The organism is Microbulbifer sp. 2205BS26-8 (assembly GCF_030731025.1).
Taxonomy (GTDB): domain Bacteria; phylum Pseudomonadota; class Gammaproteobacteria; order Pseudomonadales; family Cellvibrionaceae; genus Microbulbifer; species Microbulbifer spongiae.
Map to the genome: position 1 here is coordinate 1 of NZ_JAVAMR010000032.1, position 42,151 is coordinate 42,151.

Below are 42,151 nucleotides of genomic sequence, written 5' to 3' on the forward strand. Positions count from 1 at the left end.
AATAAAGCCCTTTGAGGGCGTCACCCTATAAGCTCCCGGCTTTGCCGGGAGTCGTTTAACTTCCTGAAGACAAGTTGAAGTCTATTATTCTTATGCAACTTATTGCATAGCAACAATCGGCGCGCTATGGTGAGGGGATAACAACAAAAGTGAAGCTGCCACCATGACAGACGCCGGCAATCAGAAACGCAGTGCCCCCAAGCCGAGCCGCCTGCGTATTGGCCGGCGCTACCGCGCCAGCCGCCTGGCAGGGCCCTATGATGCCCTGGTGATTGGCTCAGGCATTGGCGGCCTGACCACTGCGGCCATGCTCAGTGCCGCCGGCAAGAAGGTTGTGGTGCTGGAACAGCACTATACAGCGGGGGGGTACACCCACGCCTACGACCGCAACGGCTACGAATGGGATGTGGGCGTGCACTATATTGGGGATGTGGGCGATCACCCCACCATGACCCGCAGGATTTTCGATTTTATTTCCAATCACCAGTTGCACTGGGCGCCCATGGACGACACCTATGACCGGATCTGTATTGGCAAGATGCAATGCGATTTGCGTGCCGGGCGCCGGGCCTTTGTGGATACCCTGGTAAAAGACTTCCCCGATGAGCGGGAAACGATAGAGCGGTATTTGCTGTATCTCAATACGGTGGCCAAGTCCATGCGGCGGGTGGCGATAGAAAAACTGCTGCCTTCCTGGTGTGGACCGGCTGTGCGCCTGTGGAGAAAGCTGCGCGATCCGGCCTGGCTGAACAAGACCACCCGCGAAGTGTTCAATACGCTGACCAAAAATGAAAAGCTGATTGCAATTCTCACCGGTCAGTGGGGTGACAATGGCATGCCCCCGGCCCAGAGCAGTTTTATTATTCACGCGTTGATTGCCAAGCACTACCTGTATGGCGGCTATTACCCAGTGGGTGGGGCCAGCAGGATCGCGGAAACAATTATTCCCCGAATCCAGGCCGGCGGCGGTGAAGTCTTCACCTATGCCGCGGTGGAAACCATTCTCCTGGACGGTCAGCGTGTGCGCGGTGTACGCATGGCGGATGGCACCGAGATCGAGGCTCCGCTGGTGATTTCCGGTGCCGGCGTTTTCAATACCTTTACCCGGTTGCTGCCCCAGAGTGCCAGCGAGCGCCTGGGATACCTGCGTCGCCTGAACAGCGTGAAGCCCTCTATGGCGCATATCTGTTTGTACATAGGCCTGGAAAAAACGGCGGAAGAGTTGCAGCTGCCAAAAACCAACTACTGGCTCTACACCAGCGAGCATTATGAACGGGATATGGGCGATTTTCTTGAGGACAGCAACAGGGAAATACCGCTGACCTATATTTCCTTCCCGTCGGCCAAAGATCCTACGTTCACCCAGCGTTATCCGGGGCGGGCCACGATAGAAATTGTGGCGCCGGCCAATTACGAATGGTTTGCCCAGTGGCGCGATAAACCCTGGGGCAAACGGGGCGATGGGTACGAGGCGCTCAAGGAGGCATTCAGCCAGCGCCTGCTGGAACGTTTGTTCGAGCACTTTCCCCACTTGCGGGGGCAGATTGATTACTATGAACTGTCAACCCCGCTTTCCTCGGAGTACTTCTGCTTTTACCCGCGCGGGGAAATCTACGGCCTCGACCACGATCCAGGCCGTTTCGAGCAGCGCTGGTTGAGGCCCAAGACCCGGCTCAAGGGCCTGTATTTAACCGGTCAGGATGTGATGAGCTGTGGCGTAGCGGGTGCAATGATCTCGGGAACCCTGACTGCGCAGAGTGTTCTTGGCTGGCGCCAGGGCGCAAAGCTGATGCGCCAGGTACTGGATACGACTTCGGGTGCACTAGGCGCCAAGCGCCTAGAAGCCTCCATCAAGGCCACCCCTTGAGGGCGGCTTTGCCCAGGATGCCACCGGTAGCGATGCCGGGTTAACTTTTTCCTGGGCAAACGCGCGACTGTCAATTTGCCGCTGCATCGGATCAGCGCCGCGGCAGTTGACTGGGAATCCGGTCGAAATTCAATACCCGGATCGCCAGGCGCCGGTTTTCTTTCTGGCCTGATTTACTGCTGTTATCCGCGATGGGGTCTGTATCGCCATAGCCCTGGGCTTGCAGCCGCTCTTCGGATATGCCCCGCTCAATCAGAAAGTGTTGAACCCAGTCGGCGCGGCGCTGGGACAAATTCAGGTTTTTCTTCGGATCACCGGCATTGTCGGTATGGCCCTCAATGGCGATTTGCAGATCGGGAAAGTCGCGCATGATGACAAGCAGTGCCTCAAGATCGGCGATGGTCTCCATGCGCGGGGCAAAACCCCCGGGCTCGAATTCCAGGCGCAGAATAAAGGTGTCGCCCCTTTCCCGCGAATTGCCGCGTAAAAAGCGTACCAGTGCATCGGCAAAAGGGGCTGCCTGTCGTGCCGCCTGTTCACTTTCCCCCGATTGTATCCCGGTCACAGGTTGCAGTGCATACTGTTTGTCGGAGTCGTGGCAGCCTGTGAGGAACACTGCCGACAGGGCGAAATAGCACACGGATGGGAATTTGCCCACCATAACAGGAATACCGGTTTCTCGACGTCAATTCCAGTGTAGAACAACAGCTAGGGCCATTATCCCGTGCGCAGGAGTGCCGCTTGGGGGGAGCGGAATGGGCAGAGAAGGGCGGTTGCCGGGGCATCTCCTGCGGTTTGACGGAGTATTAAATAAAGTCCAACACAGCCATCATATTGTTGATCACTTGTGCGCCAGCCCGTTCCAGCAGGTGCGCGCGCGCCGGCTGGGCGAAGCCAACCACCCGCATCCCAGCCGCGGCGGCAGCCCGTACACCGGCTATGGAGTCCTCCACCACCAGGCAGTGATCGGGCGCAATCCCCATGGTGTTCGCCGCGTGGAGGAACAGCTCGGGCCAGGGTTTGCCGCGGGACACATCCTCGGCACTGAAAATCCTGCCCTGGAAGTACTCGTAGAGCCCGGTCTTGCGCAGGGTCAACTGCATTTTCTGGTGGGAGCCGGAGGAGGCCACGCAGCTGGGCAAACCCATCTGCACAAGCTGGTCAAGCAGGCCCTCTATGCCTGCCACAGGCTGTAACTCTGCGTGAAAGGCCTCGCGGATACGCCGCTCGGTATTGCCGAAATAGTGGTCCGGCAAGGGTCCGCCGTAGCGCTTTTCGATTTCCAGCAGGCAATCCTCGGCGGGGCGGCCGCTGAACTGTTCGTCGAGTTCTTCTGCGCTGGTGGGCATACCCAGCTTGTTCATCTCTTCGGCCAGTATGCGACAGACGATATGCTCGCTGTCTACCAGCACACCGTCGCAATCGAAAATGACCAATTCTGTGGAGGGCATAATAGTTTGTGGGAATCAGCGTGCTGAGAGTAGCATCAGGCCCAGTACCACGCCAAGAATACCGCTGATGCGCAGGAAATTTTCATTGCCGCGAGAGAGTTTGATCGCCAGCGCCTTGCCGCGTTCGAAGCCGATCTGCAGCATATAGGCGCCACTGAGCAGTACCAGTACGCCCAGTGCATTGAACAGAATATACCAGTGTCGGGTATCGGCAATAAGCAGCAGGATCAGGCCAACCAGAATCCGGGCCCAGGCGGAAAAGGCGTATCCGGTTTTATTCAGTCGCTCACTGAGATTGCGCGCCAAATGTGGCCGCGCAATAATCGCCACGGACAGTGTGATGATGGCGATGCCCAGAAGCCACACAATTGCTTTAATCATGATTTTCCTTCCCTGTAGTGCCGATCTTTATTTTCGCGGATATTGACCCCACAGCCAAGCTGTCCACTGCAGGGGCGCAGGCTGTGAAAGCACAAGGCACTCTGCGCAGGGTAGCGGTATCCCCGGGGCGATGACCCGGTGCGCCGCGAGAAAGCGGTCTGATCACCGGTAAAATACCACTGCTTACAGATCGCCCCACAGGTACTGCAGGATGGAGAGTGCAGCAATGGGGGCTGTCTCTGTGCGCATAACCCGCGGCCCAAGGCGCAGCGGGATAAAGTCACAGGCCAGTGCTGTGGCAATTTCCGCCTGTGACAGGCCGCCCTCGGGGCCCACCAGCAACAGGGCGGAATCGGGCTTTTCGTGCTCAGCCTGCCAGTGATGCAGGTCCAGCCGGGTGCGGTGGTGCAACACCAGTTTGGCTGCCGGGGTGGTGTCTTGCGCGAGGCTCTGCAGATAGTGCGCCAGTTTCACCGGTTCGGCAATGTCCGGCAGCAAATTCCGCCCGCACTGCTCACAGGCGCTGATGGCAATCTGGCGCCAATGGGTGCGTTTTTTCTGCAGGCGCTCACCGGTGAGTTTTACCTCGCAGCGTTCGGTCAGCAGTGGCTGGAGTACAGTGGCTCCCAGTTCGGTCGCCTTCTGTACCACCCAGTCGAAACGCTCCCCGCGGGAAATGCCAATGGCCAGTGACAGCTCCAGAGGGGACTGGCGGTCGCCTTCCTGAAACGTATCAATACACGCCCGCACACGTTTGCCGGTTGTAGCCAAACTGGCACTGTATTCGCCGCCGCGATCATCAAACAGAGTGAGTGGATGACCGGTGCCCAGGCGCAGGACTTTCACCAGATGCCGCGAGGCCGCCTCGCCCAGTTCAATGTCCCGGAGTCCTGAGAGTGGTTGCGCGGAGAAGATACGCGGGATGCGCATAGAGGGGAAATCCTGTGTTGACACTTTTCCAGCCTTCGGGGCGGGAATTCCTGCAGCCCCATGACGATACCCCACAGCAGGATTGGAAACCCTTATCCAACACCTGCAAATAGCATCTGGACAGGCCTTGTAAAACAGGATGAAAATAGGTTTTTCTTTGCCGGGTAACGTAATCGCTGGAAATGCTTGGTGCCGGGGAGGATATCAAAAAAGGTTTGCTTTGCAAACCGCGCTCACAACCATGCCTGTCAGCCTGGGATTTTAAGGGAGTTCTATTACAATTTGTTTTTTAAGTGGGGAGCAGAGTTGCGATCAATCGTGCCGTTTCTGGGGAAAAGACACCGTGGTAACCGAAGACTGACTGGATTGGTGCGTATCATGGATGCCTTGAAAAACGCAGAAGAATTTTTTGCAGAAGTATGCTTACAAGAGTGGGGTCAAGTATAGCATATTCCATTGCGGCACGCTGTTTATTGAATAAAATGAAATAGCTGAGTTGAACTCCGGGTAGTGGTAGGCAGCTTTATATGGCGTCCTGTAAGTATCGCGAATAATGTATAGACTCCACTGCGATGCCGGCCTGTATAACAATTCTCGGATTACCCAATTAAGGTATACTGATCCGCTGTTGAATTGCCAGCGGACTAGAACCCAGGTAATTCACAATTTCAATGAGATGTCATTGATAGGGCGAGTAAAGCAGTGCCGGGTGTCACGATAAAAGATAACGTGTTATTTTATTAGCGCTCTATTGAGTACTGTCTGTTTCCCTTTGAGCGTCCATCATCCAGAGGTTGCGGTACAGTCTGCAATTCAATTTTATTCTTCTAGAGCTTTCGTTATTCTCCCCCTGCAAACCTGTAATGAATAAAAAGCTATCCGATAAACCTTCTATTGTACACATGTGTCAGTTTTGACAGACTGTCATTCATCAGACTTTGGTAGAATTTCCAGTGAACGCACTCTCTCTGTTCGTGTTGGTTTCAGGGCTGTAGGTCTGCGTTGATAAAAAGCATAAACTTGACGCGCCATCGGGCACTGTCAGAGAGGCAAAATGTCCAGATGGGATTGCAGTAGCAGTCACAATTAGGATAGAAACTATCGATATTTCTTGAAGATGGATTGATTTCTTGGTCTATCCCTTTCGAACGGTTTACGTCGCTGTAATCGCCTGTTACTATGTTCGCGTATAGTTTATGGAATATCAATTTTCTAAATGGCCTTCTTGCTCTTCTAACTGTAATCTAGAAAAATTTCGAAGAAAATCAAGGTCGTCTACTGTCCAGCAATACTCACGCGTACCTGGTTAAAATCTGGTATTGGAACTTAGTTACCATGGAGAAAAATCATGAGAGGTATAACTTTATTTAAAATTTTTCTGTTAGTGCTGCTGCTCACAGATAATGCGATTGCTGAAGAAGTGTATAATTTGTTTTCAAAGCCCGGCAATGGAAATGCTGTTAGCGAAAAAAGTGAAATCCAGGCATCTGAACAGGAAAAAAAAGGAATTATCAATATAGGAAAGTTCAATGAAAATGTAAAAAAAATCACTCATGATTCCAAAGTCGCATTTGATTTGAAAGATAAAAAAATCTTGTTCAAGATTGACAGGATCGTAAAAAAGGGGGTTGAAAGATTCTCTTTTTCTGCATCAAGTGCCGATAGGGGCAATATTCATATTTCTGAAAATAATGGTCGTGTCGTTGGATCCATGAATTATGCCGGTAAATTATTTAAGATAAGGCCCGATGAGAATGGCGATACTGTGTTAATAGAGGTTCCAAAAGAAGAGCTGATTGATCACGATGAAGCCTATCAAGAGAATTACAATTACCTTCCCTTGATTGATCAAAGCTTGATTGACTTCGGCAGTGTGGCAGAGGCAAGTGATTCAGATTCAGAATTTACTGTTATTGTTGCCTATACATCCAATTTTGCAAACAGTGCTGGAGATATTGCTGCGTATATGGATTTGCTTGAACTAGAAACGAATATGTCTTATGAAAACAGCGCAGTCAAAACCAGGGTAAAAATTGTCCACTCATATCAGACTGATTATTCAGATAGCGGCGATTTTGTAACAGACATAATCAGTTTTTCAAATACCAGCAATGCACACACGCGACAATTATATAATTTAAGAAATCAATACAATGCCGATATTATGATGCTTCTTACCGGCAACAATTATAGTGCCTGTGGCCGATCTAGAGCCGTTGGCGCTACAGAACAAAACGCACTGGCTGCAGTCAGGGAGAGTTGTGCAACAGGTTACTATTCATTTGGTCACGAAATTGGGCATTTATTTGGTGCGAGACACATTATCTCGCAAGACCCCTCCATGACACCCTTCCCGTATGGACACGGCTATTGTAATGTCACTCCAGGAACCTGGCGTACCGTGATGGCTCCTAATTGCCCTCAGGGAACAGGGGGATCACGTATCCAATATTGGTCTAATCCCGATATCTCTATACAGGGACAGGCCACAGGAACAAGAGATATCGAATTCTGTGCCAAGGTAATGAATGTGCGTGCTGCGGAGGTTGCCAATTTCAGGGTTTCTCCCACTCCAAATCTGGCATGGCTGATACCGGATTTACAATAATCCTTTTCTAGCAAATCTACAGACACGTTTGCCCTCTGGTGCGGGAGGTAGCTATGACTGGGAACTGAAAAGTGACGAGACAAAGCCATTCGGGGAAAGTTTTCAGGCTGCCTGTTGGCCCTTAAATAGCTATAAAAGGGTATTTGCGTCTTTTTCCCCTGCCCGCAGCGAGTCGGTGGGGGTCGTACATGCAATGGCTCAAAGCCGGTTTCCGGTGGCGTGCCCATTTTTTTGGGCCCGCCTGCATAGCCGGGCACATAACCCCCATCGGAAGTCGGCAGTGGAAAGTACCTCGCGCTGCGCGTTGGCCTTGCGAAAAATGCTATTCAACAACGCAATATCGCTGGTTGTATAGGCCACCTCGATTCTTCGCTGGGTGCTCAAATAATACGATCAGGGGAATAGGTGCTGTCCTACCATGCCCCTGAACGTGAGGGTTTCACCTGTGCGTCAAGTTCTATTCGTTCCCGGGTCAAACCGTCTCCATAGATACCGGTACCCCGGGTCCCTCCAGGCCTTTGCGTTTGGGTCGGATCACTTCAATCACTTTGTATAGATTTGGCACCAGGATCAGGGTGACCGCAGTGGCGAAGAGGACACCAAAAGCGAGACTGATGACCATCGGGATCAAGAACTGTGCCTGGATGGAGCGCTCGAACATAATCGGTACCAGCCCGATAAAAGTGGTAATGGAAGTCAGGATAATCGGGCGGAAGCGGTCGCGCCCCGATTGGATCACCGCTTCCATCACCGCCAACCCCTGGGCGCGCAACTGGTTGATCCGATCCATCAATACCAGGTTATCGTTCACCACAACGCCCGCTGCGGCGAGAAAGCCGAGCATGGACATAATACTGATATCATGCCCCATCAGCAGGTGTCCCACCACCGCACCGAAGAAGCCAAAAGGTACCGCGGTGAGGATGAGCAGCGGCTGCGAATAGGAGCGGAAGGCAATCGCCAGCAGTGCGTAAATGGCGAACAGGGACAGCACAAAGAAAGCCAGGATAGCCCCGTTGAACTCCTCCTCCTCCTGCATTTCTCCCGCGGTTCTCAGGGAGAAGCCGGGGAACCGGCGCTCCAGTTTTGGCACCAGACTTTCGCGCATATCCTTGAGGATTTCTTGCGCAGAGGTGGTGTTTGGCGTGATTTGTGCAGAGACCCGCACAGTGCGCTCGCGATTATTGCGGCGGATAGTGGTATAACCGGGTACATAGACCGCTTCGGCCACCGCCGAGAAGGGCACCTCGCCCGCAGTGGTGCGGATGCGGATGCGATCCATCTGCTCTTCGCTGGCGCGTTCGTCTTGGGGGTAGCGCACCATCACCCGCACATCTTCGCGGCCCCTGGGAATACGTTGCACCTCCTCACCGTAGAAACCCTGGCGCACCTGCCTGGCGATATCGGCGAGGTTGACCCCCAGGGTGGTGGCGTAGGGCTTCAACTGGATTTCGATATCGCGGCGGGCACTGGTGAGGTTGTCGCGTACATCGTAGATGCCGGCGTAGGTATTCAGCTTTTCTTCCACCGCATCTGCAGTGGCGCGCAGTTCATCCATATCTCCCGATGCGGTGCTCAGGTTCAGGCTCAAGCCATTGCTGCCGTCATTGATGGTGGAGTCGATATTCAGGTCCTCGACACTGGCGGGAAGTTCGCCGATCAATGTGCGCCAGCGCAGCGCCAGGGTCTTGGAGGTCACATCGCGCAGCTCGCCATCCACCAGTTGCAGTATGACGTAGATATTGCCGCGCCAATTGAACACCAGTGTATTTTCCAGAAAGGGCTGGCCCTGATTCAGTGCCAGCATCCTCTCGTCTACCGCGAGTTTGTCCGCCGCCGCAAGTATCTGTTCCATCACCCGCTCGGATTCGCGAAAGGGCTCGCCGGAGGCCATGGTGGCCTGCAGCTCCAGCAGGTCAGAGGGTACCTGGGGGGAGAACGAAGAGCCCACATAGCCACTCAGGAATACCGTGATCGAGAGCCCCAGGGCCAGCAGGAAGCCCATAACAGTGGTGCGGCTGTTACCGAGGGACTTTTTCAGCAGTGGCAGGTAGTAGCGGTCCCCGGCGGTTTTCATCGCCCCGGCAAAGTGCCCGCGCATCGTCTGCAGCTTGATACCCAGTGTGGACCTGGCAGGCTTTTCCGGTTTCATGCCCACCAGATGCGCCGGCAGGATCAGCAGCGATTCCACCAGGGAGAAAGCCAGACACAGCAACACCACCACGGGCAGGGACAGCATCATCTGAGCGGTGTAACCGGGTAGAAACAACATAGGGATAAAGAACACCATGGTGGAAGTCACGGCAAAGATCACCGGCGCAGAGACCTGTTTAACCCCCTCCTCCGCGGCCGCCAGGCCGGTAACCCCGCGATCGTGGGCGGCGTGCACCGCTTCCCCCACAATAATCGCATCGTCCACTACAATCCCCAGAATCAGCAGGAAAGCGAACAGCGAGAGCATATTCAGGCTGACACCGGTGACCGGCAGCAGTGCGAAGGCACCGAGGAAAGCCACCACAATCCCCACGGTGACCCACAGGGCAAGCGCGGGGCGCAGGAACAGCATCAGCAGGATGAAAACCAGAGCGAAGCCACTCAGCGCGTTCTTGGTGAGCAGGTTCATACGGCCCTCAAAAGACTTGGAGAAGTCGAACCAGATATCGAACTCCATGCCCTGCGGCAGCTGTGCGCGGTTTTCCTCCATAAATGCCTTGATACGGTCCGCGGTGCCCACCACGTCCAGGGGCTCGCCCTGGCTCACGCGCAGGTTCATGGCCGGATTGCCGTTAAAGCGGATGACGTTGTTGTACTCTTCGAAGCCGTCGCGCACGGTGGCCACATCGCGCAGCAGCAGTACGGAGCCATCGGTGCGGCTGACAACCGGGATATGCTCGAAGTCCTCGGCGGTATAGGCCTGGCCGCGGGTCTGCACCTGGATATCCCCGCGATCCGAACGCACCATGCCCGCGGGCAGGTCCAGGGAGGAGCGTCGCACGGCGTTGGCGACATCGCTGAAGCTCAGGTTATAGCGGCGCAAATCCAGTTCGGAGACTTCGATCGACAGTTCATCCGGGCGATCGCCCCAGACATCCACCCGGCGCACGCCGGGAATCAGCATCAATTTGTCGCGCAGATCCAGAGCGGTTTCCTTGAGCTGATGCTCTGACACAGGCCCGCCCACAGCGATCATCATCAGCTGGGTATCCCATTCCTGCAGGTGGATAATCGGGCGCTCGATCCCCTCGGGAAAGGTGTTGATACTGTCTACTTGTGCCTTGATATCGTTCAGCAGGCGCAACTGGTCGTAGCCATCCACTGCCTGGATGTCCACCGAGGAGTGACTGCGGCGGGAGGCAGAATTGACCTCTTTGATCCCCTTGACCTCGGAGATGGCCTCTTCCACACGCACTGTCACCTGCTGCTCGACTTCTGCCGGGCCGGCGCCGGGGTAGGAAATGTCCACCTCAACGATGCCTGGTTGAATCGCCGGGAACACTTCCCGGTCTATACCGCTGATGCCGAAAATGCCGCCGATAATAATCATAATCATCAGCAGGTTGGCGGCCTTGCTGTTGCGCGCAAACCAGGAAATGATGCCGTTCATCAGCGACCCCCCGGATAGGTATTGTCCGTGGCCGCAGTCTTGTCATCAACGCTGTCGGTCAGGTGTGCGGGTTTTTCGTTTAACGGGTTGGGCGTGAGGACCATCCCTTCGCGGGAGTAACCCAGGCTGGAGACGACCACGCGATCGCCAGTGGCGATATCGCCGCGCAGCCAGACCTTGTCGTCGACACTCTGCAGCAGTTCTACCGCTTTAAAGGTCAGTTGATTCTCTTTATTCAACACCAGCAGGTGGTTTCCTTCATGCAGGGCCTGGCGCGGCAGTATCACGACGTCCTCGAAGGTTCTGCCGGCAATATCCGCCTCCACAAACAAGCCGTTCATCAGTGGCGCCGCGCCCTGGTAGGGATTTTCTACCTGCGCCACCGCGAAGATAAAGCGGCTGTTGGGATCGATGCTGGCTTCGGTGCGCACCAGCTGCGCGCGCCATTCCCGCTCGTGCCCGGCCACGACAGCCCTTAGGCGCACGGCAGGGCTGTTTTCGATCGATTGCCCCAGGGGTAGGTTCAAGAGCGCCAGCTGCTGATCGGTCAGGGGCAGGCGCACCTCGGCGATGCCGGTACTGTGAATTTTTGCCAGCCTGGTGCCCGGAGCGATGTATTGGCCCAGGTCGACATAGGTTTCTACCACGCGACCGGCGAAGGGGGCTGTAATGGTGGTGCGCTCCAGGTCCAGAGCGGCCTGATCGCGATCCGCCCGTGCGGCCGCCACTGCGGCTTCCGCCGCGGCCAGTTGGGGTTTGCGCAGGAACAGGGCGTTGGCGGCCTCACTGCCCAGGTCACGCCACTCCCGCTTGGCCTGCTTTGCACGGCCCTGCTCCTGGGCAAATGTGGAGTCGGCGTTGGCCAGTTGGGATTCGGCGCGGGTGACATTGTGCACATAGTCCGCCTGCTCAAGCTGCAGCAGGGCCTCCCCTGCCGAGAAAAAGCCGCCGGGCACGAACGCTGCATTGACACTTTCAATCACACCGCCGACACGGGCTACTAACTCAATCTCATGGCGGGCATTAACTGTACCCTGGCTGGGCACCAACAGGGTCTGGGGCCCGGGCGCTATATAGAGGATATCCGCCACGGGCGGGATCACCGTCTCTGCTGGCTTTTCCTGAGGTTTTGGCTTGAGGAGTACCGTTGCAGTGATGGCAATCGCCCCAACGGCTACAACAATCATTAACAGCTTGTTCTTCTTGGATACTTTCACCGGCGCCCTCTACTCCGCTTCATCATGGAAGTTGGTTAAATTTTGACTAGCGAGCATTTTACTGGAGTTTGATGCAGATACGAGTGGATTTCTCTGCAGGTCGCCGCACAAGCTAGCGCCCTGTCGCAAACCTTTCTCACCGCGCTCCTGTGGCGCATAATGCCGGCCCGATTTACCCTGATACCGGAGGGGCAGCGGGTCCGCTCACTGCCATCAAAACCGATGGGCTGTGATCCGGTTGAATGCCGCTCCCAGGGGTACGAGCCCTCTCGCAAAATGGATGTAAACATTACATGCTGGATATCAACGTTCGCATCGCCGAAGAACTCAATGTGCGCCCGCAACAGGTAGCCTCTGCAGTCTCCCTGCTGGATGAGGGGGCTACGGTGCCATTTATTGCCCGCTACCGGAAGGAGGTTACGGGTGCCCTGGATGACACCCAGTTGCGCACCCTGGAAGAGCGCCTGCGTTACCTGAGGGAACTGGAAGAGCGCCGCGGGAGCATCCTGAAAAGTATTGATGAGCAGGGCAAACTCACACCGGAACTGACCCGGCAGATCAACGACGCTGAGACCAAGAACCGCCTCGAAGACCTCTATCTCCCTTTTAAACCCAAGCGGCGCAGCAAAGGGCAAATCGCCATTGAGGCGGGCCTTGAGCCCCTGGCCGATGCCCTGATCAACGATCCCGGGCTCGACCCCGCCGCCGAAGCGCTGCAGTACCTCACCCCCGAGCACAAAGATGCCTCTCTGCAGGTAAAAGACAGCAAGGCGGCCCTCGACGGGGCCAAGTTTATCCTGATGGAGCGCTTTGCCGAGGACGCGGAAATCCTCGGGCGACTGCGGGATTTCCTCAAACGTGATGGCCAGGTCAGATCCAAGCTGCTGGATGGCAAAGAGGAAGAGGGCGCTAAATTCCGCGACTATTTCAACTACGCCGAGGACTGGTCCCAAGTGCCATCCCACCGCGCCCTGGCCATTTTCCGCGGTCGCAATGCGGGTATTCTGGCGGTCAGTATCGGCCTGCCGGAGGAATCGGGCGTACCTGCCACTACCGGCCACCCCTGTGAGGTAATGGTGGCCAAACATTTCGATATCCGCGATCAGGGCCGCCCAGCGGACAGCTGGCTCGGCGAGGTGGTGCGCTGGACCTGGCGTATCAAGCTGAGTACAGCGCTGGAAACAGACCTGCTCGGGGCCCTGCGCGAAAAGGCCGAGGAAGAGGCCATCCGGGTCTTCTCCCGCAACCTCCAGGACCTGCTGCTGGCCGCGCCCGCGGGGCAGAAAGCCACCATCGGCCTGGACCCGGGCCTGCGCACCGGCGTCAAGGTCGCTGTAGTGGATGCCACCGGTAAACTGCTGGATCACACCGCCATATTCCCGAACCCGCCCCAGAACCGCCTGCAGGAATCCGCTGCGGTACTTGCCGCCCTGTGCAGCAAGTACCGGGTGGGCCTGATTGCCATCGGCAACGGCACCGCCAGCCGTGAGACTGACAAGTTTGTTGGCGAGACCATCAAACAATACAAGCTTAGCGCCCAGAAAGTGCTGGTGAACGAGGCGGGCGCCTCCGTGTACTCGGCTTCGGCATTTGCCGCACGGGAATTCCCAGATTTGGATGTCACCATCCGCGGTGCCATTTCTATTGCCCGCCGCCTGCAGGACCCACTGGCCGAGCTGGTGAAAATTGAACCCAAATCCATCGGCGTCGGCCAATACCAGCACGACGTTTCCCAGATGCAACTGGCGCGCTCCTTGGATGCGGTGGTGGAAGATTGTGTCAATGGGGTCGGTGCCGAGCTGAACTCTGCCTCTGCCCCGCTCTTGGCCAGGGTTTCCGGACTCACCGCCACCATCGCCGGCAATATTGTCAGCTATCGCGACCAGCACGGCGCCTTTACAAATCGGCAGCAGCTGCTGAACGTGTCGCGCCTTGGGCCCAAGGCGTTCGAGCAGGCCGCGGGCTTTCTGCGCATCGGCACTGGTGAGAACCCGCTGGACAGGTCGGGGGTACACCCGGAAGCCTACCAGGTAGTGAAGCGTATCGCCGAGCGGAACAATCGCGAGATCAATGCCCTGATCGGTGACGCTGCCTTCCTGCGCCGGCTCAACCCCGCCGACTACACCGATGAGAAGTTCGGTGTTCCCACGGTGACCGATATCATTGCCGAACTGGAAAAACCCGGTCGCGACCCGCGCCCGGAGTTTCGCACCGCACGCTTAGAAGAGGGGGTAGAGGGTATCGGGGACCTGCGCATTGGCATGGTACTTGAGGGCACTGTTACCAATGTCACCAATTTTGGTGCTTTTGTGGATATCGGGGTACACCAGGATGGCCTCGCGCATATCTCTGCACTGTCGGACAAGTTTGTGAAGGATCCCCGCGAAGTGGTCAAAGCCGGTGATATCGTCAAAGTGAAAGTGATGGAAGTGGACGTGGCGCGCAAACGCATCGGCCTCTCCATGCGCCTGTCGGATGAGCCGGGGGAGCAGAGCGGTGCTATCCAACGGGGCGACCAGCGTGAGAACCGCCAGGCCCAGCGCTATAACAGGCAGCGGGGCCACCGACAGCAACCGGGTAGCCAGGGTAGTATGGGCGACCTGTTGAAGGCAGCGATGAAAAACAGGAAATAGGCCCCACAGGCCTTGTACAGGGCGATCTGCCAAGTGCTCTTTCCCTGGATCTTTTTATTTTCTTGGATATTGACGCACTAGACTGTGGTTTGCCAATTTGATGGGCCTATTTTCTATTAAGGTGGAGGGCAGCAGGCTTTTGTACCCCATTACCGAATTTTTTCAAGCACCAAAAAGCGGTCTTGTGCACCGGGAAAGTGAGTGCCCCGGGCCGCTTATCAGCCGTCTTGTGACTATGAAATTCCTCTATTGCTGGGGCTACTGCGAATAATAATGGCCCCATTTAAGCCCACTAAAAGTTGGCCCAGGCGCTCTTGGGTTTGTGATATCCATAATGCGTACTTCGTAAAATAAGCCATACATCACTAAAAATTGAAATTTAAAGAAATATTTATCACTCTAATGTTGTTTTTGGGTGATAGTAGATTTTATTTCACTTGATTTTTGTTTCAGCGCTCGAGACAAATGTCCATTGGCGTTATTATCGTCAACATCCTGCAAAAATAAGTGACGCATAAAATAAATAAGTCACGTAGGAATATTTAATACACAAATATAAAATCCTCGGAGGGTTAGATGGAGCACAATTTCAAAAAGAGTTTTCTCAGTCTTGCAATAGCGGGCTCAATTTCTCTGATCTCTTACCAGGGTATTGCCCAGGAAAATGAAGAGGGGCTTACCGAGACAGATGTAGCGGCCGAAGAGGACTACTCGAGCAATGGGGCTGACAACTCTGATGTGAAAGAGTCTGAGGTGGAAGAGGTGGTCGTGACCGGATCCCGTATAGCCCGGGATACTTTCTCCAGCATTTCACCACTGCAGATCATTGATACTGAGGGTACCCGTGAAGCAGGAGTCATTGATGCTTCTTCCATCCTGCAAAACAGTCAGGCGGCTTCCGGTCAGCAGATAGACCTGACTTTTTCCGGCTACGTGCTGGACAACGGGCCGGGATCATCCACTGTGAGCCTGCGCGGCCTGGGTGCCAACCGTACGTTGGTACTGGTGAACGGCCGTCGCCTGGCCCCCGCCGGTGTGGGTGGCGCACCCACCGCCCCGGATCTGAACCTGATTCCATCTACGCTGGTACAACAGTACGACCTCTTGCTGGATGGCGCCTCCTCCATTTATGGCTCTGACGCCGTTGCGGGGGTCACCAATGTGATCCTGAAAAAGGATTTCGATGGCTTTGACTTCGAGTTTTTCAGTGACAATCCCACCCAGGGCAATGGTGAGGAAAACACCTTCAGCCTGAGCTGGGGTAAAAACTTTGATCGCGGGTTTATTGGCATGGGCGCTGAGTATTACGAGAGTGCCGCCGTGACTCTGGATGATCGCGACTGGACCTCGGGCTGCCAACAAAATGTAGAGGTTGGCACCGATGGAAAAATTTCTAAAGCTGATGCTTTCTATACCAATCGCTTCGGTATGGACTGGCGGGGTGGATGTACTGTCGGTTCTCTTGTCGGTCGCGTCAGTGTTCCTTCTTCAGGGAGTATCTACTATACCCCGGGGCAAAGTAACGGGGGCTGGAACGGGTTTTCAGAGTCCAGTCTCTTTGATATCGGTGTCGACGGCGATGGGGATGGCAGAACCGATATTTCCTTCCTGGACTACAGCCTCAACGGCCGGGAAGGCTTTGCACACCTGTTCCCTGAGCAGGATCGGGCCAGCTTTATGGCCTTCGGGGAATACACTTTCGAAGGGGAGATGAATCTGACCCCGTTCTTTGAAACCCTGTATTCAAAGCGTAACACTTTTATCAATACAGGCGCGTCTCAGCTGTTTCCAAGTGTTCCCGCAGACAACCCCTACAATATCTGTAACCCGGATGGGGTGAACGGTGTGGACTGCGGGCTGGCCTACGATGCCCTGCTCACAAATCCGAATTACATTGAAGACTTCATTGCCCGCTATGGAGCACCGCCCAGTGCTTTCGATTTAGAAGTAGGGTCACTTGGGGCACAGGGTACTCAACCGATTGTGGCTGTGCGTGGTGACCGCAATAGGACGGACGTCTCCCTGGAGAGTTTCCGCTTTGTTACTGGCCTGCGCGGGGATCTCCCCATGCTGAATATTGGTTCACTGTCGGACTGGTCCTTTGATACCTACTTCTCCTTTAGCAAGTCCGATGGGCGTTTAACCACCAGGGGTATTCGTGATGACAGGCTCAACCACTCCCTGAATACTACCCGCGAAGATCCAAATAACCCCGGAAGCTATATCTGTGGTGATGGCAGCGATGGCTGTGTGCCGGTCAATCTGTTCGCAGACTCCCTTTATCAGGGGGTTATTGGCGATTTTGCAACTCAGGCGGAGCGGGATTATCTATTTGGTGCCCGCAACTTCCGCACTGAGTATTATCAGAAAATTCTTTCTGGATTTGTTAGTGGAAAGATTGCCAGCTTGCCCGCAGGTGATGTAAGCCTTGTGTTGGGTGCGGAATTCCGCAACGACAGAATCAAGTCAATTCCTAACGATGTTGCCCGGGATGGACTGCTCTTCGGTTATACCCAAGACGGCGGCGCTACCGGTCATAAGGACACCCGGGAGGTCTACGGTGAAATTGAAATTCCCCTGTTGGGTGGAATGTTCCTGGCTGAAGAACTGACCGCAAACCTGTCCACCCGCTACACGGATGATGAGTACTACGGCGATGACCTGACTGAGTCCGTTAAAATTGGCTATCGCCCGATCAATTCGCTGTTGTTGCGCGCAACCTATGGTACTTCCTATCGCGCGCCAAATCTGCGCGAGAACTTTCTGAAAGGCCAGACCGGGTTCCTCGATGTCTCTGACCCCTGTGTGGTTCCAGAGGATGCATTGGGCGGGCTGGGAGGCAGTGGCTATGATCCGTCACTGGATACTCGAGCGCCTGAAGTGTTGGCCAATTGCCTGGCAAATGGAGTGGACCCCACCCAGTTGGAGAACGGCAGCACGACTGTTTACAATTCTGAAGTAACTAGACGGGGCCTGTTGGACCTCGAGCCTGAGACTTCGGAGTCTTATACCGTTGGCTTCTCCTGGGAGCAGCCATTCTTCGATGCCTTTGGGCTGACCCTCGGTATGACTTACTATAAAATTGACATCGAGAATGCCATTGTTGAGCCTTCTGCCCAGTTCTTGATCAATGACTGCTATGGCAGTGTTAATCCAAGTGCCTTCTGCAGCCTGGTTCAGCGGGATGCAGATGGATTTATTAACAATATCAATGCTGAGTTCCTTAACCAGGACCAGGAAGTGTCGCGTGGCTTTGATTACAATATTCGCTATGAGCAGCCGGTAACCGTCTTTGGTGCGCCAATCGAGCTGTCTGCACTGGTCAATATCAACCGTACACTGGAGCGGTCTGTAACCTTCATTGGTGATGACGGTACTGTGGATTTTGATGAATTCAAGGGTGAGTTTGGCAATGCAGAATGGATCGGAAACTCTCAACTGAGAGTCGCCTATGATGACTTCCGCTTTACCTGGAGCTCGCGTTATGTAGGCGCTGTTGAGCAGGATGAGGCTGGGGTGGATGTCTTTAGTGATATTTATGACACCTTGGATACGGGAGTTGAATCCGACACCTGTATTGGTTCAGAAAACGGCGGTGTTGAATGCCGGGATGTGGGCTATGCAGATGATTATTGGGTTCACAGCGCTTCCCTATATTACTATGCAGATACCTGGTTTGCCGGTATCGGGGTTAACAATGTATTCAATGAGGCTCCCCCCGAAGTGGATGGTAGCGAAGTTCTTTCTGTAAATAATGCGCCCATTGGTGCCGGTTACGATTTGCAGGGCCGAACCGTTTTCGTGAATTTGCAAAAGAAATTCTAATTTGCATATACAAGGCCCGCTTTGCGGGCCTTTTTTTCTTGTGGATTAAAAGAGTTTGAGATGAAACCTAGAATTTTAATTCAAAAACTGTTCTTTTTGGCGGTTTTCAGTCTCGCATTTTCTTATGAAGCTTCTGCGAGTTCTCCTTACCCGCTGGAATACTGGGCTTTGCGCGACGTCATAAGGAATGTAGAGCTCTCGCCAGATGGCAAGCATGTGGCACTACTGAAAATCCCCACAAAGGATGGTATGCCCATTATCGAAGTGTACAAAACAGATGCCATGGATCAGGAGCCATATCGCATTAATTCTGACCCGATGGAAATTCAGAGTTTTTACTGGGCCGCGGACGATGTCATCATAATGGGGCTTCGCCAAAAAGTCCGCGACAAGATTGATGGATTTAACCAGGGGGTTTATGAAAGACTTCTTGCCTCTGTTGATATTAAGCGTAAGAAACTAAAAAAATATGATGACCTGGGTTCAGGCATCGAGCACCTGCTGCCAAAGAAGAAAAATAAAATAATATATTCTTATTTCCCAGGAGGGGGCAATGGAAAAATTAAAGAGGCCTTTCGTCCGAGAACATATTATGAGCTTGATCTGAAGACAGGTGCTAAGAAATTAATTCTGCGCGGTAAGTTGGAGCTTGGCGCTGTTGAATTCGATGGGGATGGCGTGCCTTGGCTGGCCAGAGGGTTTGATGCTGGAAAGGGAGAGTTTATTTGGTATGAGCGAGTTACCAATAAGAAGAAATGGCGTGAAATTTACCGGTTAAGCGAAGACAGTTTTGAGACTTTCTCTGTAGTAGGTTTTGACGAGAAAAGTCCAAATATCTTCTTTGTGCGCGCGCAAAATGGAAAGGATAAAATTGGGTTATGGGAGTTCGATGTCCAAAAGAAAGTGTTTTCCCAGCCAATTTATTTGCGTAATGACGTTGATGTTGCAGGCGTAAGCTATCATAGTAACAGTTGGACAAATCCCGATACTGTGGTGGGTGTCAGGTATTATAAAGATGGTGTTCAAACCGAATACTTTGATTCCACGACAGCAGCAATGGTCCAGCAACTGCAAGGAATTATACCGAATGCGGATTTGGTGCGTGTTACTAGTCGCGATAAATCTGGCAATTCTCTTGTGATTTTAAATGTTGGTGCCCGTGACCCGGGATCTTACTATCTGCTGCATAAAGGTAAATTGACTAATATTGGCAGCCGACAACCCCTGCTTGAGGCCGATCAGCTGGCAGATGTGCGCTATATTGAATACAGGGCGCGCGATGGAAAAAAAATACCCGCCTATCTAACAGTGCCGAACGGGGAGCCGCCATTTCCTGCTGTGGTGATGCCGCATGGAGGCCCATTTGTATCCGAGGTCGTCTTGTATGACGAATGGGCGCAAATGCTGGCGAATAATGGCTATCTCGTACTTCAACCGCAGTACAGGGGATCATTGGGATACGGCTTGGAACATTATACTTCCGCATTTAAAAAAGGTGGCCAGGGCGGTTACAAAATGCAGGATGACAAAGATGATGGCATGCTGTATTTGGTTAAAGAGGGGCTTGCAGATCCCGAGCGCCTGGCAATGTTTGGCTGGTCTTACGGTGGTTATGCTGCACTGGTTGCTGCGAGCAGAAAGGAGCAGATATATCAATGTGCTATCGCGGGTGCCGCAGTTGCAGATCCATTAATGCAAGTAAACTACTATCGCTATCGTATGAGGGGGGCTCAAAAGGAAGAGCAGCTTTCTATGTGGGGTGATAGCGTTTCACCACTTGAACAGGCAGCAGAGGTGAATATCCCACTACTGTTGATCCACGGAAGTGTGGATCAGCGCGTTCCGCCGATTCATGCGGAAAAATACCGAAAGGCGTTGGACGCGCATGGAAAGAACTATAAATATGTCGAGCTCGAAGGGGCTGACCACTTTTCCAATACACTGTTTTTCAACCACCAAAAATTGCTATTTGAATCCATGATTGCTTATCTCAAGAATGATTGCGGCCCAAGTGGTTTGTAGGATTCCTGTAGAAACTTGATAGAAAGCCCGGCACCCCTGCTGAGAGTGCCGGGCTTTTTTTATTGCCAAATCGGTCTGCTTGTCTGGTGCTTTTGCCAGTGACAAGGGTTTTTGCCCCGAATGGCCTAGCTGTTACTGTATACTGGGCGGATGCAAAATTCCCTTCAGGCCGAGACTCAGCAAATAGGCATTCACGGCTGACTCGATCTTCTCGGCGCAATCCATACAGATGACCTCCTGCAACAGCCGTTGCATATCCGCCTGTTGCACCGCGCGCAGCGTGGCTTTGACACGGGGCAGGTTGGTGGCATTCATCGACAGCATATCGTAGCCCATGGCCACCAGCAGCAGGGCACCGCCGGGTTCTCCGGCCAGCTCACCGCAGATACTCACCTGGGTACCCGCAGCATGTGCAGCGGCAACGATTTCCTGCAGGGCCCGCAGCACAGCCGGGTGCAGGGCGTGGTAAATATTGGCCACGCGGCTATTGCTGCGGTCCACCGCCAGAAGGTACTGGGTGAGATCGTTGCTGCCCACCGAGATAAAATCCGCATGCTCGGCCAATTCGCGCACCTGGTAGACCGCAGAGGGTACCTCCACCATAACGCCCAGGGGGGGCATGTTGATAGCGTAGCCCTCTTCCAAAAGCTCCCGGTAGGCCCTCTCTATCAACTTGCGAGCGGCTTCGAGTTCACTCAGTCCACTGATCATCGGCAGCATGATGCGCAGGTTATCGAGCCCCTGGCTGGCTTTCATCATGGCGCGCACCTGTGCCAGGAATATTTCCGGGTGATCCAGGGTGACACGGATGCCGCGCCATCCGAGGAAGGGATTGGTCTCTTCTATAGGAAAGTAGGACAGGGACTTGTCACCGCCAATATCCAGGGTGCGCATGGTCACCGGCAGGGGGGCGAAACATTCCAGCTGTTCCCGGTAAATCTCCCGCTGCTCCTCCTCCGAGGGGAAGCGGTCGCGCAGCAGGAAGGGTACTTCGGTGCGAAACAGGCCGACACCCTCGGCACCGCGCTCCCTGGAGCGCACCACATCGGCCATCAGGCCGGTGTTGACCAGAAGACACACCCGGTGGCCGTCTGTGGTTTCTGCGGGGAGACTGGCGGTGTGATCCAGGTTGCGGGTGAGTTCCCGCTCTTCGGCCACAATGGCGTTATAGTGGCGTTTGAGTGCCTCGCCGGGGTGGATATGCAGTACGCCGCGATAGCCGTCCACGACCACGGAGATGCCATCAATGGTCTCGTAGGGCAGGTCCTGAACGCCCATCACGGCTGGCAGCCCCATGGCCCGCGCGATGATGGCCACATGGCTGTTGGCGGAGCCCTTTACGGAAACAACGCCGATCAGTTTTTGCCGGGGGACTTCGGCCAATACCGCGGCGGTGAGCTCCTCCCCCACCAGGACGGTGTTTTCCGGGTAGTCGCGCTCGCTCTGCTGCTGTTGGTACAGGTGGGCCAGCACCCGCACGCCGAGATCGCGCACATCGGCGGCTCTGTCGCGGAAATAAGAGTCGGACATGTTTTCAAAGCGCCGTACATGTTCCAACATAACCTCGGCCCAGGCCCTCGGCGCATAGAGTTGCTGTTGCCGGATGCGATCACAGACCTCGGTGGCAAGGACGTCGTCGTCCAGTATGCTGATGTAGGCATCGAATAGTGTGGACTCTTCGCGGCTGAGTTCGCCCTTGAGGCGCTCCCCCGCCTGGTGGATTTCCTCCCTGGCGGCGGAGAGGGCCTGCTGAAACAGGGCCAGTTCGGAATCTACATCCAGGCACAGGCAATAGGGTACGGTGGCCAGGTTGGCCTGGGGTGTGACGATGCACGCGTGGCCGATCGCAACCCCGGGGGATGCAGTGATGCCGCTAAAGTGGGTTTCGCGCCTCTGCTTGCGCATGCTCGCCAGTATCCCTGTGGCTTCCGCATGGGCAATGACACCGGCGAGCTGGGCAGAGAGGGTCACCAGAAACGCCTCTTCGCCCTCATCGAAGCGACGCTGTTGCTCCTGTTGAACGACAAGCACCCCGAGTACGGTGCGGTGGTGGATAATCGGTGCGCCGAGAAAAGCGCAGAAACGCTCTTCCCCGGTCGCGGGGAAATACTGGAAGGCGGGATGGGACTTGGCCATATCCAGATTGATGGGTTCCTCGCGGGCCACCACACTGCCCACCAGCCCCTCACCCGGCGCCAGGTGTACCTGACCGACAGCATTGGAGTGGAGGCCGTCGGTGGCCATCAGCACATAGTTTCCGGACTGCTTGTCGCGAAGATAAACAGAGCAGACCCGAGTGTGCATTACCTCACGCACACGTTGCACAATAATTTTGAGCACCGCGGGGAGGTCCCTGGCGGTGTTGACTTCCTGTACGATACTGCGCAGAGATCCGAGCAATGGCCTGTCCTCGCCAATCAACGGAGAAAGTTCAGGCCCGGAACCGGTGGGTGCTCCGCCAGGGCCCTAGGTGTTCAGACATAGTAATGATTCCGGTAACTCCCCTATACCGGACTCATCACTGGCGAAAGAGGCGCGCTATTCGCCCTGTTTGTGCAGCCAACGCCTCACCAACTGTATTTGCTGTGGGGCCAGCTCGGTTAGCGCGCGCCGATACACCTCGCGCTTGAAGGTCACTACCTTGCTGAGCGGATGCCAATAGCTCACCCAGCGCCAGTGGTCGAATTCGGGCTTATAGCCGTTATCAAAACTAATGGCGGTCTCCGCCGCCACCAGTTTTAATAAAAACCATTTCTGTTTCTGGCCAATGCACAGCGGTTCGGCACGCCGGCGGATCATCCGCTGCGGCAGGCGGTAGCGCAGCCAGCCGCGTGTGCAGGCGATCATACTGACCTGATCGCGAGTGAGACCGATTTCTTCGTAAAGCTCCCTGTACAGTGCCTGTTCTGGGGTTTCGCCTGGATTAATGCCGCCCTGGGGGAACTGCCAAGCGTCCTTGCCACCGACCCGTCTGGCCCACAGCACCTGGCCGCGGGCATTCAGCATAATGATACCGACGTTGGGGCGAAAGCCCTCTGCATCTATATTACTGCTGTCCTCGCCACCCTGCCTCTGCCTCCTGTTGTTCCGTGAAGGGGGATTGTTGCGATTAGATTGCTTGTTGGGCCTACGGCGGCTTCTTCTCCCGGTTTGAGCCGGCTTGCCGTCGTCCAAAATAACTGTCCTCGATACTGCGTGCTGCTGTACGCTGCACTCGCTTGTCCCGTATTGTTCCACAGAGGGGTGTTTACAGCAATTCGGTGACGCAGTCTGTGTGCAGCGCGTGAATGCAGGGTAAAATTGTATGACGCTGTGGTGGCATTGGTGGGATTTTGGCAGTGGAGTTTTCTTTGGGAATCAATAGTAACGGGGCAGGTGAGTGGTGCACTTGGCAATTTTTGATCTCGACAATACCCTGATCGGCGGAGACAGCGACCATGCCTGGGGCGAGTTCCTGGTACAGCGGGCGCAGGTGGACGGCGAGCACTATCGTTCCACCAATGACCGTTTCTATCGGGACTACCAGCGGGGAGAACTGGACATCTCTGCTTATCTGGAGTTCGCACTGGCGCCTCTGTCCCTGCTGTCGCGCGAGCAGCTGGAAAGCCTGCAAAGGGAATTTATGCAGGAAGTCGTCAGTGAGCTGTGGCTGCCCCGCGCACAGGCGCTGATCGGGGAACACCGCCGCAAAGGGCACCATATCATGATCATTACCGCGACCAATCGCTTTGTTGTGGAGCCGATTGCCACACACTTGGGGGTGGATACCTTACTGGCCACAGAGCCAGAGGAGTTGGAAGGGCGCTTTACCGGGCGCGTAGTCGGCGAGCCCTGTTATCGGGCTGGCAAGGTGGTGCGATTGCACCAGTGGCTGTCACACAACGCAGACTATGTGGACGGACAGAAGTGGTTTTACAGTGACTCGATCAATGATTTGCCACTTCTGACTGAAGTGGAGCATCCGGTCGCCGTGGATCCGGATGCCCGCCTGCGCACAGAGGCGGAAGCGCGGGGCTGGCCGGTAATCAGTCTCCGATGACTGCAGATTCTGGCAAAGGGCAAAAACGGGGGATCGCGTGAACGATACCATTCGGCAAACAGCCTGTGCGCTGTTGCTGGCCAGCCTGGGGGCCTTGTTGGGTTGTGAACAAAAACCCGCAACGCCGCCGGAGTCCGCGCAGGGGGCTGCGCTGGTGCCCATCAGTGAAAAAGCGGCCTCGGATCTCTCGCTGGCGATATGGCAGGCGGGCCAGGCACAGGTCATGCACACCCGCGCCACCGCGGCGACCCTTCGACACGCAGTGGCGGCACTGTTGGAGCACCCCAGTGAAGACCGGTTGGAAAAAGCCAGGCTTGCCTGGCTGGATGCCCACCGGGAGTTCGCTGCGATGCTGCCCTATATCCAGTTGGCCTTTTCTCCGGTGGCTTTGCGCAGTCAGGGTCGCGAGCTGCTGCTGACTTTGGACAGCTGGCCTGCGCACGCGGGGTACCTGGATACGGTGCCAGGCTATTCAGACAGCGGCATAGTCAATGACACCGCCATAGAGCTAACCTTGGCAAACCTGCGCAAGCAGCACCGGCTCACTGCCCATGAGGAGGCGAGCATCGGTTTTCACGCCCTGGAGGTCATGCTCTGGGGGCCTACCAGCGAGCGTATGGCGGAACAGTTTGTCGCCGACTCCAGGGGGGAAAAACCCGAGGCTCTGGCGGCCAATCGGCGCCGTACGCTGACCCGCCTGATCGCCCAGGGTATTGAAGAGGATATGGATGGTCTGGCGCGCAGCTGGCCCAGTACAGCCAATCATCTGTCGCGTCGTTACCTCGCCCTTGGCCCTGTGGCACGGTTGCAACAGATTCGCGCCGCCCATACCCAGGTAATCGACGAATTGCTATTGCCGCGCCTGCCTGAGGGTTCTGACAGCGATGTGGAGAGCAGTCGCGCAGCGGACTCCAAGCAGGCGCTGCTGGCGGCTATGGCAACTTTACAATCCAACTGGATACCCACCGGAGGGAGCGGTTTGGCGGAGTTGCTGCTGGATCGTCACCAGGTGAGTGCGCTGGAGCAGACCTTTGCCGATCTGGAGGCCCTGTTACTGGAGATGGAAGATCCGTTTGAATTAGCGGAATTGGGTCAGCTGGCCAAAGCGCGCAAATTGCTGGAAAAGGTGGCGGGCCTGATGGCTGGTACTACCCAGATTCCCGTTTCCGAAATGGATGTGATGCCCGTTGTCTTGCCGGTAGAGTGAGGCACAGAAATATCAAACCCCGCTAGTCGGGGTTTGATATTGAGCAGAGGAAATCCCTGTAAGCGCTTTACCAGCGGCGTACCGGGCCGGTGTCCACGTGGACGAAATTGCTCTTGGGGTAATAGCCAACGCCACCGACTTTCAAGTCCAGGGCCGCCTGCCGCAGTTTTGACAGGGAAACACCGGGCATACGGATGTCCATAGCCATACCGCGTGTATGGTAGCTGCGCTTGGCGACTCCGCGGCCCGCCGCGCGCAGTTTGGCATTGGTCTTGGCTGAACGGTACCCGGAGATAATCTCAATAGTGCCTTTAAAATTGAATTTTTCCTTCAATTTATACACGATATCCAGCAGTTTCGGGTCCATTCGGGTCACTTCATTGGCCCGGTGGTCACGCAACAGTCGGTTGAACTGCTTGAGACCACTGCTGCTGTAGGCTCCATTGGTCCAGTAGGCGGCCTCCAGTTTCTCCCCGGTATGCAAGTTGCGCATTTTTAGGGTGCGGGAACTGCCGACTTTGGCAAAAGTTGGCCCGGCGCTGACCGCCGCCGCTGTTGCGCAGGTTACAGCCAGAAACCGACGTCTGGATGGATTCTTCATAATTCCGCCTCGTCGCTTGGGGACTTCGGTGCGCCAGGGGGCCAGCGCATCGAAGGTACAGCGGAAAATGTACAAAAAATAACCAAATGTTACAAACCATAGGCTGCTAATTTGAAAATATTCGAAGGTTTTGGCTGGTAAATTATTGCTTGTGAGCTAGGGCCCAGGCACCACCGCTCGAACTATTCCAATGTTGCGGGGCGGCTGGCGGGGACAGCGTTGTCATTTTTGCAAACAGCATAAAAATTCATTTTTTTGTGACTGGCTGGTTCTATTTCTTATGCTTTAGTACCGAAGATGGAAGGGCGCGCTTAGCCTTCGGCCGGGGAGTGGGTTTTCTTGTCGCGGTGGTAAATATCGCGCCGGAACTGCGGGCGTCCGTCACGACCCAGCCAGGCGGTCATATATACGATATAGAGGCGGGGTGCCGGCTTGATGCGCACATTGCGGGTCTGGTCTCCCGAGGCCGCCTGAGCAATCTGGACTCTGTCCCAGCCCTGGGGCGCCAGTAATGCGTAGGCCAGCTCTTCCGGGTGCTGTAGGCGCACACACCCGTGACTGCGCGCGCGCGCCTGTAATGAAAACAGGCTCTTGGCCTGCGTATCGTGCAGAAAGATGGCTCGCTTATTGGGTGTGACAAACTTTAACTTGCCCAGTGTGTTCCCCGGACCACTGATCTGGCGCAGAGTGGCGTGACCGCCTGCGGCACGAGCGATGCCCTCAGTGGTAATGGGGGAGGTGACCCCGCTGTGGTACTGGATAACCCGATACCCGCGTCGGTGCATAGCCGCGGGGTTGTGGCGCGCTTTGGGCAGCAGCTGCGTGACCAGAATACTACGTGGTACAGTCCAGGTGGGGTTGAATACGATGTGGGTGATACGGCTGCGCATATCCGGCGTGCGGGCGCTACTTTTGCCCACTACCGTTTTCATATCGAGCACCACCTGATTGTCCTCCACAAGCAGCAGCCGGTAGTCGGGAATATTGATCAGTACATAGCGACTCTCCGGGGGAAGAGCCAGCCTGTCCCAGCGCTCTGCGTTCAGGGTCATTTGTCCGGCCCGCTCCGTGGGAGAGACAGCCAGCGCAGCGAGGGTTTCCCCTTCCGCAACGCCGCTGGGCGCCAGCCCGTGCCGGCGCTGGAAATTCTCCAGGGCGGTCTGAAGGGCCCTGTCGAAGCGCAGAGGGTCTCCCGCGGGAGCGGAGGTTGGCCCCGGCTGTCCGCGATAATCCCCGTAGAGTTGCAACAGTTTGCGCAGTTGCAGCACCCGCACATTTCTATCGCCGGCCTGTAGCGGCTCGCCCTGGGCAATGGGTTGCCAGTGTTTGGCCAGTTCTCGGTAGCGGTTGGCCGCTTTGCGCAACTGTTCCCCCGACGTTGTCGGGTCGAGTGCCTGCTGGACCCTGGCTGCCAGCAGGGCGCCGCCGCTTGGGGCCGCAGACGCGATCATGCCGAGCAGTGCGGCGAGCCCGAGTTGGCGCAGCAGGTCACAGGCCATAGTGAATGCCCGCAGGGGGGCTTGTGGCTAGCCACGACTTGCCTCTGCTACAGGGCCGTCGCGGCGGTAGATATCCGGGCGGAATTGCAACTGCCCCTTTTCATCTATCCAGGCAGTCCAGTAGGCGACGTAAACGGGTACCGGCTTTTTCAGCGCTACGCCGTGGGTACGGCTGCTCGCCAGGGCGCGGTTGATACGCGCGTTACTCCAGCCGTTTTGCTGTCCCAGCATCATTCGGGCAAACACCATCGGCTTTTCCAGGCGGATACAGCCGTGACTAAAGGCCCGCTGGGACTTTTTGAACAGGTGCTTGCTTTTGGTATCGTGCAAGTAAATGGCATGGCGGTTGGGGATCATAAACTTGACCCGACCCAGGGCGTTTCCCGGCCCACCCCTTTGATGCAGCATGACCTTGCCGCGGCGCACGGCGGCGATATTACCGCGGGTGAAGGGCACGGCTCTGCCGCGGTGGTTGACCAGCCGATATCCTCTGGCGCCCAGCGCAGAGCCGCCTTTCGGCAGCAGCTCTTTCAGGGCGATACTCGGTGGCACACGCCACACTGGATTGAACTCAAGCCGTGTCATGCGCGTGGTCAGTTGCGGGGTTTTGTGTTTTGGCTTGCCCACCACCACCTTCATGCGGAATTGTTCACGATTGTTCTCTATCAGACGCAGGCTGAAATCGGGAATGTTGACAACGATATAGCGCGGACCCAGATCTTTTGGCAGCAGCTCCCAGCGTTTGAGATTGGCTGCGAGGACACGCATCAACTTGGCGGGATTGGTATTGAGGCGGCTGCGGGTGTGCTCGCCAACCAGTGCGTTCGCTTTCAACCCGTGACGCCGCTGGAATCTGCGCACTGCCTGTTGCAGGGATTTATCATACACATCGGCGTGGAGGTTGTCCTTCGATCCTGAAGTATCAAAATCACTGGGGCGGTAATCCCCGTACAGCATCAGCAGGCTGCGCAGTTGCGCGACACGCGGACCGCGACTGCCCGGTGCTATCGGTTGCCCGGCACGAAGCGGTTGCCAATGATCGCTGTCCGCCAGCGCCCGATAGCGCGCCAGTTCCTCACTGAGCAGTGCATATTGTCGCCCCGCTGGTGCAAAGGGGTCGCTGCCGGCAACTGTATTGTTGCCAGCAGACTCTCCGGTCTCGGCAGTGGCCGGGGGCAGCCCGGACCCGAAAGCCAGCAGCAAAGCGAGGGCGCCGGCGTGTCGTAGAGCCCTGTGCAGTGTGCACCTAGAGGGCGGACGCTTGCGAATACCCATAAGTCACCCCTGTCAGCAGTGGAAGGATCAAAGAGACCGAACACTCTGCTCACATTGGTAACTTGTGACTGCGGGACTCCTAATACTATTGAGAAATGCGCTCCCCGGGCTCTGCGAGGCAAAAGGAATATAGAGCAGTTGACCCGGATAGGAGACTCAGGTCCGGGTCAGAAGAATACAGAGGTAGACTTAGAACTGGTTGTCTGTGAGGCCATCTTTGGCATAGATGTCGGGGCGGAAATTCAGATTGCCCTCGCCGTCGACCCAAGCGGTCCAATAGGTAATGTAGATGTTCACCAACTGGGTCAGGTCTATCTCGGTAGTTTTTTCGCCAGTGGTGAGCTGGCCGATGCGCCACTGATCCCAGCGCCCCTGGGGACGCAGCAGGGCCTCCGCCAGGTGGCGCGGCTTTTCCAAGCGGATGCAGCCGTGGCTGTAGCCGCGGTCCGTGCGGGAAAAGAGGGTGCGGGCGCGGGTATCGTGCAGGTAGACATCATGCTTGTTGGGTATCTCGAACTTTATCCGCCCCAGTATATTTTCCTCACCCCCCATTTGGCGCATCAGATAGGTGCCTGCGCTTGCAGCCGAGAGGTTGCCGGAGGTGAGTGGGAGATACTCACCGCTTCCGCCGACCACCCGGTACCCCATGTTTTCCATCCCGGCGGGATTCTTGCGGGCCTTGGGCAGTATTTCATTGACGAGGATGCTGCGCGGTACTGTCCAGGTGGGGTTGAAAATCACCTTGCTGACCCGTGTGGTGATCTCGGGCGTTGCGTGTTTCTTCTTCCCCACAACCACATTCATGGCCAGTTTGACTCGGTCGTTTTCAACATATTGCAGCCGGTAGGCGGGGATATTGACCTGGATAAAACGGTCTCCCAAGCTAGAGGGCAATGCTTCCCGACGATCGATATTCATCTCCACAATCTTCGCCCGCGCAGCGGGAGAGAGGTTGAGGCGCTTTCGGGTGGTGCGCCCCACGATCCCATCTGGTTTGAGACCGTGGCGTTTCTGGAAGCGCATGACGGCCTGGTGCAGGTCCCGGTCGAATCGGTTGTGATCGGCGCCGCGATAGCGGTAGTAAGCCTGGTAGTCGCCGTAGAGAGAGAGCAGATCCCGCAGTCGGCCCACATGGGGGTGGCGGGCCCCCAATGTCATTGCCGGGCCTGGGGGAATCGGGCGCCAGCGTCCACTGGCGGACAGGTCGCGCAATCGCTGCAGCTGGTTTCTCAGCGAATACGCATCGCTGCCATAGGGGGTATCCTCCTCGAAATAGGCCCCCTCGCTATTGACCGGGGATGGGATAGATGTGCTGCCGCGGCCGTGATAATCGCGCCCACGCTGGTTGCGGTTTTGGTTGTAGTAGACCCGGCTGTCGCTGCCACTGGCTCTTGAGCCGCTTGCGCTGCGGTCTGTACGCGTATTGTGGCGTATAGGATCGAGGCTGCGGGTGGAACTGGCGGGGGGCGAGTGGTTGTCTTCATTGCTGTTGTAGTTCTGGGAATAGGGATGGCTGTGCGGACTGCTGCCGATGATACGGGCCCGGTCGTAGCCGCGAAAATACTTGCGTCCACTGGGCTCATTTGAGGCTTGTCGGGGTGTGGTGGTGGGCAAGGCAACCATGCGAAACCCCTGGTCTTCCCGAAATACCGGGGTGATACCGCGGGGTGGACGGCTTTTGGGGGTGAGACGCTCCAACTGGGTATCCTGGGCGTAGGAGACAAACGCATCGGTCAGAAGGACATCCAGCACTGCGGCCATCTGCAGGCGCTGTGGGGTATCGCGCAGGGTGCGGTCGAAATACCCGAGGTGGTAGCGGTAGTCCACCATACTGCTGGGGTTGCCGGAGCTGGCCGCAGTGAGTTGCCTGAGCAGGTCGTTGGCGCTGTCGCTGAGGTTGTAATTATCGAACCAGAGTAGGCGGTAATCGGTGCGCTGGTAAATTTTGCGCACCGCTGCGGGGTTGAAAATGGGGTCCTGGGCGGGCCAGGCATTCGGGTTTTCCTCCAGCCAGTGTATCAGGTGGGGGCGCACGACATTTTCCGGCAGTATCGGTATGGTTTTTTGGTTAGCGGCGAAGGCGTAATAGAGAATAGACACACACAGGCTGCCGAGAATCAGCAGGGGCAGAATGGACTTGCGTTTGCGCTGCTCTGGGTTGAAATACGACATGGTACCTCAGCGATACTGCAGGGGCCCGGTGTTGTCTTGTGGATAATCCCGGGCGCCAGATCGTTGTTACCTTCCCAACCTGTGGCGAGCCCAACCTGATGCTGCTCGGTGTTTGGCGATAGCTCGCACTTGTCATGCGTCCCGCGCGACCTCCTCTTCAGACGCTGACTGGCACCGCACACTTGCGCGTAACTCAACCAATTGCCGTCTGTGAGAGTAAGTATGGCAATAAATGCAGAATTTGCTTGGCGTTTCCTTCTTCTCGTAATGGTCGCCGGGGAGAAGGCGGTTATGAGGCAGGAAACGCCATACGTCCTGTGGCGCGGATGCTGATTTGAAGGAGAGCATTTGATTAGGGAGTAAATGCTTGAGCGATCAGATACGGCCAATTATTCTGCCATGGCTTCCTCGTCTGGCGGGCTTCAGGGGGCAGACTAGGGAATCTCGAAATGACGCAGTGGTCCCTCGGGCTCCCCTTCTGTAAAAGACTGCTCCCACAGCTGACAGCGTCCATTTTTACTGACCGCAATCAGGGTGCTGGCACGTGTGCCGTAGCCGGCTTGATCACTGTCTGGTGCCGCTGCGCCGAGTCGCAGGGCTCTTTGCTGATCAATCTGTACAAATATAGGAGAGAGCGCCCGCTCTCTTACCAGTCCCACACCAGTGTCGGGGAGTGCGGCCTCGGGCGCTGATCGTCGGTTGCGCAGCAGCGCCAGGGCGGGGCGCGCAAAATTGTCCTCGGTGATGGTATCGCCCATGCCCCGCAAGATGCTCCTGAGCCCCCTTTTTCCCTGTATAACCTTCGGCCAGGGGGCGTCTGGTGCGCCGTTGGAAATACCGTGTACACCGATAGGAAAGGGGGAAGGGGCGTGGCGATTACCGGCGCAGATCAGGGGTTTATCGGCCTCCAGATCGAAGAGCAGTGCATTGAAGCCGCGATAGCGCTGCCCCTGGAGCCCCAGGGCAAATTGGCAGGGTGTGCTGTTGCCGGCGAGGAACTTCAGGGGGATTTCGCCGCGGGAGAGCAGGTCTTCGGGCACATCCCGCCCGGGTTCACGGATATTGGTCACTGCGGCGACCCGGCCGCGGGCCATGCCCGCCCAGGTGCCGCCGCCTTGTAGGTCGCGTCCAGCGACCAGGTCGAGTCCTTTCCAGGGCGCTGCGGGTGCGCTGGGTCTGGCATAGAATTCATCGCGATTGGCGAGCAGCAGCAGAGGGTAGTCCCGGTGGCAGCGATACGCGAACAGCAAAAGGCACATAGGGATTTTCCAGGGTGACAGGGCCGGATGCGCCCCTTTCGCTGAGGGGGGCTTTGTGAGCATAATACGCCCTTTGTCGCTGCCAATTCCGATCACCCATGCTGACTTACCCTGAAATTGACCCTGTGGCCTTCGCCGTTGGCCCCTTAAAAGTACACTGGTACGGGCTTATGTACCTGGTCGGCTTTATTGTTGCATGGTGGCTGGCATTGCGGCGAAGTACCAGGCCCTGGTCCCCGGTGATCAAATCCGAAGTGGAGGATTTGATTCTTTACTGTGCCATTGGGGTAGTTGTCGGCGGGCGGCTCGGTTATATGTTCTTCTACAACCTGCCGGAGCTAATTGCAAACCCGCTGTCTGTGCTCAAGGTGTGGGAAGGGGGGATGAGTTTTCACGGCGGCCTGATTGGCGTAATGCTGGCCACAGCCTGGTACGCGCGTAAGATTGGCACTACCTTCCCTGCCTTGATCGATTTTGTTGCTCCCCTGGTACCTATTGGGCTGGGGTTGGGGCGCCTGGGTAATTTTATTGGCCAGGAGTTGTGGGGGCGCCCTACCCAGGGGCCATGGGGGATGGTGTTTCCAAGGGATCCAGAGCTGTTGGCGCGCCATCCTTCGCAACTGTATCAGGCTTTTCTCGAGGGGCTGGTGCTCTTCGCCGTACTTTGGTGGTTTTCCAGCCGACCGCGCCCACGTCTTGCTGTTGGCGGTATGTTTGTACTGCTTTACGGGGTTTTCCGTTTCCTGGTGGAGTTCGTGCGTGAGCCCGATGGCCATATTGGTTTTGATCTGTTTGGCTGGATGACCCGTGGTCAGCTGCTGAGTTTACCGATGATGGTGGCCGGTATTGCCCTTTTGGTGTGGAGCTACCGCACCCAGCCCTCGCCGGAGGAGCGGGACAGAAGTGCTGTCAAACAGGCGTGCACCCATTCGAATGATGGGACGCAACAGTAGATGAAGCAGTATCTGGATCTGATGCGCCATGTGCGTGAGAACGGCGTGGAGAAGGGAGATCGTACGGGCACCGGCACCCTGAGTATTTTTGGCTATCAGATGCGCTTTAACCTGGGCGAGAGTTTCCCGTTAATTACCACGAAAAAATGCCACTTACATTCCATCATCCACGAACTGCTTTGGTTCCTGCGGGGGGAGACCAACATCCGTTATCTGCGCGAAAACGGAGTGCGGATCTGGGATGAGTGGGCCACAGAAACCGGTGATCTGGGGCCGGTATACGGTCGCCAGTGGCGCTGCTGGCCGGCGCCACACGGGCGACATATCGACCAGATGGAGCAGCTGGTGCACCAGCTGAAGACCCGGCCAGACTCCCGCCGCCTCCTGGTCAGTGCCTGGAACCCCGCTGACCTGCCGGATGAGAGCGCCTCCCCTGTGGACAATGTGCGTGCAGGGCGCATGGCCCTTGCCCCCTGTCATGTCCTTTTTCAGTTTTATGTGGCGGACGGCAAGCTGTCCTGCCAGCTGTACCAGCGCAGTGCGGACATCTTCCTCGGAGTGCCTTTCAATATCGCCTCCTACAGCCTGCTTACCCTGATGCTGGCACAGGTGTGCGGGCTGCAGGCCGGTGAGTTTATCCATACCTTCGGCGATGCGCATCTCTACGCCAATCACCTGCTGCAGGCAGAGCTGCAGTTGCAGCGGGAGCCCCTGCCGTCACCGACGATGCACCTGAACCCGGATGTGGGAGACCTGTTCGCCTTCCGCTTTGAGGATTTTGAACTGCGGGATTATCGGGCCCACCCGCATATCCCGGCACCGGTTGCGGTTTAAGAGGGCGTTGTGGACATGGAGATTTCTGTAGCCCTGATTGCTGCAGTGGCGCGCAATGGCGCTATCGGCAAGGACGATGGTTTGCCCTGGCGGCTCTCCGGAGACCTTCAGTTCTTCAAGCGGATCACCATGGGCAAGCCCGTGGTCATGGGGCGCAAGACATTTGAATCCATTGGTCGCCCCCTACCGGGGCGCAACAATATTGTGATCACCCGCAATGCCAGTTGGCAGGCTGGTGGTGTAGAGGTGGTGGCGTCATTGGAGGCGGGGCTCTGCCGGGCCCGCGAGTGGGCCTTGAAGGTCGGTGCAGCGGAGGTGATGGTGATTGGTGGGGCGCAAATTTACCGCCAGGCCTTGCCCCTAGCGTCGCACCTTTATATCACCGAAGTGGACGCTGAGGTGGATGCTGACGCCTTTTTCCCAAAGTTGGATGACTCATGGGTCGAAATTGTAAGAGAGTGTTACCCCGCTTCAGATAGCAATGAGTATAATTACGATTTAGTTCAATACGGCAGATTTAAATAAAAACAATTTGATCAAAAGCTGATCAGCCTGTTAAATTCTCTGATAGCTCGCACAAAGCATGACGCCGCCAATGTGTGAAAGTGACTCGACCGTGTTACCCGGTTGTTACCTTGTTACCCATGCTGGCCGATGCTGACAATCGGCATTTGAATAATCAAATCGGCTGTTTACAATGTGCGGCTCTTAGCTGTCTTCTAACCAATGTTTTTCAAACAAAAGGACACCGCGTTGTGGCAGCTAAATCATCGCGACCATGTTGTGAAATATTGAACCCACTGGGGGGTCTAATGAAAACCAAGCGATTCATGGCTGTGGCGCTGACCACTGCGCTGTCTGCCGGCGCGCTCTATGGCAGCGTAGCCACCGCGGATACTCTCGATAACGTCCTTGCCGTCGGCCAGCAGAAAACCACTGCGGCCCGGGCATCGCAAAAGCGCATCGACAAGATTGCCGAGGAGACCAGCGACCTGCTGCAGGACTTCAAGGTGGTCAACAAGGAAATCGACGGTCTGCGCGTATACAACCGGCAGCTGGAAAAGCAACTGGCCAACCAGCTTGCAGTGATCAACGACCTGGACGAATCCATCGCCAACGTCACTGTCATTGAACGCCAGATCCAGCCACTGATCCTGCGCATGCTGGAGGGCCTGGAGCAGTTCATTGAACTGGACGCGCCCTTCAAACTGGATGAGCGCATGGCCAACCTGGAGCATGTAAAAAATAATATGGACCGTTCCGACATTACGGTTGCGGAGAAATTCCGCGAGGTATTGGAACTGTACAATTACGAAGCGGAGTACGCGCGCAAGATTGACACTTACGGCGACACCCTGAATGTAAACGGCCAGGAGCGCGAAGTGAGCGTGCTGCAGATCGGCCGTATCGCACTGCTCGCCCAGACAACCGATTCCACTATCTCCCTCGCTTACGACAAGGGCCAGCAAGCCTGGGTTGAAATCGATTCTGGCACCTACCGCCGCGCCCTCATGAACGGCTTGAAGATTGCCAGGAAACAGGCCTCCATCGATATCATGACCATGCCGATTCCGGCTCCGGAGGCAGCGCAATGAAAACCTCTATCGCCAAACGCATACTAGTGGCAGCCGCGGCTGGCCTGATCAGCTTCTCTGCAGTTGCGCAGGAAAAAGCCACTTCTCTTGATGACTTGTTGAAGATGGTTCGGCAATCCAAAATTGCGGAATCCCAGGAACACAAGCAGCGCGAAGCTGAATTCCGCCGCCAAAAGGCCAACCAGCAAGCGCTGCTGAACAGGGCCAAAAATATCCGTACCGCTGAGGAAAAACGCTCTGCGGAGCTGGAAAAGCGATATCAGGAGCAGGAAGCCGCCGTTGACCAGAAACGCCAGCAGTTGGATGAACGCCTGGGTTCTCTGAGAGAGCTGTTCGGCCATATGTCCTCTACCGCCGCAGACCTGCGCGCTAGTATCGATTCTTCTCTGGTCTCTGCGCAGTACCCGGGCCGTACAGAATTTATCGACGGCCTGCTTGCCAAAATGAACACGGCCACCAAGCTGCCCACCATTGCAGAAATCGAGCGCCTGTGGTTTGAAATCCAGCGCGAAACGGTTGAATCCGGCAAGGTTGTCAAGTTCAACACCACTGTGATCAAGCCCAATGGCGAACAGACTCAGCAGGAGATTGTTCGTGTAGGTAACTTCAACCTGGTATCCAACGGCAAATACCTGGAGATGAACGACGCCTATAAAGTGGCTGAGCTGATTCGCCAGCCGGACGCCAAATTCCAGAAACTGGCAGAGAATCTGCAGGTTTCCACCGCCGACTTCAGTGCGTTTGGCATTGACCCCACAGGCCCCACCGGCGGTTCCTACCTGAAAGCCATGATCAACAGCCCGGATCTTATCGAACGCTGGCATCAGGGCGGTATTGTCGGCTATATCATCACTGCTGTTGGTGCCTTCGCCATGCTGCTGGCTATCTTGCGCCTGGTCGTGCTGTTCGGTGTCAGTGCCAAGGTGAATGCCCAGCTGCGTTCCGCCACGCCGAATACCAACAACCCGCTGGGCCGCGTACTGGCGGTTGCAGAGGAAAACAAGGGTGTTGACGGTGAAACGCTTGAGCTGAAGATGGAAGAAGCGGTACTGAAGGAGCGCCCGGCGATCGAATCTGGCCTTAATCTGCTGAAAATTATCGCCATGGTGGCGCCGCTGCTGGGCCTTTTGGGTACCGTTACCGGCATGATCATTACCTTCCAGGCGATCACCATCTTCGGTGCCGGTGACCCGAGAGCAATGGCCGGCGGTATCTCCTCTGCGTTGATTACCACGGTCTTGGGTCTGTGTGTCGCTATCCCGACGGTATTGATGCACACTATCGTGAACGGTCGCGCCAAGCGTATCCTGCATATCTTGGAAGAGCAGAGTGCCGGTATCGTGGCGGAAAACGCCGAGCGTAAATAAGAGGAGGCGGCGACATGCACGCACTAATCGACGCGTGGGCCGCTGTCAACGCCTTTATGGCGTCGGGCGGGCCAGTACTGTTCCTGATCGCCGGCCTGACCTTCTTTATGTGGACGCTGATTTTTGAACGGATCTTCTATTTCAACAAGGGCTTGAAAAGTGACGTTCAGGGTGCGGTAGACCTGTGGGAGGGGCGCGGTGAGCGCAATTCCTGGGGTTCCCACCAGATCCGTTATGCGATGATCTCCCGGGTTTCCGAGAGGATTCAGGACAATATGGACATGATTCAGGCCTGTGTGGCCCTGGCGCCTCTATTTGGGCTCCTGGGTACGGTCTGGGGCATGATCAATGTGTTCGATGTTCTCGCGATTACCGGTGGTGGTGACGCCAAGCAGATGGCCAGCGGCGTGTCCATGGCAACTATCCCCACCATGGCGGGTATGGTTGCGGCTCTGTCTGGTGTTTTTGCCAACACCTACCTCACTCGCAAGGCAGAGCGGGAGACCCAGCTGTTGGAAGATCATCTCACCATGGATCACTAGGCACACATCAGCAAATAGGCCAGCTTATTTGCTGTGAAGGTTTAGCCAAGCCAGAGATTCTCGCCACAGGTGCCCCGTGGGCCCCTCGCGGGAAAAGTTCGCTAAGAGAGTTGCTATGAGCAAAAGACAAAATACGGCAGAAGAAGAGGCAGGAGCCATTGACCTCACGCCCATGTTGGACGTGGTGTTTATTATGCTGATCTTCTTTATCGTCACCGCAACTTTTATCAAAGTGCCGGGTGCCGAAGTGGTGAAGCCGGAAGCGACAACCGCTGAACTCAAGGCCGCTTCTATTCTGGTAGCGATCAACGAAAGCAATGAGATCTGGATTGCCAAAGAGAAAGTTGACGAGCGCCAGGTAAGAATCGTCCTGGAGCGTCTCTACTCCGAAAACCCGAAAGGGTGGTTGGTGATTCAGCCCGATAAGGGAGCGAATATTGAGAAAATTGCCCTGATTGCGCAAGCGGCCAGGAAGATCGGTATCGAGAAAGTTTCGGTCGCGACAGAGAAGAGTTAGCTATGAATCCGGTAAGACTCCTTGGGGCCGGTACGTTGGCGGCAGCCACGACATTTGGTCTCATCTTCACCATGCATCAGCTGATTGAGGCAAATATGACTGCTCCGGAGGAAAAGGAGCAGTTCAAAGTTGCCGATGTGGTGATGCCCGAACAAGAACTTGAAACACAATTCAACACCGCCAAACCGGAGAAACCAGAAGATCCGGAAACACCTCCGCCGGAGATGCTTGAGCCGGAATTCGACGACCCAACCATTGACAGCAGCATCAATATCGCAGCCCCCCGCGGCAACGACGGTATCAAGCTGTCCGGGTTCAGCTTTGGCGAGGGCGATTATCTGCCCATTGTGAAAGTACAGGCCCAGTATCCCCGCCGCGCACAACAGCGCGGCATCGAAGGCTATGTTATTGTTATGTATACGGTGACCACCAATGGTTCTGTGCGCGACCCCGTAGTGGTTGAGGCCTTTACTTCGAAGGGTAAGCCAACCACTATTTTCAACCGGAACGCGCTTAAGTCTGCATTGAAGTACAAGTACAAGCCGCGGGTGGTCGATGGCAAGCCGATTGAGGTGCCCAATGTGCGCACCAAGATCAGCTTTACTATGGCCGAGGACTAAAGGGGAAGCACTATGAAGTTGACAACCATGGCTAGAGGTTTGTCCAGGCTCGCTGTGCGCGTGTCGGTAGCCTTTCCCCTGGTCCTGGCACCGGCGGTCAGTGTTACCATACTGGAAGCCGCAGGTGCTTCCGCGCCTTTCGCACAGGCACAGGCACAGGCACAAAAAAAACCCAGCAAGAAGAAAACCCGCAAGGTGCCGGCCATGCGTCAGGCCGCCTACAAAAAGCTGGAAAAAGGCCAGGAAGCTTATGACGCAGAAGACTGGGCGGGCGCACTGGCTGCGCTGAAGGACATGGATGCCAGTAAGAAGCGGTACAATGGCTATGAAATAGCGCAGATGTACAATCTGTTTGGTGTTGTCTATTACAGTATGGAGCGCTACAAGGAGGCGATCCCCTATTTTAAGAAGGTGCTGAACCAGGGTGAGAAAAATCTGCCGGTAGCGCTGGAAGAGGGCACGTTGTTTACATTGGCCCAGTTGTATTTTGTTACTGAGAATTATAAGCAGGCGGTCAACTACCTGAACCAGTGGATGAAGGTTTCAGACCGCGTCACGGCGGATTCTTATGCATTGCGCGCCCAGGCCTATCAGCAGACTGGCGACCAGGGCAAAGCGCTTGCGGATATCAATGTAGCGGTATCCATGTATGAGAAAGAAGGCAAGGTGCCTAAGGAGAACTGGTACGGATTGCAGCAGTACATTTATTTTGAGCGTAATGACTACAAAAGCGTGGCTGCTGTGCTGGAAAAAATGTTGCAGCATTATCCAAAGCCTGTGTACTACGTCACCTTGGCGGCAATGTACGGCGAGCTTAAGCGCGACAGGGACCAGTTGCATATGATGGAGGCGGCATACCTTGCCGGGGCTTTGCAGAAGGAAAAAGACCTGCTGAATATGGGCTATCTCTTTATGGGATATGAGATGCCCTATAAGGGGGCCAAGGTCATTTCCAAAGGGATCAAGGAGAAGAAAATCCCGCGCAATGCCAAGAATCTGGAAACCCTGGCCCAGGCGTACCAGATGGCTCAGGAACTGCAAAAGGCCATTCCGCAATTGGAGGCAGCAGCCAAGCTGTCCGACAAAGGCCAAATCTATTCCCGTCTCGCGAGTATCTATCTGGATCTGGATGAGAATGAGAAAGCCGTTGCGGTGGGCAGGAAGGCCCTGGCCAAAGGCGGGGTTAAGCGCCAGGATCAGTTGTATATTGTAATGGGGATGGCCAATGCCAACCTGAAGCAATATGACGCTGCACTCAGCAGCCTTAAGAAAGCCCTGAAAGACAAGCGCTCTGAGAGAACTGCCAGGCAGTGGATCGCTTTTGTCGAGGGTGAAAAGGCCCGTGAAGAGAAGCTGGCAATTTAGTTGTCTCAGCGTTTGTTTTTAAAAAGGCCGCATAGTTCCATGCGGCCTTTTTTATGTTACAGCAGTAACCTTTTGCTGTGCAGTAGCGGAATTACTCAGCCACCTTGAATAGGATTAGACTGTGCGTTCTCAGTCCATAGAATATCCATAGAATAAAAGGTCTCCAGGGAGGCATGGATTCCCGTGGCCTCCACCTGGGCACGTGTCTGTGCACAATAAAAGACTTCGTCACCAGATTGCCGTCCACATCTTCTTGTGTTCCCTGGTAAGAGGCGATGTTGCACAGCCAACGTCACGGACCACCTTGACTAGCACCGTGTTACTGAAAATGCCCCCCTGGTTGGCATCAACGCCGGTGATGCCCACCGCCACCGCCACCACCTCGCCCAGGCTATCCACCGTGGCAATTGCGGTGTTGTCACTGAACCAGTTCACGCTGGTGGTAATGTCGAGGGTGCTGCCATCGCTGAAATTACCCAGGGCCGTGAGGTGCTGGCTATTACCCTTGGGTAGGCATACCCACTCCGGCCTTACATGGATGCTGGTCAATACCGCGTAGGTCACGGTGACCGGGACCGTATTGCTGACAATGCCGTCCTGGTTGGCGGAGACACTGGTGCTGCCCGCCGCCACCGCCATCAGCTCGCCCAGGCTATCCACGGTGGCAATTGCGGTGTCGTCACTGAACCAGTTCACGCTGGTGGTAATGTCGAGGGTGCTGCCATCGCTGAAATTGCCCAGGGCCGTGAGCTGCTGGCTATAGTCCGCGGGCAGGCTCACCATTGCCGGGGTTACCTGGATACCGGTCAATACCGCGTTGGTTACGGTCACCGAAACCGTATTGCTGATAGTGCCGTCCTGGCTGGCGGAGACACTGGTGCTGCCCACCGCCACCGCCATCAGCTCGCCCAGGCTATCTACCGTGGCAATTGCGGTGTCGTCACTGAACCAGTTCACGCTGGCGGTAATGTCGAGGGTGCTGTCATCGCTGAAAATACCCAGGGCCGCGAGCTGCTGGCTGTAGCCCGCGGGCAGGTTCACCGCCGTCACCGTCACCGTCGGCGTCACCTGGATACTGGTCAATACCGCGCTGGTCACGGTGACCAAGACCCCATTGCTGATAATACCCTCCAGAGTGGCAGCAAGGCTGGTGCTGCCCACCGCCACCGTCACCACCTCGCCCAGGCTATCCACGGTGGCAATTGCGGTGTCGTCACTGAACCAGTTCACGCTGGTGGTAATATCGAGGGTGCTGCTATCGCTGAAAATACCCAGTGCCGTGAGCTGCTGGCTGAAGCCCACGGGCAGGCTCACCACCGTCGGCGTCACCTGGATACTGGTCAATACCGCATTGGTTACGGTGACCAAGACCCCATTGCTGAAAATACCCCCCTGGACGGCAGAAAGGGTGGTGCTGCCCACTGCCACCGTCACCGCCTCGCCCAGGCTATCCACGGTGGCAATTGAGGCGTCGTCACTGAGCCAGGTCACGTTGGTGGTAATGTCGAGGGTGCTGCCATCGCTGAAACCACCCAGTGCCGTGAGCTGCTGGCTGAAGCCCGCGGGCAGGTTCACCACCGCCGGCGTCACCTGGATACTGGTCAATACCGCATTGGTCACGGTGACCGGGACCGTATTGCTGACAATGCCGTCCTGGTTGGCGGAGACACTGGTGCTGCCCACCGCCACCGTCACCACCTCGCCCAGGCTATCCACGGTGGCAATTGCGGTGTTGTCACTGAGCCAGTTCACGCTGGTGGTAATGTCA

30 protein-coding genes are annotated in these 42,151 nt (G+C 55.9%); 16 read left to right on the forward strand and 14 right to left on the reverse strand.

The annotated features are described in order from the left end of the window. Positions 1-163: 163 nt before the first annotated feature. Positions 164-1,867 carry an NAD(P)/FAD-dependent oxidoreductase gene (locus tag Q5Y71_RS11490; protein ID WP_306042290.1) on the forward strand — a complete coding sequence of 568 codons (1,704 nt, stop codon included), beginning with the start codon at positions 164-166 and terminating at the stop codon, positions 1,865-1,867. Between the two features lie 91 nt (positions 1,868-1,958). Here the strand turns inward: Q5Y71_RS11490 and Q5Y71_RS11495 are convergent, their stop codons facing one another. The 4 genes from Q5Y71_RS11495 to Q5Y71_RS11510 all read right to left on the reverse strand — a co-directional run bounded on the left by Q5Y71_RS11495 (position 1,959) and on the right by Q5Y71_RS11510 (position 4,629). Continuing rightward, complete coding sequence (locus tag Q5Y71_RS11495) at positions 1,959-2,528, reverse strand: OmpA family protein (protein WP_306042291.1); 570 nt, start codon at positions 2,526-2,528, stop codon at positions 1,959-1,961. Between the two features lie 145 nt (positions 2,529-2,673). After that, entirely contained in the window at positions 2,674-3,318 is a 645-nt protein-coding gene (locus tag Q5Y71_RS11500) for an HAD family phosphatase (protein WP_306042292.1), read from the reverse strand. A gap of 15 nt (positions 3,319-3,333) precedes the next feature. Further along, positions 3,334-3,699 (reverse strand): hypothetical protein, encoded by a 366-nt coding sequence (locus Q5Y71_RS11505; protein ID WP_301416112.1) that lies wholly within the window; start codon positions 3,697-3,699, stop codon positions 3,334-3,336. Between the two features lie 183 nt (positions 3,700-3,882). Continuing rightward, the gene (locus Q5Y71_RS11510) at positions 3,883-4,629 is read right to left on the reverse strand and encodes a 16S rRNA (uracil(1498)-N(3))-methyltransferase (protein WP_306042293.1); all 747 of its coding nucleotides are present in this window, start codon (positions 4,627-4,629) and stop codon (positions 3,883-3,885) included. 1,348 nt (positions 4,630-5,977) lie between these two features. Here Q5Y71_RS11510 and Q5Y71_RS11515 point away from each other — a divergent pair. Further along, on the forward strand, positions 5,978-7,237 hold the full coding sequence (locus Q5Y71_RS11515; RefSeq protein ID WP_306042294.1) for a M12 family metallo-peptidase: 1,260 nt from the start codon (positions 5,978-5,980) through the stop codon (positions 7,235-7,237). 472 nt (positions 7,238-7,709) lie between these two features. Here the strand turns inward: Q5Y71_RS11515 and Q5Y71_RS11520 are convergent, their stop codons facing one another. Beyond that, positions 7,710-10,841 carry an efflux RND transporter permease subunit gene (locus Q5Y71_RS11520; RefSeq protein WP_306042295.1) on the reverse strand — a complete coding sequence of 1,044 codons (3,132 nt, stop codon included), beginning with the start codon at positions 10,839-10,841 and terminating at the stop codon, positions 7,710-7,712. Next, positions 10,841-12,058, reverse strand: coding sequence for an efflux RND transporter periplasmic adaptor subunit (locus Q5Y71_RS11525; RefSeq protein WP_306042296.1), 1,218 nt, complete (start codon positions 12,056-12,058; stop codon positions 10,841-10,843). Before Q5Y71_RS11525 ends, Q5Y71_RS11520 begins: the two co-directional genes overlap by 1 nt. Positions 12,059-12,351: 293 nt before the next feature. Here Q5Y71_RS11525 and Q5Y71_RS11530 point away from each other — a divergent pair, with 293 nt between their 5' ends. The 3 genes from Q5Y71_RS11530 to Q5Y71_RS11540 all read left to right on the forward strand — a co-directional run bounded on the left by Q5Y71_RS11530 (position 12,352) and on the right by Q5Y71_RS11540 (position 20,538). Next, a complete protein-coding gene (locus Q5Y71_RS11530) occupies positions 12,352-14,691 on the forward strand; it encodes a Tex family protein (RefSeq protein WP_306042297.1) in 2,340 nt (779 codons plus the stop codon). A 576-nt stretch (positions 14,692-15,267) separates the two neighbouring features. Then, the gene (locus Q5Y71_RS11535; RefSeq protein ID WP_306042298.1) at positions 15,268-18,516 is read left to right on the forward strand and encodes a TonB-dependent receptor domain-containing protein; all 3,249 of its coding nucleotides are present in this window, start codon (positions 15,268-15,270) and stop codon (positions 18,514-18,516) included. A gap of 60 nt (positions 18,517-18,576) precedes the next feature. Beyond that, positions 18,577-20,538: a S9 family peptidase gene (locus Q5Y71_RS11540; protein ID WP_306042299.1), complete on the forward strand. Its 1,962-nt coding sequence runs from the start codon at positions 18,577-18,579 to the stop codon at positions 20,536-20,538. Positions 20,539-20,670: 132 nt separating this feature from the next. Here the strand turns inward: Q5Y71_RS11540 and ptsP are convergent, their stop codons facing one another. Further along, complete coding sequence (gene ptsP / locus Q5Y71_RS11545) at positions 20,671-22,938, reverse strand: phosphoenolpyruvate--protein phosphotransferase (RefSeq protein ID WP_306042300.1); 2,268 nt, start codon at positions 22,936-22,938, stop codon at positions 20,671-20,673. A 138-nt stretch (positions 22,939-23,076) separates the two neighbouring features. Then, the gene (locus Q5Y71_RS11550; RefSeq protein WP_371877032.1) at positions 23,077-23,544 is read right to left on the reverse strand and encodes an RNA pyrophosphohydrolase; all 468 of its coding nucleotides are present in this window, start codon (positions 23,542-23,544) and stop codon (positions 23,077-23,079) included. 376 nt (positions 23,545-23,920) lie between these two features. Here Q5Y71_RS11550 and Q5Y71_RS11555 point away from each other — a divergent pair, with 376 nt between their 5' ends. Both Q5Y71_RS11555 and Q5Y71_RS11560 read left to right on the forward strand, forming a co-directional pair. Beyond that, positions 23,921-24,577, forward strand: a complete 657-nt coding sequence (locus tag Q5Y71_RS11555; protein WP_306042301.1) for an HAD family phosphatase — start codon at positions 23,921-23,923, stop codon at positions 24,575-24,577. A 37-nt stretch (positions 24,578-24,614) separates the two neighbouring features. Further along, positions 24,615-25,784 carry an imelysin family protein gene (locus tag Q5Y71_RS11560; RefSeq protein WP_306042302.1) on the forward strand — a complete coding sequence of 390 codons (1,170 nt, stop codon included), beginning with the start codon at positions 24,615-24,617 and terminating at the stop codon, positions 25,782-25,784. Between the two features lie 67 nt (positions 25,785-25,851). Here Q5Y71_RS11560 and Q5Y71_RS11565 read toward each other — a convergent pair whose 3' ends face one another. The 5 genes from Q5Y71_RS11565 to Q5Y71_RS11585 form a co-directional block, all read right to left on the reverse strand. After that, entirely contained in the window at positions 25,852-26,385 is a 534-nt protein-coding gene (locus Q5Y71_RS11565; protein WP_306042303.1) for a DUF882 domain-containing protein, read from the reverse strand. A 311-nt stretch (positions 26,386-26,696) separates the two neighbouring features. Beyond that, entirely contained in the window at positions 26,697-27,884 is a 1,188-nt protein-coding gene (locus Q5Y71_RS11570) for a L,D-transpeptidase family protein (protein WP_306042304.1), read from the reverse strand. Positions 27,885-27,911: 27 nt separating this feature from the next. Then, a complete protein-coding gene (locus Q5Y71_RS11575) occupies positions 27,912-29,159 on the reverse strand; it encodes a murein L,D-transpeptidase (RefSeq protein WP_306042305.1) in 1,248 nt (415 codons plus the stop codon). Positions 29,160-29,348: 189 nt separating this feature from the next. Beyond that, positions 29,349-31,331 carry a murein L,D-transpeptidase gene (locus Q5Y71_RS11580; protein WP_306042306.1) on the reverse strand — a complete coding sequence of 661 codons (1,983 nt, stop codon included), beginning with the start codon at positions 31,329-31,331 and terminating at the stop codon, positions 29,349-29,351. A gap of 434 nt (positions 31,332-31,765) precedes the next feature. Next, positions 31,766-32,653: an NRDE family protein gene (locus Q5Y71_RS11585; protein ID WP_306042307.1), complete on the reverse strand. Its 888-nt coding sequence runs from the start codon at positions 32,651-32,653 to the stop codon at positions 31,766-31,768. A gap of 35 nt (positions 32,654-32,688) precedes the next feature. Here Q5Y71_RS11585 and lgt point away from each other — a divergent pair, with 35 nt between their 5' ends. The 9 genes from lgt (at position 32,689) to Q5Y71_RS11630 (ending at position 40,383) form a co-directional block, all read left to right on the forward strand. Continuing rightward, positions 32,689-33,543 carry a prolipoprotein diacylglyceryl transferase gene (gene lgt / locus Q5Y71_RS11590; protein ID WP_306042308.1) on the forward strand — a complete coding sequence of 285 codons (855 nt, stop codon included), beginning with the start codon at positions 32,689-32,691 and terminating at the stop codon, positions 33,541-33,543. Next, positions 33,544-34,377 carry a thymidylate synthase gene (locus Q5Y71_RS11595; RefSeq protein WP_306042309.1) on the forward strand — a complete coding sequence of 278 codons (834 nt, stop codon included), beginning with the start codon at positions 33,544-33,546 and terminating at the stop codon, positions 34,375-34,377. It begins immediately after the preceding gene. A 15-nt stretch (positions 34,378-34,392) separates the two neighbouring features. After that, complete coding sequence (locus Q5Y71_RS11600; RefSeq protein ID WP_306042316.1) at positions 34,393-34,902, forward strand: dihydrofolate reductase; 510 nt, start codon at positions 34,393-34,395, stop codon at positions 34,900-34,902. A gap of 287 nt (positions 34,903-35,189) precedes the next feature. Continuing rightward, positions 35,190-35,972 carry a DUF3450 domain-containing protein gene (locus Q5Y71_RS11605; RefSeq protein ID WP_306042310.1) on the forward strand — a complete coding sequence of 261 codons (783 nt, stop codon included), beginning with the start codon at positions 35,190-35,192 and terminating at the stop codon, positions 35,970-35,972. Further along, positions 35,969-37,339: a MotA/TolQ/ExbB proton channel family protein gene (locus Q5Y71_RS11610; protein WP_306042311.1), complete on the forward strand. Its 1,371-nt coding sequence runs from the start codon at positions 35,969-35,971 to the stop codon at positions 37,337-37,339. The genes Q5Y71_RS11605 and Q5Y71_RS11610 overlap by 4 nt, the downstream gene beginning before the upstream one ends. A gap of 14 nt (positions 37,340-37,353) precedes the next feature. Continuing rightward, a complete protein-coding gene (locus Q5Y71_RS11615) occupies positions 37,354-37,881 on the forward strand; it encodes a MotA/TolQ/ExbB proton channel family protein (protein ID WP_301416152.1) in 528 nt (175 codons plus the stop codon). Between the two features lie 115 nt (positions 37,882-37,996). Next, a complete protein-coding gene (locus Q5Y71_RS11620; RefSeq protein ID WP_301416154.1) occupies positions 37,997-38,398 on the forward strand; it encodes a biopolymer transporter ExbD in 402 nt (133 codons plus the stop codon). Between the two features lie 2 nt (positions 38,399-38,400). Next, positions 38,401-39,018, forward strand: coding sequence for an energy transducer TonB (locus Q5Y71_RS11625; RefSeq protein WP_306042312.1), 618 nt, complete (start codon positions 38,401-38,403; stop codon positions 39,016-39,018). Positions 39,019-39,030: 12 nt separating this feature from the next. After that, on the forward strand, positions 39,031-40,383 hold the full coding sequence (locus Q5Y71_RS11630) for a lipopolysaccharide assembly protein LapB (protein ID WP_306042313.1): 1,353 nt from the start codon (positions 39,031-39,033) through the stop codon (positions 40,381-40,383). 228 nt (positions 40,384-40,611) lie between these two features. Here the strand turns inward: Q5Y71_RS11630 and Q5Y71_RS11635 are convergent. Continuing rightward, positions 40,612-42,151: Ig-like domain-containing protein (locus tag Q5Y71_RS11635; protein ID WP_306042314.1), on the reverse strand; the 1,540-nt coding region annotated here is incomplete at its 5' end.

What these genes read in the sequence shown, in the direction of transcription:
- Q5Y71_RS11490 (WP_306042290.1), top strand. Translation starts at nt 164, where the DNA reads ATGACAGACGCCGGCAATCAGAAACGCAGTGCCCCCAAGCCGAGCCGC.
- Q5Y71_RS11495 (WP_306042291.1), bottom strand. Translation starts at nt 2,528, where the DNA reads ATGGTGGGCAAATTCCCATCCGTGTGCTATTTCGCCCTGTCGGCAGTG.
- Q5Y71_RS11500 (WP_306042292.1), bottom strand. Translation starts at nt 3,318, where the DNA reads ATGCCCTCCACAGAATTGGTCATTTTCGATTGCGACGGTGTGCTGGTA.
- Q5Y71_RS11505 (WP_301416112.1), bottom strand. Translation starts at nt 3,699, where the DNA reads ATGATTAAAGCAATTGTGTGGCTTCTGGGCATCGCCATCATCACACTG.
- Q5Y71_RS11510 (WP_306042293.1), bottom strand. Translation starts at nt 4,629, where the DNA reads ATGCGCATCCCGCGTATCTTCTCCGCGCAACCACTCTCAGGACTCCGG.
- Q5Y71_RS11515 (WP_306042294.1), top strand. Translation starts at nt 5,978, where the DNA reads ATGAGAGGTATAACTTTATTTAAAATTTTTCTGTTAGTGCTGCTGCTC.
- Q5Y71_RS11520 (WP_306042295.1), bottom strand. Translation starts at nt 10,841, where the DNA reads ATGAACGGCATCATTTCCTGGTTTGCGCGCAACAGCAAGGCCGCCAAC.
- Q5Y71_RS11530 (WP_306042297.1), top strand. Translation starts at nt 12,352, where the DNA reads ATGCTGGATATCAACGTTCGCATCGCCGAAGAACTCAATGTGCGCCCG.
- Q5Y71_RS11535 (WP_306042298.1), top strand. Translation starts at nt 15,268, where the DNA reads ATGGAGCACAATTTCAAAAAGAGTTTTCTCAGTCTTGCAATAGCGGGC.
- Q5Y71_RS11540 (WP_306042299.1), top strand. Translation starts at nt 18,577, where the DNA reads ATGAAACCTAGAATTTTAATTCAAAAACTGTTCTTTTTGGCGGTTTTC.
- Q5Y71_RS11550 (WP_371877032.1), bottom strand. Translation starts at nt 23,544, where the DNA reads ATGCTGAATGCCCGCGGCCAGGTGCTGTGGGCCAGACGGGTCGGTGGC.
- Q5Y71_RS11565 (WP_306042303.1), bottom strand. Translation starts at nt 26,385, where the DNA reads ATGAAGAATCCATCCAGACGTCGGTTTCTGGCTGTAACCTGCGCAACA.
- Q5Y71_RS11570 (WP_306042304.1), bottom strand. Translation starts at nt 27,884, where the DNA reads ATGGCCTGTGACCTGCTGCGCCAACTCGGGCTCGCCGCACTGCTCGGC.
- Q5Y71_RS11575 (WP_306042305.1), bottom strand. Translation starts at nt 29,159, where the DNA reads ATGGGTATTCGCAAGCGTCCGCCCTCTAGGTGCACACTGCACAGGGCT.
- Q5Y71_RS11580 (WP_306042306.1), bottom strand. Translation starts at nt 31,331, where the DNA reads ATGTCGTATTTCAACCCAGAGCAGCGCAAACGCAAGTCCATTCTGCCC.
- Q5Y71_RS11585 (WP_306042307.1), bottom strand. Translation starts at nt 32,653, where the DNA reads ATGCTCACAAAGCCCCCCTCAGCGAAAGGGGCGCATCCGGCCCTGTCA.
- lgt (WP_306042308.1), top strand. Translation starts at nt 32,689, where the DNA reads ATGCTGACTTACCCTGAAATTGACCCTGTGGCCTTCGCCGTTGGCCCC.
- Q5Y71_RS11595 (WP_306042309.1), top strand. Translation starts at nt 33,544, where the DNA reads ATGAAGCAGTATCTGGATCTGATGCGCCATGTGCGTGAGAACGGCGTG.
- Q5Y71_RS11600 (WP_306042316.1), top strand. Translation starts at nt 34,393, where the DNA reads ATGGAGATTTCTGTAGCCCTGATTGCTGCAGTGGCGCGCAATGGCGCT.
- Q5Y71_RS11605 (WP_306042310.1), top strand. Translation starts at nt 35,190, where the DNA reads ATGAAAACCAAGCGATTCATGGCTGTGGCGCTGACCACTGCGCTGTCT.
- Q5Y71_RS11610 (WP_306042311.1), top strand. Translation starts at nt 35,969, where the DNA reads ATGAAAACCTCTATCGCCAAACGCATACTAGTGGCAGCCGCGGCTGGC.
- Q5Y71_RS11615 (WP_301416152.1), top strand. Translation starts at nt 37,354, where the DNA reads ATGCACGCACTAATCGACGCGTGGGCCGCTGTCAACGCCTTTATGGCG.
- Q5Y71_RS11620 (WP_301416154.1), top strand. Translation starts at nt 37,997, where the DNA reads ATGAGCAAAAGACAAAATACGGCAGAAGAAGAGGCAGGAGCCATTGAC.
- Q5Y71_RS11625 (WP_306042312.1), top strand. Translation starts at nt 38,401, where the DNA reads ATGAATCCGGTAAGACTCCTTGGGGCCGGTACGTTGGCGGCAGCCACG.
- Q5Y71_RS11630 (WP_306042313.1), top strand. Translation starts at nt 39,031, where the DNA reads ATGAAGTTGACAACCATGGCTAGAGGTTTGTCCAGGCTCGCTGTGCGC.